Source organism: Sphingomonas sp. PvP056, from assembly GCF_040549155.1.
GTDB lineage: Bacteria > Pseudomonadota > Alphaproteobacteria > Sphingomonadales > Sphingomonadaceae > Sphingomonas.
Window position 1 is genome coordinate 115344 of the sequence record NZ_JBEPST010000002.1, and the last position, 56807, is coordinate 172150.

The following is a 56807-nucleotide window of genomic DNA, read 5'->3' on the forward strand; positions in this document are numbered from 1 at the left end:
AGGCCGCCGCGGATGATGTGCATGTGGCTGTCGATCAGGCCGGGGATCAGCCGCCGGCGTGCAGCGTCGATCACGATCGCGTTCGGCGCGGCGGCCGCGCGGACGTCCTTCTCGCTGCCAACCGCGAGGAACCTGCCGTCGCGGATCGCGACAGCTTCGGCCTCGGGGTTCGCGCGGTCGAGGGTGGTCACCTTGGCGTTGACGAGGATCAAGTCGGTGCTGGTCATGGCTACTTTCGCATTTCCAGAGAGCAGCGGCGCGAGCGTAACCGCCGCGCCGCCGAGAAGAGTGTCACGCCTGCTGAGCGTCACGCGGCGGCGTCCGTGTCGGTATTGGCGGGAAGCTTGCCGAAGACGTGGTTGTTGCAGGCGGCATGGATCGCCGCCGCCTTTTCCTTGCTCGACCACAGGCTCTTCACGAGCGGGACGGCTTGTTCGCCGATGAGGATGCCCGCCAGCCCGATCAAAGCGATGGTCGGCGGGGCCGGCGACCGTACCTTGATCAAGGCGTAGATCACGCCGACGAGCACACCCGCTGCGAGCGAGATAAGGTACGGCCGCACGACCTCAGTGCCCGCCTTCCGAGGCGCCGAACATGGTCTTGGCGTAGGTGATGCCGAGACCGTAGGCACCTGCGAGCTTCTTGGCCGCGCCGGTGACCGCATCGTACGTCTCGGTGCGAGCCCAGTCGCGCTGCAGCTCGAGCAGATACTGGACCGACGTCAGCGGGATCGCGCCAAGCTGGATCATGCGCTGACAGGCGCGCTCATGCGCCTCGGTCGACACATCCCCGCACGCGTCGGAGATGAAGTAGACCTCGAACCCCTGATCGATTGCCGACGCGGCGGGACCGACGATGCACACGCCGGTCCACAGGCCGGCAAGGACGATCCGCTGCTTTCCGATCCGGTTCACCTCCTCGATCACCGGGGCGTCTTCCCAGGTGTTCATCGATGTACGGTCGAAGAGCTTCTGGCCGGGAAAGACCTCGGTGATCTCGGAGAACATCGGGCCGGAGAACGATGCCTCGGCGACCGTGGTGAGGATGGTCGAGACGTCGAAGATCTTCGCCGCATGCGAGATGAGCGCGGCATTGTTGCGCAGCAGGGTCGTATCGATCGATTTGGTCGCGAAGGCCATCTGCGACTGAAAATCGATAAGGATAAGCGTGTGATCGCTCGGCGCGATGAGCGTCTTGCCGGGCGTTGCGGTGGCGGTGATGGACATGCGGATCTCCCGTTTTGTGAAGGCAAATTCGGTGACGGCAAGGGCGTCCGCTCGGCGCTTTTTCAAGCGCCAGCGCCGCGTTGGCCGGTCTTGCTGGTCGGGGGTGTTTTGATCGAGCAGACCGGGCGAGTCTTGGACGATCGTGATGCGAACGGCGGTGGTTTGGGGGGGATGCGCTCGGGGTCGTGCTCTTCGAAGGACGTCGAAACCTTCGGCGGAGTTTCCGGCAATCGGACGCTCCGGCATTTCTAGATTATCGAACGAAAGGCAGGACTTTGTTCCACTGTTGGAACAGATCCGAGGATGCCATCTGTGCGGTCAGCGGCGAACAGGGGTTCGCCTTCGACTGGAGACTTTCAATGGCAACTGTTCCGTTCAACGCTTCGAATCCGACGACGAATTCTGCCGCGGCGCTGTCCCTCATCGGCCGTATCGGGATCGCTGGTATCTTCATCCTGAGCGGTCTGTCGAAAGTCGCGGCGCCCGCCGCGACGATCGGCTACATCCAATCGGCAGGCCTTCCGCTTCCGCAGGTGGGCCTTGCGATCGCGCTGCTGGTCGAACTGGTCGGCGGAGCCGCATTGGTGCTCGGCTACCGCACGCGTCTGGTGGCGGCCATTCTCGCCGTCTTCTCGATCGCGACCGCGCTCGCTTTCCACTCGGCGCTGGGTGACCAGAACCAGTTCATTCACTTCTTCAAGAACGTGGCGATCGCCGGGGGCTTGCTCAATGTCATCGCGCTGGGCGGCGGTGCCTGGAGCCTCGACGCGCGGCGTTGATCCTTTCGCAAAGGCCGGACGAGCAGACCGGGCAGGCAACTGTCCGGTCTTTTCGTGCGGGCAGGACACCGCTCGCGATTGCCGAGCGACACCGCGTGCTTCGCGTTCGTTTCGTGCCAATTTCCGCTCGCTTCGACAATCGCGCGCCGAGCGCACGCTTCAGACCGTCTCCGAATTCAAAACAGGAGACGACTATGCGTGACCATGACGCTTCGAACGGTCAGGGTGCTGACTTTACCCGTCGCGGCATCCTTGCCGGAGCCGGGCTCACCGTTGGGGCCGCAGCGCTTTCGACAACGTTGCCCGAAGCCGCGCAGGCGGCAACAGGCGGTACACCGAGTTCCGGCCCCGTCGGCGATGGGTATGCGACCGCGGCCGACGGCTCGCGTCTGTACTACAAGGACTGGGGGCGGGGGCAGCCGATCTTCTTCCATCACGGCTGGCCGCTCAGCGCCGACGACTGGGATGGGCAGATGCTCTATTTCTCGTCACACGGTTACCGCGTGATCGCTATGGATCGGCGCGGCCACGGTCGTTCGACGCAGACCACGACCGGCAACGACATGGACACCTATGCGGCCGACGTCGACGCGGTCGTCAAAAAGCTTGGTCTTCGCGACGCAATCCATATCGGGCATTCGACCGGAGGCGGTGAGGTGGCGCGCTACGTCGCGCGCTTCGGGCAAGGCAAGGTCGCCAAGGCCGTGCTGGTCGCCTCGGTTCCGCCGATCATGGTCCAGACCCCATCCAACCCCGGTGGCCTGCCGCGTTCGGTGTTCGATGGCTTCCGCACGCAACTCGCCGCCAACCGCGCCGACTTCTACTGGCAGGTTCCGATCCCGTTCTACGGCTTCAACCGGCCGGGCAAGTCGGTGATAGAGGGCGTGCGGCAAAACTGGTGGCGTCAGGGCATGATGGGCGGCGCGCAGGCGCAGTACGACTGCATCAAGGCCTTCTCGGAGACTGACCAGACCGAGGATCTGAAGGCTATCAAGGTGCCGACTCTCGTCCTGCAGGGCGACGATGACCAGATCGTCCCGTTCAAGGATGCGTCCCTTCTGCAGGCCAAGCTGCTCCCGAACAATCGCCTGAAAATCTATCCAGGACTGTCGCACGGTATGCTCACCGTCAACGGCGATATTCTCAACCCCGACATTCTGGCCTTCATCAAGGGATGAGAACGTATGGCCTCGCTCCTGTCGCATACCAAACAGGTCGCCGCGATGATCGTAGAGGCGGTCAAGGCCGTCGCGGCGGTCGAGTGATGCGTCGCGCCGGTGGGTTTGCGGTGCTGGCCCTCGTCGGCGTCGGCGTCGTCTCCGCGGCAGCGTCCGCGCAGCAAGCATCGCCGCCCGTCTTCGCGCCCAAACAGGCGCCGGGCTATTATCGGTTCGAGCTTGGCGATTTCGAGGTGATCGCCTTGCTCGACGGCACGCATCCGTTCGATGCAACCGGCCTCGCGGTAGGCGCGAAACCCGGAGAAATGCAGCGGCTCCTCGACCAGGCCTATCTCAAGTCTCCGGTCGAAGGGATGATTACGGCATTCCTCGTCAAGACGACCGACAAGCTTGTGCTGATCGATACCGGTGCCGGTGACCTGTACGGACGGGACGGCGGCCTTCTCGTCGCCAACCTCAAAGCGGCTGGCTTCAGTCCGGAGCAGGTCGATGAAATATATCTGACGCATCTCCATCGCGACCATGTCGGCGGTCTGATGCGCGGTGGCCAGATGGTCTTCCCCCGCGCCATCGTCCGCGTCTCGAAGGCGGAAGCGGACTTCTGGCTCGACGATGCCAATCGCGCGAAGGTGCCGGCGATCCTCGGTCCGATGTTCGATGGTGCCGAACAGGTTCTCAAACCCTACATTGCCGCGGGACGGTTCAAGCCGTTCGAGGGCGAGGCGCCCCTCACAATCGGTATCACACCCATGGTGGCGCCGGGGCATACGCCGGGGCATCGACAGTATCTCGTGCAGAGCCGTGGGCAGACGCTGCTGGTCTGGGGCGACACGGTCCACGTGATGCCCGCGCAGATCCCGGACCCGCACATCGCCATCAAATACGACACGGACGCCGCGTCCGCGGTCGGCTCGCGCGAGACCGCGCTTGCCGCCGCCGCGGCCAAGGGATGGTGGATCGCCGGAGCGCATATTTCCTTCCCGGGCATCGGACATATCAGGCGCACTGGGCGCGATAGCTTCGAATGGGTTCCGCTGAATTACAGCCTCAACAGGATACAGCCATGATCCGTCTGGAGAACCATACGCTCCGCGCCAACGGCATTCGCCAGAACTTCATCGATGCGGGCCAGGGGGCGCCGGTCGTGCTGCTGCACGGCTTCCCCCAGACCAATTATGCCTGGCGACACCAGATCCCGGTGCTGGGCGAGCTCTACCGCCTGATCGTTCCCGATCTGCGCGGGTATGGGGAGACCGAAAAGCCGGCCTCGGGCTACGACAAGCGTACTATGGCGCGTGACATCGCGGCGCTGCTCGACACGCTGGGGATCGAGAAGGTCGCGCTCGTCGGCCATGACCGTGGGGCGCGGGTCGCCACCCGTTTTGCCAAGGATTTCCCCGACCGGGTCGATCGTCTGGTGGTGATGGACAATGTCCCGACGCGGATCGTGGCGCGCGATCTCGATGCGCGCATTGCCAAAGCCTATTGGTTCTTCCTCTTCCACCTGATCCCGGACCTTCCCGAAACGCTGATCGCGGGGAAAGAGGAGCCGTGGCTTCGCTGGTTTTTTTCGGATTGGACCTATGACCCGGCGGCGATCAGCGGGGAGGCGTTCGACACTTATGTTCGCGCGTATCGCGCGCCGGGCGCGGTCCGCGGCGCGATGGCGGATTACCGGGCCAACGCCGAGGATGTCGCGCAGGACCTCGCGGATGCAGACGTCAAGATCGCCTGTCCGACGCTGGCGCTGTGGGGGGCGAATTTCGGCGCCGTCGGCGAAATGTTCGACATGCCCAAGGTCTGGGGCGAGATGGCCGAGAACCTGCGGGCGGTGCCGATCGAGCGCTGCGGCCATCTTCCGCATGAAGAGCGTCCGGAGGTTGTAAACGCGCTGCTTCTCGAGTTTCTCCAAGGCTGGGGCGAACGGGAAAATGGGTCTTGATCCTCGTCGGGGCGAGGGACCTGCCCAATTCGCCAAGCCTTGATTTCTCGTATGATCGTTTTTCCGTTTCAAGGTAACTGGGTCGTGCCCAAAGCTATCCGCAAACCCAGACTGTCTTGGTCGGTCCTCCTTTGGCTAAGGGGGGTAATCGCGCTGATTGCCTTCACTGCGATCGTGGGAAGCGGTGTCGCCAATGCGTCCGACACGCCGGTCGAGCGCATGCGGCATGCGCGCTGGACCAGCAACGAGGGCGCTCCATCGAATATTCTGGCGATCGCGCAAACCAGCGACGGGTTCCTGTGGCTGGGATCCGCTACCGGCCTCTACCGGTTCGACGGCATCATGTTCGAGCGGATCGAACCCGCAGACCGCGATCCGGCGCGATCGCTCCAGGTGACGGCCCTGCTTGCTGCGCGTGATGGTGATCTCTGGGTCGGGTACGATTATGGCGGGGTCGCGAGATATCATCGCGGTCAGTTGCGGTCGGCGAACGATCGCAGCCCGACCGGCGCCGTTTCCACCATCGCGCAGGACGAAGACGGCGCGATCTGGGTCTACTCAACCAGCTTGCGGGGCAATTTTCTGCGATATTACGTGCGCGGAAAGTGGCATTGGCTCGAGAGTGGACGCGACATGCCGACTGCGCGGTTGCTCGATATTCTCCCAATGCCTGACCGCACTGTGCTCCTGGCGTCTTTTCCCTCAGTCTATGTGCGCGATCGCGTCGGAAAGCTCGCCCGACAACGGGGTACAACGGCGCAATCCGGTCGGCTCGAAAAAGATGCCCGCGGCGATGCCTGGATCATCGATACAGACAGCGTCCATCGTGTCGACGGCGTTGGCGCCGCCTTGCCGCTGCCGCCGATCAAACAAAGTTGGGTCGGACTGAAAATCCTGATGGATCGCGGCGGGGACCTGTGGGTTACCCGGCAGGACAGTGGACTGATCCGGGTCAAGGCGGCGTCGCTGCGCGCGTTGACGGCCGGCAGGGCGGAAGGAATCCGGTTCGACACGCTCCAGGGCATCACCTCGGGCGTCCCGCTATCGCTGTATCAAGACCGCGAAGGTAACATCTGGGTCGGAGGCGAGCGCAGCCTGGACCGTCTCTCCGAACCCGACATCAATCTCTATACCAAAGCCCCGCAAACGATCACGACGTTCGTGCCGACGCGACCGGGCGGGCCTTTGTACTTTGGCACCTCTACCGGTATTTTTATGCTTCAGCCGGACGGTAGGGATCCCGAGCTGGCGCTGACCTTTCCGGGACAGATCACGGATTTCTGTGCGGCACGTGAAGGAAACGTCCTGGTCCTGACGAGCCGCGGCATTTTCGAAAAGGTCGGCAAGACGGTCACGCGCACCGACATCCGCCGCCCGGACGATGCAGCCCCGGTTGCCTGCGCGAGCGATGGCGCTGGCGGTTGGTGGATAAGCGCGCTCGACCTCTACCATCTGCACGGCACGAAGATCGACAAGGTTTCCGGGCCGCTAACGGCGTTGGGGCACGCGATGATGATGCGATCGCCCGCGCCGGGCGACCTTTTGTCCTATCGGGCGCTTAATGGACTGCGGTTATGGCACGCCGGTCGCGTGACCACGCTGTGGCAGGGCCGCGGTATTCCGATCGGCTTCATGAAGACCCTCGTCCGCGACGGACATCGCTGGCTGATCGGCGGCGAGCACGGGATCGCGCTGTTCGACGGTCGAACGTTTCGCGTGATCGACGACCGATCGCATCCCTTTTTCGCGAACGTCACGGGGATCCAGCCGCTCGCCGACGGAACGACCTGGGTGATCTCGGCAAAGGGCATTGCGCGGATCAGCACGTCCGAGCTGATGGCGACGTTCGACACGCCGAGCCGGAAGCTGTCCGCCTTCTCCATCGGGGAGGATCTCGGACTGCACGCCGCTGCGACCGGCTACGATCGAAACGACATCACGCTCGATTCCGCCGGAAAGCTGTGGTTCGTGACGAACCAGGGTTTGGCATGGGTCGATCCGCGACGGCTCGTGCGCAACGACCTTCCGCCGCCCGTTGCGATCCGATCGTTTACGGCAGACGAGCGCGTCGTGGACGTCTCGGGCGCGACCGTCCGCCTTCCTGCCGGGACGGGCCGCCTGTCGATCGCATTCACGGCGTTGAGCCTCACCAACCCCCGCGCCAACCACTTCCAGTACAGGTTGATCGGGTTGGACCGGCGATGGTCCAACGCGGATCTGCAGCGGGTCGCCTACTACAGCAACCTCCGCCCGGGGCATTACACGTTCGAGGTTGTCGCGGCTAATGGCGACGGGGTGTGGAACCGGAGGGGCGCCGCGATCTCCTTTGATATCGCGCCGTTCTTCTATGAGACCTGGTGGTTTACGATCGTCGTCATCCTCGCGGTCGTGGCCATCGCGCTCGCTTTGCTGCGGTGGCGGACCCGCAGTATTGCGGAACGTGTTCGCAATCGGGTCGAGGCGCGGGTCGAGGAGCGCGAACGGATCGCGCGCGAACTGCATGACACCCTCCTTCAAGGCGTCCAGGGTCTCATCCTCCGTTTTCAGGCGGTCGCCGAAGTGATCCCAAGCAACACCCGTGCTCGTGCGATGATCGAACAGGTGCTCGAGCGGGGCGACGATGTCATGATCGAGAGTCGCGAACGGGTGAGAGATCTTCGCGCCGCTCAGCCGGGTGACATCGAGCAGCGCATCGCGGCACTCGGCTATGATAGCGTGGACCTGCGTGTTCGCGGCGGCACCAGACCCGTTTGCGCGCCCGTCGTCGATGAACTCGTGGCGATCGTCGGTCAGGCCTTGTCCAATGTCGAACGCCATGCGCGGGCCGGGAACGTCGTTGTCGAGTTAGATCACGGTGCCCTCGCGCTCGACATTTTCGTTCGCGACGATGGGATCGGTATCGCTCCCACGATCATCGCGGCGGGCGGCCGCGACGGTCACTTCGGTCTGCTCGGGATGCGGGAGCGCGCAGAGCAGCTCGGTGGGCGCCTTCTTATCGAGAGCCGACCGGAAGGGGGGACGACGATCCATGTGCGGGTTCCGGCGCGCATCGCCTATCGGGCGCGATCGCTATGGCCTTGGGCGAGGCGGGCCAAAGCCATTTTGTAGAAATGAAACATCCTTTGCATCGGTGCGATGCAAACCTCCTGGCGCGCGTATCGCACGCCGCGAAGGGCGTTTAGCGTCGCGCCAAAGGAGATGCGCATGCGACTGCCCCCTATTGCTCCCGACCAGGTCACCCCCGAGCAACTGCCCCTGTTCGACGCAATGACCGCGGGTGTCGCGTCGAAATATGATGCCTTCGTCACCCGCCGCGACGACGGCGCGTTGCTCGGCCCATGGAATGCATGGCTTCACGATCCAGAGCTTGGCGAGGCCTTCTGGAGCGTGACGCAAGCCATGACGAAGGCCCGGCGCATTCCCGACGGTCCTCGCCAGATTGCGATCCTGGTGACCGGCGCGCATTTCGGCGCCGCCTATGAAACCTACGCACACGGTGCGGTCGCGGCGCGCAAGCACGGCATGTCCGAGCGGCGGTTGGCGACGCTTGCGGCGGGGGAACGTCCGGAAGATCTCGACGATGCCGAAGCAGTCGCGCATGACGTCGCGAAGGCGTTGTTGCGGGGCGGCGTACTGCCCGATCCGCTCTATGCGTTGGCCGTGTCGCGCTTCGGGCAGGCCGGGGCGAATGAGCTCATCTATCTGGTCGGCCATTATTGCTTCGTATCGATGACGCTCAACGGTTTCGCCGTCCCGGTTCCACGGGCCGACGTTAGTGTTTCCTCGGGCTGAGCGCGGGTAGCGCGCTTGCATCGCGCCACGGAGGATCGGCGTCACGGCAAAGCGAGGACACCCGATCGGGTGGTGTCGGACAACGCTTTGGGGGGCTGCTCCATCCGCCACGACCGGTAAAATGGATGCATGATATTTCAGCCGCTCATCCGTGGGTTTACGTGGCACACGCCAGGTCGACGCGCGCAGCGCGGTCCGGAGAAGGGATCGGCACTCGCTGCGGTGCTGGCAGCCTTCATATTCTGGTTCGATGCGTTCACGACGGATGATCTGGCCGTCGCCAGTCTCTATGTGCTGGTATTACTGATCGGATCGAGCGTCATCGGACCGGCGCGCAGGACCGCGATCCTTGCGTGGGCGACGATTTGCGTAGCCCTGGCGATGCTCGGTTACTGTATCTTCGAGAGCTATGGCGCGCCGCCGCTTGCGTTGGCGCACCTCGGGATCAGCTTGACGGTCCTGCTCGTCACGACGTTCCTGCTGCTGCGCAATCAGTCGATAAATTCTTCGAAGGAGCGCAGCGACCGACGCTTTCGGATCGTCTTCGATACATTGGCGATTGCGATCTGGGAGCATGATTTCACGCCGATCGTCGCCGAATTGACGCGCTTGCGGGAAAGCGGCGTGACCGACATTCGGCGGTATGTCGCCGAGCATCCCAAGTTCGTGGTCCAGATGCGGCGGTCGGTTCGGATCACGGATGTCAACGCAACCGCGCTGACGATGATGGGCGTGACCAGCAAGCAGGACTTCTTCAGCCATTTGAGCGGTTTTTTGCCCGAAACCGACGATAGCTTCGCCGAATGCATCGTCGCGATCGACGAACGGCGCGCACTGTTTCAGACAGAGGCGATCGTGCTGCCGCTGAACGGTGCGCCGCGGCAGGTCATCGTTGCATTCGGTCTCGGCCCGGATGCGTCGTTAGACCGGGTCCCAGGCTCAATTCTCGACGTCTCCCACCGCCGCGCGCTCGAGATCCAGATCTTGCGAACCCGCGAGGAACTTGCGGATTCCCATCGAACAAGTGCCGTCGCAGCAATGTCTGCGTCGATCGCGCACGAACTCAATCAGCCGATGTCCGCGATCCAGAGTTATGCCGACGCGGCCAGCCGGTGGCTCACCAGAAGCCCGGCGAACCTCAACGAGGCGCGCGACGCGCTGGCGGGACTCACCCTCGGCGTTCAGCACGCTCGAATGGTGATGCAACGTGTGCGTGCGCTCGTCGGGGAATCGCGTATCGAGCTCTGCGAAATCGAGCTCGAGGGTCTGATAGCAACCACCGTTGCGCTTATGCGACGAGAGGCCGCCGAGCATGGTGCTCGGATCCTGATCATCCCGGCGACCGAGGAGACGCTGACGGTCAACGGCGATCGGATTCTCCTGAAACAGGTCCTCATCAACCTGATCACGAATGCCATCCAAGCGATGGTGAATACGCCGCCCGATCGCAGGATCGTGACGCTCACGCTCGATCAGAAGGATGACCAGGCTGTTGTGACGGTCGCGGATGCAGGGCCAGGCTGGGATCCGGCAGAAGCCGGCAAGGTCTTTGGCAGTTTTTTCACGACAAAGCGGACGGGAATGGGCCTCGGACTCTCTATCGCAAAAATGGTCGTCGACCGGCATGACGGCTCCATTTCGCGCCGCAACGGCACGGGCGGTGGCGCCATCGCGGAAGTGACCCTTCCGCTAATCGCCCTCAGCGCGATCGGGGGTGCCGATGGCCATTCGGACGGCGCCCAGCAACGCTTGGCCGTCTAGTGGCTTCTCGAGCAGTTCCACGACCACACCGGCATTTTTGGCATTGGCGGCGCGCGCTTCCGGATAGGCGGTGATAAGGATGATCGGGGGTGCTATCGATTGTTTGTGCAGCAGGTTCGCCAATTCGACGCCGGACATGCCAGACATCTGAATGTCGCTCACAACGCAATCATAGGCGAACCCGGTGTGGCTCAGATACTCTTCGGCGGAACCGAAGGCGTGGCAATCATAACCGAACGATCGCAGCAAGCTTGTTGTCGCCGAACGGACGAGCGGATCATCATCGACAACAGCAATGAGGCGATTGCCCAAAACGCCGCTCCCCCGGAAAAAGGATACCATCCGACAGCGGTTACGGGAACGTGCGGGCGTTAGCGATCCCCAACGAAGGTTTAGGATCGGTCGTAGTTCACCGGGGCCTTAATCAGATCGGAAAGCCGTAATAGATCGGGAACCCGTTTCACGCCCATTTTCCGCATCAAGCTCAATCGATGAAGTTTCACGGTCATTTCCGCAATACCAAGCTCGCCGGCGATCTGCTTGTTGAGAAGGCCTCTTACGACGCCGTCCATAACCTCGCGTTCGCGCGGCGTGAGGGTTTCGTAGCGGGTCTTTGCTTCGGCATTCCCGCGGCTCGCTTCGCGGTGCAGGCGAGCCCGCTCGATTGCCGCGCCGACAGCGTCGAGCATATCTTGATCTCGAAACGGCTTGCTTAAGAAGTCGATCGCGCCGGCCTTCATGGCGCGAACACTCATCGGGATGTCCCCATGCCCGGTCATGAAGATCACCGGTATCTCGGCCCCGCGGCCATTCAACGCGGTCTGAAATTCGAAGCCGCCAATCTCCGGCATTCGCACGTCGGTGACGACGCACGAGACCATGTCGGGGAGTGTGTCGGCGAGCGCCTCCCGACCGCTTGCGTAGAGCCGGGTTGCAAACCCAACCGACCGAAAGAGGCTGTCGAGCGCGGTTCGCACCAGCAGATCGTCATCGACAATGATGACCATCGCGCTCGGTTCGAGGGCTGGTGGTGTAGTCATGTCTTGAGGTTCGGTTCGCGCAAAATCGGTGCCGTCCATACAATCTCCCGAGGGAGCCTAGTCTTTATGAAGTCGGTGGAAGGTCGCGCTGCCCGCGATCCTTGGAGACCTTAACGATGCCCTACGTAACTGCCAAGGACGGCACGGAAATCTATTACAAGGATTGGGGGACCGGCCCGGCGGTATTTTTCAGTCACGGCTGGCCACTGAGTGCTGACATGTGGGAGCAGCAGATGATGTTCTTCGGCATGAACGGCTACCGTGTGATCGCGCATGACCGCCGCGGGTTCGGTCGTTCGAGCCAGCCGTGGGACGGCTACGACTATGATACCTTTGCCGACGATATCGCCTTGGTCCTGGACGCCGCCGGCGTCGAGGACGTGACGCTTGTCGGTTTCTCGATGGGCGGCGGCGACGTCGCGCGCTACATCTCGAAGTATAAGGGCGTGCGGGTAGCGAAGGCTTGCTTGACCTCTGCGGTGACCCCGTACTTTATCCAGGCGGACGACAACCCCGAAGGCGCGCCGGCGGAGATTTTCGACGGGATCAGACAGGGCCTGCTCGCCGATCGTCCGCAGTTTCTCGATGATTTCAACGCGCTGTTCTATGGCACCAATCAGAATCCGGGTGCCGTTTCCCAAGGCGTATTCAAGCAGACGCTGCAGATCGCGTTGATGGGCGGCATCAAGGGCACGTATGACTGCGTCGGTGCATTCTCGGAAAGCGATTTTCGACCGGACATGGCGGCCTTCACCATGCCGACGCTGATCGTCCACGGCGCGGCCGACCAGGTCGTGCCGATCGCGCCCACCGGCGCGGCCGCGCACAGGCTGATCCCCCACTCGCAATTCCTTGTCTACGAAGGCGCTCCACATGCGCTGACCTTTACCCACAAGGATCGGTACAACGCCGATCTGCTCGCCTTCCTGCGGAGCTAGGACGCCTCGCCCCCGGCTGCAGGGCAGTTCCTCCCCCGCTGCCCCGCTCCGCAAGGGCCCCAGGGTCGCGATCCCATGGATCGGGACCCTGGTGTGCGTTCGCATCATTTGCTGGCGGGTAACGGTTTGGGAAAACGTGGCAGCAGGCGACGACGCGATCGTCGGGATAGGGGCGTATCTGGCCGCACCATGGCCGCCGCCGGGGTGGCGGTCCGCTCCGAGCCGCGAGAGGTGCAGCGGTGGGGCTTGGCTCGGCGTTTTTGGCCGGGTGTGGCGCCCTCACGGGACTGAGAAAGTCTCGGTTCCAGGCGTCGCTGCGAAGACGTCATGTACGTCCAAGACGCGCACACGCCATCCGTGACCTAAACGTTGTCCCATGGGGGGCTGTCGTTGGGGGGAGAGTAAGACATGAGGGGTACGGGCCGCGCAGGAGGAGCCTCGGATGTCGAATGATCGGCATGTGCCCGTTGATTCGATCCTGCCGATCGGTCGATGCTGCGGCACCGCACTCGATGTCGTTGCCGGTGAACTTTCGACGATTGCGGCGGATCTGGCGATCGTCGGCATCTGTTCGCGCACGCCAGCCGGCGCTGAGCTTGCAGCCGCAGTCGAGGGTCTCGACCATGCGATGCACGGCGCGATCGCACGGTTGCGTGCGGACGGAATCTTCGCTGGAAAGTGGGGCGAGACGCTATTCCTCTCGTCACCACCCGCCCCGATCAAAGCAAAGGGCGTGCTGCTTCTCGGCCTCGGCCCGACAGGGAGAAGCGTCGCGTCGCATACCCGCCGAGCGCTGCGTTCGGCGGCGAACCAAGCGGTTCGCCTAAGCGGTGGGCACGCAGCTTTTGCACCCGCGCGTCTGGTGACCAGCGGCACACGATTCGAAGCCGCTCCGAGCACCCGTGCGATCCTGCGTGGCATCATCGATGTCTTGAGCGCGCAACCGGGAAGGCTCGAGCGCTGGTCATTTGTCGCACCGCCTGCAGAGGCCGCCGTTCTGGCAGACGAATTCCGCATGGCGTTCGCTCTGGTTTGGGAACAATAGCTATTCGCCCGTTTTCGCCGGGGAGATGGAAAGCGCGTAACATGACCAAGCCCGATCGCATTCGAATCATGGTCGTCGACGATCATCCGCTCCTGCGCGAAGGCGTATGCGCCGTCATCGAAACCCAGGGCGACCTCGAACTCGTGGCGGAAGCCGAGACGGGCGAACAAGCCATCGAGCTCTATCAAATCCATCAGCCCGATATCGTCCTGATGGATCTGCAAATGCCCGGGATGGGCGGCGTCGCCGCGATCGAAACGCTGCGGAGCGTGCACCCGTCGTCACGGATCATCGTGCTCACCACCTATTCCGGCGACGCGCAGGCGATGCGCGCCTTGCGGGCAGGAGCGGTTGGATATTTGTTGAAAAGCAGCATGCGAAAGGAGCTGTTGGAGACAATCCGCTCCGTGCACGGCGGCGCCAAACACCTTTCATCCGCAATCGCGACCGAAATCGCCCTGCATCTGGCCGAAGACGTCTTGTCCGGACGCGAGTCGCAAGTCTTGACGCTCGCTGCGGCAGGCAACTCCAACAGGCAGATCGCGGCCAAGCTCGGCCTCGCTGAAGACACGATCAAAGGGTATCTGAAAATCATCTATTCCAAGCTCGGCGCTGCCGACCGAACGCACGCAGTGACCATCGCAGCACGGCGCGGCGTCATCGACCTCTGAGGCTGCGCGGAGCGGACCAGCCACCCCCTAGAACTTTTGGTTGGGGTGCGCAGGCCTTTGATGGGGTGCGGACGCTACCCCTGTTCGATTCAATTCGGGGGCAACCCGCTCGATAGTGATCCTGCCATCCACGGCTGGGGGACCACGCTATGCTGCTCAATGTAATCGAAAAGGCCGCCGCTTCGAGGCAGGCGCTTCCGCCCTATCTCCTTGATCTGCTCGGACAGGCGCGCCGATCCATCGAGGTCGATCCCTCTTTCACGCGCCGCTGTCTTGACGAGGCCTCGACGCTTTTGGGCAACGCCGACACGCTCGAGCGCTCCCCGGTCGAGAGTGCGCCGGCACCGGCCAACGCGACGAAGGGCGGCCTAGCACCCTGGCAACTGAAGCGCGTGCGCGCCTATGTCGAGGAAGAACTCGACGGCACCATCCTGATCGACGATCTCGCAGTCGTTGCCGAACTGAGCCCCGGCCACTTCTGTCGTGCCTTCAAGACCAGCACCGGCGAGACGCCGCACGGCTACATTGTGCGGCAACGCATCCTTCGCGCGCAACGGCTCATGCTCGAAACGAACGACACGCTCAGCCACATTGCGTGCGCATGCGGCATGACCGACCAGGCGCATCTCACACGCCTCTTCCGCCGCGTCTTGAATGAAACGCCGCTCGCATGGCGGCGCAACTGGCGCACCGCCTGAAGCAACCGGGGCGGGGAGCCAGCCGCGACCCAACCGTTTAACCTGAGCGGTGCGCCGCAGGAGCCGTGCCATGACAACCTTGACGCAAGCAGAACACACGGCGATTGTGCCAACGCCAGCCGGGATCAGCGGCGGCATGAAGTTTGCGATGGCGATCGCCGCGGGCGTCGCGGTCGCGAATATCTATTACAACCAGCCGATGCTCGGCGTGATGGAACGTGACCTTCCCGGACGTGCGACCGGCCTGATTCCGACCGCGACCCAGTTCGGGTACGCAGCAGGACTGTTCCTGCTCGTGCCACTCGGCGACCTGGTCGAGCGCAAGCGGATGATCGTAATCCAGTTCGCAGTGCTCGCCGTGGCGCTCGTCGCGGCAGCGCTGGCGCCCAGCGTCTGGCTGGTCTTGCTGGCGTCTCTCTTGCTCGGTGTCGCGGCGACCGTCGCGCAGCAGATCGTGCCATTTGCGGCCCATTTGTCTTCGCCCGAGAAGCGCGGGGCCACAGTTGGGACCGTGATGTCAGGGGTCCTGTGTGGCATATTGCTCAGCCGGACGCTTGCTGGACTCGTCGCCACCCATGCTGGCTGGCGCGAGATGTTCTGGCTCGGCGTACCCATGGCGCTCGGTGCCGGGGCCCTCATGCTGGTCACGCTACCGGTCAGCCGACCCGACAGCCGCATGACCTATCGAGGCCTGCTCGTCTCGCTGGGGCATCTTTGGATGGAATTCGCCGATCTGCGAATTGCGGCCGTGACCCAGGCCCTGTTGTTCGGCGCCTTCACTGCCTTTTGGACGATCCTCGCCTTGCATCTTCAGGAACCGCGCTTTGGTCTTGGAGCCGATGTCGCCGGCTTGTTTGGCGTCGTCGGCGCGGTCGGTATTCTGGCGGCGCCCATCGCCGGTCGCTTTGCGGACAAGCGCGGCCCGCACGGCGTGATTGCGTTCGGCGCGTTGCTGACCTTGGTTTCGTGGGCGATCTTCGGTCTCTGGTCGAGCTTGCCTGGCCTTGTCGTAGGGGTGATCGTTCTCGACTTCGCGGTCCAGAGTGCCCTCGTTTCCAACCAGCATGTCGTATACGCGCTTCGCCCGGAAGCACGCGCGCGGTTGAACACGATTTTCATGGGAGCGATGTTCCTCGGGGGTGCCGCCGGTTCGGCAGCGGCCACTGCTGTCTGGGGTTTCGGGGGATGGCAAGCAGTGTCGCTACTCGGTGTCGTCCTGTCGCTGCTGGCCGTAGCATTGCAGGCGCGAAGCCTGCTCCATCGGCGCTGACGCGGTGCAGATCGCTGTTGCAGGAGGGCACGTGGGCGGACTGATCGCGGCGTCGGAGGCTATGATGCCGCAGTTGGGTGGGAATTAGCGATGACGAAGCATAGATCCGTTGGCGACCATCTGGGCGTTGGCATCGAGGTCGCGGCCTGGGACGGCGTTGCCGCGACGGTGGACCTCTCGTGCGCCTGCATGTTTACGCGTGAAACGCGCGGCGATCGGCCCGGTGGCGGCCTTGCCCATCTTGATGCCGCGCTTTCTGGAAGGCTCCTCGTCGCGCGCGCGAATGGTGTCTTCCGCGCGGAACGGGGTGAAATCCTGTTGATCGATCATCCGCCGGATGCAGTAGAGGCCGCTGCAATACTCGTCGTGGGCCTCGGCGATCCTGACGATTGGTCGACTGACGTGATGGCTGGCGCAGTATCGACTGCCTACGCTTCGGCTGTTCTGATGCGAGTAACCAGCGTCGCGTTTGCGCCTGGCATGCTCGATAGCGGCCTGTCCGGAGCACAGACTGCGGGCGCTGCTGCAAAGATGATAGGTGCGCTGACCAGCGCGATTGCCAAACGGGCATGGCTGCGAGACGAGGCACTCGCGCGCGACAGTTCGGTGCGCCAATGGGTGTTCGACGTTGGCGTCACGCGATACGAGGACGCTGTGGCGGAATTCGCAGCTGCGTTACGGGACAGCGTGTCGGCCTCAGGTTGCTGTCAAGGCCCTCCGGTCCGGTCGTAATTCCAGCCGATTGCCGCAATACACCGGATCCCGCGGAGCGGGATTCCGCTGCATGGTCCCCTTTCTAGCGATCTTTCGTGGCCAACCCAAACAACGGTATTGAGCGCAGGGATTCTGCGCCCAACGACCATCGTTGCCGTCCACCCGAAAGGGTGGTGTTGGGCTAGCCCGATCATGCTAATTCTGCGCCATGGGGAACAAACGGGGGAAGGGTGTCGGGTGGCGGCTGTCGCGCGACTATTTTCCAACAGCCTGAGCTGTCTGGTCTTCGCAAGGCTCGTTGTCGGCGGTGCGAACGCGCAGGCGCTCGACCGATCGATATCGTCGACCGACGGCGCAAACGCTTCGGGCGACATCGTCGTGACGGGTGCACGGCAGGAGCAGCGCAACTCCATCGATGTAAAGCGGCGGGCGACCGTCATCGCCGATGGCATCGTCGACGACGAAATCGGTGCTCTTCCCGACAATTCCGTGGCGGATACGCTGGAGCGCATTCCGGGCGTGACGGCCGATCGCTTCAAGGGCAATGCGAACGACCCCTCGGTGCGGGGGCTCGGACCCACGCTCAATTTCATGACCATCAACGGGCGGGAGGCATCGGCGGCTGGTGTCGATCGTTCCGTAAGCTTCCAGCAATTTCCGTCCGAGCTGATCAGCGCGGTCATGGTCTACAAGACTCAGCAGGCAGACTTTTTGGAGGGCGGGATCGGAGGTGTCATCGACCTTCGCACCGCCCGCCCATTGGACGCGAAACGCGCGCGTCTGACGGGGGAGATACTGGGTTCTTACTTTCCGAAGGATGACGCGATCCGCGGCCGAAACGGTGTCGGCTACAGAGCCTATGTCACCTATCTCGACCAGTTCCAGACCGCGGTCGGTGACATCGGCATTTCGATCGGGTTGCGGCGGCAGGATAGTGCCGCGCCAGAGGACTATTACAACGGCAACGCGAACTTCGTGCCGTGCACGACCTCTGCTTCCAACGGTACGCTCGTCCGCGGGACGGCTTCGCAGCTGTCCGCTGCAGGTGCGAGCGCGAATTGCGCGAACGCGTCTGCGGCGCGGTCAGGCATCCGCGAAAAGGTCGGGCAAGTCTATTACGCGACCCAGTCCAGGAGTTTCCGTGAGCAAAAAACACGCGAGCTCAGAAATGCGGCCTTTGGGACGCTGGAATGGAGACCGGCGTCCAATCTGGATATCACCGTGGACGGCCAATATTCCCGCCGGCAGTCCACCGAGAATCGAAACGTCCTTCAGATAACCGAGGGTCTGCGCGGCGTCTCGCCGATCCTCGTTGGTGATGGCAGCAACGGCTGGTCGAAAGGCGCGTTGATCGCTTATTCCGGTAATTCTTTTCTGGAGGACCAGCTAGAGCGCCGATTGCGAGACGAGACATATTTAGGGGTTGGGGCAACCACACGGTGGACCCCGGGCCGCTGGACAGTCGAAGGCGACGTCAGCCTTTCCAAATCGCATCGCACCGAGACCCAGCAGCAAACGCGCATGCGCTCGAACACGCGCGTCGGGTACACGCTCGATTACCGGAACAGCCCTTTCGTTCCGGCGATCATGTTCGATAGCTTTGACGTGACCGATCCGGCCAATTTTGGTAACACCGCAGCAACCGCCGTCTACGCTCGGAACCGGCTCGCGACCGACCGTCACGACGACATCTATGCGGCCAGATTTGATATTGAACGCGCACTCGATGGCTTTCTTCGCTCCATAAAGGTGGGCGCGCGCTACTCCGAACAGCGTCGAACCTTGGCGCAAAACGCGAACAATGATCTCAATACGCTCGTGCCGTCCGGCGGTCGATCGGTCGCCGAAATTATCAACGGCGCCAATCTGGCCTGCCGCACGCCTTTTTCCTCGTTGAGCTATTTTTCGGCGACCGATGCTCCCAAACAGTGGGCGACCTTCGACAATGCCTGTTTGTTCAGAGCATTTGCCGGCAGCGACGGCGCGTTGCCCTTTCCAAACGACCGGCGCGACCCGAGCGATATAAATGTCTCCGAGCGGATCACCGCTCTGTACGCCATGGCGAGCTTTGCGGGTTCGTTCGCATCAACGCCGTTCAGCGGGAACCTTGGCGTCCGCTACGTCGAGACCTCGGTTACTTCCATCGGCTACCGGCTGCCCTTCGTAGTGACGATTGATTCCGCGGCCGACAATTATACGGTTGCAGCTGATCCGACCGGTTCGATTTCAACCGATACGCTGGGCGGCGCGTACCGATACTGGCTCCCTAGTGCCAACGTTGCGTTTGATCTTTCGCGAACGACGAAGCTGCGGCTTGCTGTTTACAGAGCCTTGGCAAGAACCGGGATCGAGTCCTTCGGGGCGGGGATCACGCTCAATCCATCCGCCGGTTCCGGCGGTTCGGATACGGTCACGTTCAATGCGACGAGCGGTAACCCTGGGCTCAAGCCCCTGCGGGGGTGGAACGCGGACGCCAGCTTGGAATTCTACCCGTCGCGCGACACCGTTCTTTCCGCCGCCGTCTATGGAAAGTGGTTGCGCGGAACCGTCATCTCGGGCGTGGGGGCAATCCCGACCGCGATCGACGTGAACACAATCGTCGATGGACGGCCTGCGGGACTGCGCGATTATTCGGTGAACCTCATAGCCCCTGCCAATGATCCAGGGCTTCGTCACTTGTATGGCGTCGAGGTGTCCGCTTCGCATGCGCTGACCTGGGCCCCGGGCCTGTTGAGCGGCTTTGGCGTGACCGGTTCGCTGAATGTCGCCGATGCCGATTTCCAATATCCCGACACATCAGCTCTCGCGAATTACGTCGACCCGGCAAACCTGCCCGGACTGTCGCGCTACGTCGCCAGCGGCACCGCCTATTGGGAGCGCGCCAGGCTTTCGCTGCGTGCGAGCTACCGGTACCGTTCCTCCTACCTGAAACCCAACGGAGGTACCAACCGAAGCGTTCTGGCGGCAGGCTATCTGAACCTTTCCGCGCACTATCAGCTGACGGAACGTGTGCGAATAAAGCTCCAGGCACTGAATGTGACAGGGGCCAGGGACGTCTTCGTCAAAGGCGGCAGCGATAGCATCGCCGAAGTTAGCGACAGCGGGCCGCAATATTATGGTGGTTTGCAATTTCGCTTCTAGATCGAATCGTCTGTCAGCACCTGTTGCTGCTGCGGTTCTCCTATCGTCAGCAGTGGTTCCGGGCCAGGCTGACGGCGCTTCCGCGTGCGATGGAGGGACAGGATCTGCACGCGACTTGGGGGGGGCGTCGTATCTCTCTGCTTAAACCGGAGCCCATCGCACTGCTGAACAGAGCTTCGGCATACAGCTGTATGTGAGTGCGGCCTATCGGGTTTGTTATCCCGTGCCGACAGCGCTCTTGGACACCCGCCGCTCAGCGCGTGACGTGCTCCGTCTTTCATCCAGCGGCGAGCACAGACCGGCCGTTGTTGTCGCGCAGGAGCGCAGGTGAAGTGCGGCGACAAACGCCGCCGGTCTAGCGTAGCCAGGGGAGGAGTGTGACCGTTCGGTGTTATAGTCGTTGATCCAGCGCGCGAGGATCGATCGCGCCTGGCGGACCGTGAAGAAACGTGTCTCGTTGAGCAGCTCATCGCGCAGGCGACCGTTGAGGCCTTCGACGAACCAATTCTGTGCTTGCTTACCCGGCGCAGTATTGTGCCACTCGATGCCAGCATCGCCCGACGACGCGAGCACCGCGTTCGAGGTCAATTTGATTCCGATGACGCTGACGATCATCTTGGGTTCGCCACGCTCGGCGGTCAGATCACCCAGATCGCGCACCAACCGCTTACCCGAGGTCGCCGCGTCGCATGTCGTGAAACGGCAGAAATGGTGCAATCTCTGCCATTCCAGCAGCGCCGCGGGGCGATGAAGCACAGATGAAGGAACGTCGGGAGTTGGGGGCGCGGATGGGCGTCGGGAATGGCCGGGCTTGGGTCTAGCCGGCCACCGAGCTACCGGGCGGCTAAGGCCAATAGCGGATCTTAGTTTTTTGGCGGAGTAGTGCCACCCCAAGAATTGCCGGGAGGGACACGTGCTTGACTGAATGTAGCGTTCTCCTCGCCCGACCCTGTAACCCGCACACTTTTCGCGAACATCGTATCGATCACGATGGGCGTCCCGCGGCGTTTTGTAAGATGCGTTCCACTGCACCCGCTACTGCGTGACCGACAGCACCGTGACCGATTTCGGCGGTAGCGTCAGGCTGATCCGCCCGTTGCTCACGCGGGCAGCAATCTGCCGCGGCACGACCGAGTCCGGCTTGTCGTAGGTGTTGACGGCATCGACCCGGTCGGCGGTCAGCACCGTGCCGGACGCGGCCCGCGCCCGTATGCCCTGGATCTGCGCATCGATTTGCGCCGGCGCGCTGGGGTCGACGTTTGTCAACGCGATCCATAATTTTCCGTCTGCTGCGCGCGCGGCGATCGCGTCGATGCGCGGCAAGCTGACATCGCCGAAACGATAGATGCCCGCGTCAAAGGTAATCGGCAACCGCGTCGCATCCTGGAACGGCACGTACATCTTGAACAGATGGTAGGTGGGCGTCAGCACCATCTTCGGTCCGTCGGTCAGGATCATCGCCTGAAGCACGTTCACCATCTGGGCGATCGCGGTCATCCGAACGCGGTCGGCATGGCGCGCGAACATGTTCAGGTTGATGGAGGCGATAATCGCATCGCGGATCGAGTTCTGCTGATGCAGAAAACCGTCGCGGCTGCCGGGCAGCTTGGCCAGCCAGACGCCCCATTCGTCGATGACCAGCGGGACCTTCTTGGCCGGGTCGTACTTATCCATGACGGCGGAATGAATGCGGATCATATCCTCCATCTTCAGCGTGTCTTTGATCAGGGTCGCATATTCGCGCTCACCGAACCCAGTGCTGGCGTAGGTCGGCGGCCAGCTGACCCAGGTATAATTGTGCAGCGACACCCCTTCGATGCTCCAGCTCCAATCGTGTCCCTTCCACGCGCGCATCACCGCCTCGGTATAGTCGGTCCCCGGCGATCCCGGCCCGACCGCGATACGCCGCATAGGACTCGATCCGGCGACCGATCCGCCCGCCGGGTTGTCTGTACCTTGCTGCTTGAGGTTCAGGTTGCGCGCGAAGCGGGCGTAGCGCTTCATCTCGTCAACGTAATATTCCGATCGATACGCGCCGCCGCAGCTCCAGCTTTCGTTGCCGATACCGAGGAACTTCACCTGGTAAGGATCGCGGTGACCGTTGGCGGCGCGTTCGGCGCCGGCAGTCGTGCCCGGGTCGGCGGTCATATACGCCATCCAGTCGGCAGCTTCCTTGACGCTCCCCGATCCCATGTTGACAGAGATATAGGCCTCCGATCCGATTTGCTGGATGAAGTCGAAAAACTCGTCCGTGCCGAAATCATTTTTTTCGAGCGCGTTGCCCCAGCTTCCGTTGACGGTGACGGCACGCTTTGCTCGCGGACCGATGCCATCGCGCCAATGATATTCGTCGGCGAAACAGCCACCGGGCCAGCGTACGCTGGGTACTTTCAAGCCCTTTAGTGCAGTCACAACGTCGCTGCGTAAGCCGCGCACGTTCGGGATGGCTGAACCCTCGCCAACCCAAACGCCCCCGTAAATCCCAGTGCCCAGATTCTCTGCAAACTGGCCGAAGATGTCGGGATTGATCTTAGGGCCGGTGCCATCCGCCGCGATCGAAACCGTAATCGGTGCCGCTTGTGGAGGAGCTGAAGATGCCGAAGAGGCAGCCATTGCTGCCGCGACCATACTGAAGAGCTTTCTCATGCCATCCCCCCTTGCAGCCGCTTCGGACAGCCCGCAATTATCAGACAACATAGCCTGAACTATTCATAGGAACAATTCCGCGTGTGTTGTCCCGAACCTGTCCCGACCCACAATCTTATCACTGCGTTATGCGGCCTAGGGCCACCTAAACTTTATCGAATTGTTCAAAGTCGAGCGCAGCGCCACAAGACGTCGGCAGCTGCATAATCGATATCAACGCACCTGAATGAGAGTCTGAAGTTGGGCAGCGGGGGAGGGGGCGCAAATGGCCGACTATGGGTTAAAAAGGATCCAAACTTGATTATCAAAATCTGAACCATTAATTGTTCAGATATTGATCGACAGCTGGCCGTAATTGCATAAAGCGCTTGCTGGATGGATGGCCGAGGTTAGTAGGCGACAGCGAGCGTCGTTGACTTGTTTTGGGTTAGCGCCGCCGCAGAGCCGATGGCAGCTCTCGACCAACTCACGCCATTCTTCACCTAGGTTTGAACGGCGGCTTCTACCAAAACCTGCCACTTACGCTATGCGAGCACGATGCGCGGCTTCGTGACCCATGCCAGCCATCCCCCTGATGAGTGAGAGGCGAGTTGCCTGCCATGTCCGAAAATACCTGTTTGTCGCACAGTCATGATTACAAACGGGTTTTCCGCCCATCCGGCCGCTGAACGGCTACAATTGGTGGTGAGTGGTCGGGCCGGTTAGGATGCTGCCGCGGTCAAAATCCCCGCACAAAAGCCTCGAAAACAGGCAAATAGACCTGGGCCAACGTCTGCTTTTGACCGCGCCAAACCTGCATGAGAAACCGGCGTGCGCCTAATCGGTCTTACTAAGCCACTTGCTCATAAGTATACGGGGTGACTCCTCGTAGCCGAGGCGCTGATAAAAAGGCACCACCGCCGTATTCGTGTTCCGGATCATCAGCTGAACCTTAATTACATTTCTCTCCCTAAGCCACTTCTCTCCAGCTTCGATCATCGCCTGACCGGTGCCTTGCTGTTGCTGATCAGGGGCGGAAGCGACATAATAAAGCCAGCCGCGGTGTCCATCGTGTCCCACCATAACGCTTCCGCAAATACGACCTTCCGCATTGCCAACAAGAACGGTCGAGTTGGGGCCTAGCAACGCGAAACGGAAGTCTACTGCAGGGTCGTTGTAGTTCGCCACGAGATTGCAGGACCGCCACAACTCAGTGACGTCGGTTTCGTCTTCTGACGTTGCGGTGCGTACGATCATAAACATGACGCCCTCGTAGTCTTCTATCTCATGACGGGGAAGGTGCTGGCCGAAGGCTTCGATCTGCAGGCTGCCAATCGGGATGTGCAGCCAATCAGAATGTCAGTCCAAACCCGTTTTGCCAGGCGACCAATACGCCTTGCTCATGATGCGACGCGGTTGAACATTTAGGTCCTTGAGCCCAGCCTGCAGATGCTGGATCGTCTGGGCCTTACCCGTCAGAATAAACGTCGCGCCCTCATCCGCCAAGGCAGGAAGTGCCGCCCTTAACGTATTGAGGTGGCTTTCGTTGGCGGTTCGCGCCACCACATTCATGGTATTAAGATTCCATTGCTTGCAGAGATCATGCGTAGATTCCGCATTTCGCACCTCGACAAAACAAGAGCAAAGGTTTCGCCCCTCTCGAGATAGTGCATAGGCGAAAGCTACCGATGTCTCGTCGCCGAAGAACGCGACGGGCCCTTCCGCGGGCCCCACGGTTAGTGAATGGCGGGGACCAAGAACGTCGCAGGAGTCGCCAGCTCTTGCCGTGCGGAGCCAGTCGCATCCTGGCCCAGAGCCGTGCAGAAACCCTAAGATTCGGAGGCGGCCCATGTCCCGATCCCATTCGAATGGCGTGTAGGTCCGAGTTTCAAATATTGAACTCATCGCGATCTGCACCTTCTCACCAGGCGTCCACTTCACGCCCTTAAAGCCGGGTGCCTCGAGCGTTATTACCACGAGGTCGTGTCCGAGTTTTTCTGTGGTGACGATCGTCGCGCGTCGTGCGATCACACGGGCGAACGCGCGGCTCAAGGCGCCTGCGGAATTGGCCATATAGTCTTGATCCTTGCTTCGCGTGATGGGTATTGGACTGGCTAAGCGGCTGAACCGCCCGTTAGCCTGAGCCAGTTGCCATGCGCGAACGCCGCCTTATCGACGTCGCTCAAGCCACATTCTGCTAGGAAACGACGCGCGTCGCCGCCTTCACGGTATTGGTAGGGATAATCGGTCGAGAACAGCAGCCGGTCCGGGCCAACCACGGCCAACGCCCGCTCCAGATAGTGGGGCAGGAACATGCCGCTTGCTGTCACGTACAGGTTGTGACGCATATAGTGCGCGAGCGGATGCGACAGACCGGCGAAGCGATCCATGACCGCCAGCCGCTCTGCATAGAAGAGGATAAGCTCGCCCCAATGGCCGAGGATTACCTGAAGCTTCGGTAAACGATCGAACGTGCCTGCCAGGACGAGCCGCAGAAACTGAATGCCGGCATCATAGTGCCAGCCCAGCCCGACGGTCGCAAGGACGGCATCCACGCGCGGTGAAAAGCCGGAATAGTATGCATCGCGTACCGCTGTTGGTGGCGTGCGGGGATGCAGCAACACCGGCACACTTAACGCCGCTGCACAATCGAGAAGGGGCGCAAGCGTCGGATCATCCAGATGGAGCTGGCCGACCCGGCCGCACAGCATCGTGCCACTAAACCCTAATGTCGAAACGCAACGCTCAAGTTCGCACGCTGCTACGTCGGGCATGGACACCGGCAGTGTCGCCATCGCTTGAAACCGGGTCGGGTGGCGCGCGACCGCCTCGGCCACGGCATCGTTGGTACGCTGCGCCAACTCTACGCTCTTGGGGCCGAGATCGTGCAGCGCGGGCGTGGTTAAAGACAGTACCTGCATGTCCAGGCCGGTTTCGTCCATCAACCTGAGCCGTTCGTCCGCCAAGTCGATGAGGCGTCGACCGAACGCACCTTGATGGTAGCCGACGCTCGGGTCGGTCGCTTCCAGGCCGATCGCGTGCCAAGCACTCTCGATTGCGGGGGTGAGAAAGTGTTCTTCGATGCCGATGAGCATCGTCGGAGACGCAATCACCATGGGACCGTGTTCCCGTCGCGATCAAGGAAGGCCAGACCTGGGTCGCCTTGACGGCCGAGCAGTGTGTCGACGATGAGGGGAGCGCTCTCCTCCACACCAAACGGCGCCTTGGGACCGCCGAGCCGAGTTCGGATCCAGCCGGGTGCCATCAGCACCAGCGCGCGACGATCCTCTGCATGGCGTGCTGCGTAGCTCCGCACGAGCTGGTTGAGTGCTGCCTTGCTGCTGCGATAGACCTCGTGCAGGCCGTTGGCATTGTTCGTGATGCTGCCCTGACCCGAGGACATGACCCCGATCAACCCCTCCGCTGTGACGAGGTCTCGGCAGGCTTCGATCACGCGCATCGGGCCGAGCGCATTTGTTACCAGCACACGCGCAAATTCCGCGCTCGCGATCTGGCCGGCGATTTCGTCCTGCATGTTCGCGGTGCCGGCGTTGACGAACAGCATGTCGAAGGACCTGCCGACGAGGCGGTCGCGCAGCGAAAAGATCTGCTCCGGTTGCGTAATATCGACGGTCTCGACCTCGATATGGTCGGGGTGTGCGTCGGCCAAGTCGTGCAGCTCGGTTCGAGCGCCCGCGCGCGCGGTGGCGACGACGTGCCACCCACGCTTCGCGAACTCATCGGCCAAACCGAGGCCTAGGCCGCGGGATGCGCCGATCAGCAGGATCGTGGTGGAATTGGAAGTTTCTCGAGTCATGCTGTGCTCCGGCAGTGTGTCGGGGCGATATGCATCGTTGCTGGATCAACGCGCTAGACGCTGCCCGTGCACTGTATAGTTGCATATAACGCCTGTGATAACGGTCTTGGATCGCGCATGGGTGCCACCATGACCAACCTCGACCTCAACCTACTAGGCGCGTTGGACGTGCTTCTGTCCGAGGGGAGCGTGACCGGGGCAGCGCGAAAGCTCGGGCTGAGCGCGTCCGCTATGAGCCGGACCTTGACGCGGCTGCGAAGCGCCACGGGTGATCCGCTGTTAGTCCGAGCTGGACGTAGCCTGGTGCCGACGCCGCGGGCGATTGCGATGCGCGACGAGGTGCACGCGCTCGTGCGCGACGTTCGCGCGGTCCTGAGACCGGCAGCAGGCGAAATTGATATTGCAAAGCTGGACCGCACCTTCACCATCCGCGCAAGCGAAGGCTTCGTCGAGATGTTCTGCGGTCCTTTGGTGGCCGCCATCGCGTCAGCTGCGCCGCGTGTCCGCCTGCGCTTCGCGCCAAAGCCCGACAAGAATGCCGAGCCGCTGCGCGCAGGGCAGATCGACCTTGAAATCGGTGTGCTTGGCGCTTCCGCGCCCGAGATGCGCACGCGACTCATCTTCCGCGACCGGTTTGTCGGGGCAGCTCGGACGGGACATCCGCTTCTTTCAAGCGCGATCACCCCCGAACGTTATGCTGCCTGCCGGCATGTCACGGCGTCCCGCCGTGGCATGTTCACCGGACCGGTCGATGCCGCGCTGACAGAGCTGGGACTGAGCCGCGATACGATGGTCGTCGTGCCGGGCTTCTCCGACGCCTTGCGGATCGCCAGTCAGTCGGACCTGATCGCGCTCGTACCCGGTTCGGGTTTTCGTCGCAAAACATCGGACTGGGAAGGGATCGCCACGTTCCTACTTCCCGTGCCTACGCCGGAGATTGCCGTCTCGGCGATCTGGCACCCCCGTATGGACGCAGATCCCGCGCACCGGTGGCTGCGAGAGACTGTGATCGGTATCTCCCGGAAAACGGTGCCGGACCGCTAAAGCGGAGTGATCCTTGCTAAACTCGCAGAGATGCTGGGGTCGCCGTCGGTAGCAGCAACACCCGCCGGCTCAACGGCGGTCCCCCGGTTACGATGCAAAGCTGGTTGAACGGGAAAGCGCATCCCATGCGCCGATCTCGGCCTTCATCGCATCAAGCTTCTGGTGGACCACACCTAGCGCGTCCTCGCCCAAGAACAGGCGTACTGGTGGGGTCTCGGCATCGACTAATGCGAGCAAAGCCTGTGCGGCCTTGGCCGGGTCGCCCGGCTGATTGCCGCTCTTGGCCTGACGCGCCGCCCGGATCGGATCCATCACAGCGTCGTAGTCGGAGATACTGCGCGGGGTGCGATCCATCGAGCGTCCTGCCCAATCCGTCCGAAACTGGCCGGGTGCTAAGGCGGTCACCCGAATGCCCAGATCCGCTACCTCCTTGTTGAGCGCCTCCGAGATGCCTTCCAACGCAAACTTGCTACCGCAGTAGAAACTGATTCCCGGCATGGTGATAAATCCACCCATCGAGGTCACGTTGATGATGTGGCCGCTACGACGCTTGCGCATGCCGGGAAGCACGGCTTTCATGATCGCGACCGGCCCATACACATTAGCTGCAAATTGACGCTGAAGATCGTCCATCGACGATTCCTCCAACACGCCTTCGTGACCGTAACCGGCATTGTTCACCAACACATCGATCGGACCGGCGTGCCGCTCCGCCTCGGCCACTGCAGCTGGAATTGCCGCGAAGTCGGTCACGTCGAGGATCAGAGGATATGCACGGCCCTTTGCGAGTGCACCGAACGTATCGGCGTCGGCCTCGTTGCGCACCGTGCCGATTACGCGGTAGCCGGCGCTCAAGACACCCTCGGCAAACGCGCGGCCAAGGCCGGAACTTACGCCAGTGATGAGGAACGTCTTTGCGGTGATGGTTGCCACGGGCTACCTCCATTATACTCAAGAAGTATATCATGATATAGATGGTGGCATGGCACAGGACAAGACACGGGAGAAGATTGCTATCCGGGGTGAGCCCGTGCGCCAGCGCGTGATTGACGCGGCGGAACGACTGCTTCGGAGTGGCAAGGCCGACTTTTCCATGCGCGACCTAGCCGCCGAAGCTAGCGTCAGCTTCGCCACGCCCTTCAATCATTTTGGGAGCAAGGGGGCGATCATGCACGCCCTGTCGGAACGCCGAACGGACAAGATGGCGATGCGCTTCGCCCGGGCGCCACTTCCCGCTGACGCTGCATGCCGCGTAATCTTTGCTGTCGACACAGCCGTCGCCGTGATGCTGGAGGAGCCGGGGGTGAACCGCGCCGTGATGAGTTGGATCGGCACGACCGGAGGGTCTGCTGGTCATGCCTGGGCCCGGTCTACTGCGTTGTGGGCGCTAGCGCTGGGAGCAGGTGAAGGTATCCCGGACACCTGCCGGGCGAGCGCATTGGCCTGCTTGCCGAGGCAACTCGCTCTTGGTTTTCGTGGCGCGTTGTCGTTTTGGAGCGCTGGCGAACTCCCTGACGAGGCGCTCGGTCCTGACGCACGCGCCGTTGCGAGCACCTTGTTACTGGGGTTTAGCGAACGATCGAAACTGTCGGTCTAGATCTTAGAACGTCTGTAGTGCTCACTATACAACAGCATTTCCAGAAACCTCATTCGCAGGAACCGCCGGGCGCGGGAGGCGGCCAGCTAATCGTGACTTATCTATGAAAGCCGCCTGTCTGCCCCTCACCGTCACAAGCGTTAGATCGCTAAGCACATTCGCCGAATGCAACTCGCAGATCGATAAGAACGGACGATCGAAGATGGGAAGTCAAGGACGCAGCGCGAACGTCCACAACTGGGTCAAGAACCTGCGGCGTAAGGTGTATCAGACAAAGCAGCATGCGTACCGCGCACTCCTCGGTCGACTAAAGCCAGAAAAGTGCCCTTCGCTGCATCAAGGTCGCCCGTTTCGCTCATTTTAGCGTGCGACTGTACGAATGCGGTGCTCCATGCCGAAGTGATCAGCCCGGCAGCGAGGTAGGCATCAGCATCATCGCTGGGGCGATCCGCAACTTTTGCCAAAACAGGGGCTAAAAAGCGGATGAAGTCATCCCGCATCTGTCGTGCCCGAGCCTTCAGCGCCTCGCTTGCCTGTGCCGTCTCGACAAAGGCCTGGGTATCCACAAACAGGGGAAAGGCCGGTTCACGTTGGTCGGCCATGCGGTGGGCAAGCTTGCCAAGGGCCTCGATTGGCGACGTGCCCGGTGAGCGCGACCTGATGGCCTCGACAGCTACATCATGAGCCTCACGCTCGCGGTCAAAGAACATGTCTTCCTTTCGCGGGAAGTGATTGAAGACTGTCATGCGTCCGACATCTGCCGCCTCCGCAATCTCGTCGATCGTAACCCGGTCAAAGCCACGTTCCATGAACAGGCGCGTGGCGGCATCGGATATCGCCTGTCGGGTCACGAGCCTCTTGCGCGTTCGGCGGTCTAACGTCGATCCATTCATAGATTGTACATAAATATATACTCGGTATAGATTTGTAGCTTATCCAAGCTTGAGGATGTTCGTATGCCTTCATCAACCGTCACGCCAGCAGCGATCAAAGCAGGCCACAAATCGGCGCTCGTCAGTGGCGCGAGCTTTGCCGGCATCGCTACTGCCTACTGGCTGCACCGGCTCGGGCACAGCGTCACAATCGTCGAAACAGCATCTGAACTGCGGCGGGGCGGCACGCCTGTCGATATCGAAGGAGAGACGATCGAAATCCTTAGCCGCATGGGACTTGCAGACGCGGTGCGCGCTAAGGCCCTGCCCTCGCGCGGGTTCGAGTTCAAGGACGCGGATGACGCCACCTTGGGATCGATCGGTATCGACAACGAACCAGAGGCGCACGAACGATACGAGATTCACCGTGATGACCTGCTGGATATCCTGTCTGCCGCGGTGAAGGACAAGGTCGAAATCCTCTTCGGCCAATCGATCGTCGAGCTCGATGAGGGCACAGATGGCGTGTCGGTGAGCTTCAGCAACGGCCACCGGGGTGACTATGCTCTGGTCATCGGGTGCGACGGCAACCGGTCCAACACGCGCAAGCTCGTTTTCGGTGAGGGTGAGCAATTCACCTACTTCATGGGCGGCTATTTCTTTCTGAAGGTGGTGCCGCACATCAGATTACTTCCCGCCAACATGTCACAAGTTTTCAGCGTGCCCGGACGTATGGCGATGCTGAACGGCTATGAGGATCGAACCGACATCGGCTTCGGTTTTCGGACTGCCGGCGAGATTGACTATCACTACCGCGATCGCGCTCAACAACGCCGCCTTATTCACGACCATTTTGACGGTTTGGGATGGAAAGTGCCGGCAATGCTCGACAGCGTGGACGGGGACGACAACTTCTATTTCGACAGGATCAATCAGATCAGAATGCCCTGCTGGTCGCGCGGTCGTGTGACCTTGGTCGGCGACGCGGGCTACTGCGTCTCGCCGCTCGCAGGGTTCGGCGGCTCGATGGCGATCATCGGCGCGGGCCGGCTAGCGGACGCACTCGAGCGGTATCCTGACGATCATGGTGCGGCCTTCCGTCATTACGAAAGTGAATTGCGGCCGTTCGTCGAAGAGGTCCAGGAGCGCGCCGCCACTAACGGCTTGGCCATGATGTTTCCTGCCGACGAGACCGAGCTTGCGGAGCGCGATCGCAAGCTCTTGGCAGGTGAGATGGACATATAGGCGTTGCTGCCCGGTAATCGGACGGCAACGGCGCCCGAGGCTTGCACGGGACGCCGTCGCTAACCGCTAGCTTCAGGATGCTGCACACTTCCGGCCCCCACAATCCTGTGCCTCGCACTCTCGGGGGATGACGCTGGGTGCCCGCGGATCATCGATAGCCCGCAGCCTGAAGCTCGAACAGTTCGGCATAACGGCCCCCAGCAGCGAGTAGATCGTCATGAGTACCCGACGCCTCCACTCTGCCGTCGCTGAGCACGAGGATGCGGTCCGCCATGCGCACGCTGGAGAAGCGGTGCGAGATCAGCACCGCCGAGCGTCCTGCGCTCAGTTCCCGGAAGCGCTGGAACACCTCGTACTCGGCGCGCGCATCCAGTGCGGCCGTGGGTTCGTCGAGGATCAATACCTGAGCATCGCGCATGTAGGCGCGAGCGATCGCCATCTTCTGCCATTCGCCACCTGAAAGGTCGACGCCGTTCCTAAACCGTTTGCCGATCATCTGGTCGTAGCCATCCGGAAGTTTGGCAACAACGCCGTCGGCCAGCGCGGCGGAGGCTGCCGCCTCGATCCGCGGGCGATCGCCGCGCGCCTCGATGCGGCCGACCGCGATGTTGTCCGCGGCGGGCAGGTTGTAGCGCACGAAATCCTGGAAGATTACGCCGATCGCGGCGCGCAGACCGTCGAGATCGTATTCGCGCAGGTCGCGTCCATCGAGCAGAAGACGACCCTCTACCGGATCGTACAGTCGAGCCAGCAGCTTCACGAGCGTGGTCTTGCCTGCGCCGTTCTCGCCGACCAGTGCGACCACCTCGCCAGGTCCCAGCGCGAGGGACAGGTGGCGCACCGCCCATCGTTCGGCGCCCGGATAGCGAAAGCCTACATCCTCGAAGATAAAGCCTTGGCAGACGGGATCGGGGAATGGCAGCGCTCCCTCCGGTGAGCAGATGCCGGGCTCGGTCCGGAAGAAGGAGAACAGGTCGTCGATGTACAATGCCTGGCCAGCGGTCGACGAGAAGCCGGTGAGCAGTCCTTCCAGCAGTCCGCGAAGCCGCAGGAACGAGGCCGCGAGGAAGGTGAGGTCGCCGATTGAGATCGATCCGGTGACCGCGCGCCAAGCAATGTAGGCGTAGGCCGCGTAATAGGTGATCGTGCCAAGAGCGGCGAAGCCCGAGCCCCAAACCGCCCGGCGCTGCGCCAACCGTCGGCTTGCGCTGTAAGTGTCGCGTGAGATGGTACGATAGCGGTCGATCAGAAAAGGGCTGAGGCCGAAGATCTTGACCTCCTTGGCCGTAGGCGACCTGGCGTACGTAATCGAGCTTGCGCCGCTGCGGCGTACGCATGTAGCTGAGCGCGTAGCTCAGCGCGTTGAAGTGCGCTTCGCCGAGGAACGAGGGCACCAGAGCGACGGCAAGCAGCACGATCAGCCACGGGGCGTAAACGACCAGACCCGCGGCGAAGGTTACGACCGTGATGATGTCCTGGGCCTGGCTGAATAACTGCCCCATCAGCGACATGCGGCCGCTGCCCTGCATGCGCGCGCGGTCCATGCGATCCTGGAAGGCCGCGTCTTCGAAGTCGGCGAGATCCAGGGTTGCAGCGTGCTCCATCAATCGTACGCTCGCGTCATTGCTGACACGGTCGGATAGGAGCCCGTCGACGAGCAATACGATCCGACCAAGGAGGTCCGATGCGACCGCCAAGGCGAATTCGGCCAGTAGCAGTGCCTCCAGCCGATCGAGTAGGCCGGAGCCCAGCCATCCCATGAGCCCAGCCGGACGAGCCGTTAGGTGGGTCAGGTGCACAACCTCGTCGATGATGAGCTTGCCCACGAACAGCGTCGCCACGGGCAAAAGCGCTCGCACCAACCGCACGGCGACCGTCGTGGCGGTAAGACTTCGGCTGCTACCCCATACCATAGCGAGGAAGGGTGGTAGATTGCGCAGGGCGCCTAGCCGCTCACGCCAAGTGGTAGGACGGACGGGTACACTGCCACGACCTTGTCTCACGCCGTCTGCCATTCAGTTGCTCCGAGGCGACATGCTGCCGCGCGTTTCGGACCTGCGTGGTGAAGGTGATGAGGTCAGCTGCATGACCCCCGATACACAGTCGGTGGTATCAGGGGTACTGGATGTCGGATTGAGCAGCGGTCGCACCCTGTCGGATAATGCGTGTCTGAAGTTGGGAAACGGGGAAGGGCGCGCGAATGGCCGACTATGGGCGCTTAAGGTCCGTCTGCTTCCGTGCTTCAAATTAGCCGGTCGGCGTTGCGAGACAATGGTCGCGATCATAGCAGCTGAACGTCGCAATGTGATCGGGAGCGGATCGGCAGCTTTCGAGCGCAGAGCCCCTGTCGGGAAACACATGATTGGCGACAGGGCAGATCGCAAATTCTGGAGAATTGCCGCGAGCGCGGTGACTTACGTGCTCGATGTTCGGACTACTGTCCGAGATACCCTGTCGGATTGTGAAAGTGCGCGACAGCCTTGGAGGCGGGGTTTTTAGTCACGGGAGAGGCGGCTGCTATTTTGGTCTGAGATCCAAACTCGGCGAATTCGCTACCGTGAAGGTTGGCTCGTTGCCCAGCAGATCTCGGGAGCCGCGCGAATGGCGAGTTTATCCGAAACCCGACATTCACGCCCGATTAGCCGAACGACGGGTTTGTCCCACATCTCGCCGCTTCGCGTGAAAGATTTGGTCGCTGTGAGCGCTGACTGGATCGCACTAACAAATGTCCGCTTCCGGAAAGCCGAGCTGGCAGTCTGAATGTCGCCTTCTGAGTAACCAGAGTTCAAGCTTTATGGTCAAAATCTGAAACATTGATTGTTCAGATTTTGATCGCGAGCTAGGCGTCATGCTCAACGCGCTTGCTGAAAGGATGACAGAGGGTGGGTAGACGACGGCGAGCGTTAATTGATTGGCTTTGAGTCAGCGCCGCCGCAAAGCCGGCGGCATTCCTTTACCCATATTAAGACACCAGTACCGGTGACCTGCTCCCCGTTTTCAGACCGCTGATAAGTTAGCTTTGGCTTCTATATGCTCCGGGCGGGGGCGGTTCGTAAACTTGACGGGTGTCAACCCCCCAAGGCTGCTGCGCGGACGCCGGTGTTGTAGTCCGTCCGCCATGCCTCGATGATCCGTCTCGTCGCAGCCAGCGAAGGGAACAGGTGCTCGTTCAAGCATTTGTCGCGCAAGCGACTGTTAAATGATTCCACGAGGCCGTTCTGCTGGGGCTTGCACGGTGCGATGTAATGCCACTCGACCCCGGTGTCCTGGCACCAGGCAAGAACGGCGTGACTTGTCAGCTCGGTTCCGTTGTCGCTAACCACCATGCATGGCAGTCCACGACGCTCGGCGGTGGCGGCCAGCTCGCGGACAACGCGCCGGCCTGAAAGCGAGGTATCGAGGATGCACGCCAGGCACTCCCGGCTGTAGACGTCGATGACGTTCAGCATACGGAACCGCCGGCCGCAGGCCAGTGCATCCGATACGAAGTCGAGCGATCAGTGCTGGTTGGGTTCCTGCGGGGTCGCCATCGTCGCCCGCGTGCCCAGCGCCCGCTTGCGGCCGCCACGCTTGCGCACCGTCAGCCGGTCCTTGTGATACAGCCGATACACCTACTTCAGGTTCATGCCTTTCCCCTCACGCTCGATCAGGATCGCCAGCCGCCGATAGCCGAACCGACGGCGCTCATTGGCGATCTCGCGCATCCGCACGCGCACAGTATCATCCTGCCCGCGCAGCGGATTATATTGCCATGCTGACCGATCGACCCCGATCAGCCTGCAGGCGCGACGCTCGGAGAAGCCATGATCGCCCATCAGCTTCTCCACCGCAGCGTAGTGCTCCGCAGACCGGGTCAGTCTTTTCCCAGCAGATCCTTCAACGCCGACACGTCCAGCATCGATTCCGCCAGCAGTTTCTTCAGTCGGCGGTTCTTGTCCTCGAGCGCCCGCAACAGCGCCGCGTCGGACACCGTCAGGCCACCGTATTCATTGGCGTGAAAGAAAGGTGAGGCAGCTGCTGTCCTTGCCGGGTCCTGGAGTAGCCGGCGATCTGGATGCCGGCTGCGACGTTCGTCCCTTCACCGAGGTCTGAATAAATTGCGCCTAGGATTTGGCTAATCGCACCTACATCCTTTTTGACCGAACCTGGTGCCAGCCTACCTGGCTCCGGCTGCTGTCGGTCGCTTTCCTCCCAGATCTTCCGTTTCTGAAGCGCCTGATCGATCACCGAGCGTAGTGTGGAGCGGGTAGCGGCGAGCTTGGCGAGTTCGGTTTGAGGCGGGATGTCCGCGATGAGATTGCGGAACTCGATCACCTGCGCCCGGGTGATGTCGCCTACGATGACATCGCCGAACAAGGCGATGTAACGGGCGACACCACGTCTAGCTTCGGTCACAGCCGACTGGCGGGGACGACGCTGATTGATCCAGTATTGCAGGCCTTCCAACAGGCGCATCGCTGAGAGGCTAGGATTGTCCACGGCAACCGGGACAGGTCGCGGTACGGCAATCGGGACAGGTTGCGGTTTGGCAGGCTCTGCCGGAGCCGCACCCCAACCGAGCGGCGACAGTGCTTCGATGACATTCTCCGGCCAGCTATCGAACCGATGGTCAACCAGTCGACGTAGATAAGCTTTGGCAACGACCTCATAGAGTGTGTCGGGTTCGAGAGGCAGGTCGGGCTCCAGCGAGCGCATATAACTGACTACCGACCAGAGCGGATGATACACTCCCCGGTCGAGGAGAATAGCAGCAAGTTCTTGATGCACGAGACCGTCGATGATGCCGCGCCCCTCCAGCAGATTGGCTTTCAGCCGATAGACCGTGCGCTCGCGTTCGCTATCGAGAGAAGGAACGGGTTCATCGCAAATGACTGGCTCACGGACGAGAAAGTCTCCCCACCACTGCTCACCCAAGTCCTGTCCTGCTCCGGCCCAGGAATCCACGACCAGGTTCGCCAGCAGCTGTAGTTGCAATTGAATCGCGCGGTCCATCGAGCCTCGCGCCTTGGCCAGCCGCTGAAAGGCTTGATCCAGCAGAGCTACGGCATCAACCTCCGCTTGGCGGGCGATCTCCGCTTGCGCCGCCGCGATCCCCGCTCGCGCTGCCGCGATTCCTTCTCGCGCTGCCCCGATCTCCGCAGTGTATCTGGCCACCAGATCGGCGCGCTTTCTGCAAGCTATCAGATGGTCAGTGGTCCGAAGCGATTCCGTCCATGCGGTTTTGCCGATGACCCCGCGGACGTCCTTTGGAACGACCATGCGAAATTGCTCGATATGCGATTTGCTGCGCTTGCCGGAATGCGACATGCGACGTCCCATTTGTAGCACCCTTTTGTAGCACCGGGCGCCTTACGAAGCGTTGATTTTCTTGATATTCCGTCAGTCTCAACCACTTGGTGGTGAGATGGTGACCCCTACGAGAATCGAACTCGTGCTTACGCCGTGAGAGGGCGTCGTCCTAACCGCTAGACGAAGGGGCCGTGCGCGGGAGGTGCGTCCTTACGCACGCGCTCGCGCCGCGTCAACAGGCGTTTTGGCCAGCCGGTGCTATCCGCGGATCGCGTGGAACCGGTTCGGCAGCGTTACGTTCCGCTACCGATGGGTGACGTGTTGCCCATTCCGGCGAGGGGCCGGTTTTGAAAAGGGACTTTATATGCTTTGGACCATCGTCGTCATTCTGCTGGTGCTTTGGGCACTCGGCCTTGCGGTTCACATCGGCGGCGGATTGATCCATCTCCTGCTCGTCATCGCAGCCGTCGTCGTGGTCGTTCGGCTGCTGCAGGGTCGTTCAGCGATCTAGTTTAGCCGGTCGGCGCGGGGCGGCTCAGGCCGCCGCGCGCCGCCGTTCCGCCATCTCGACGTTGAGCATTTCCGCGAGCAGGAATGCGAGTTCCAGACTTTGACCCGCGTTGAGCCGCGGGTCGCAATGCGTGTGATAGCGATCGGCAAGCGACTGTTCGGTCACGTCGACCGCACCGCCGGTGCATTCCGTGACGTTCTGCCCCGTCATCTCGGCGTGAATGCCACCTGCGATCGAGCCCTCGGCGCGATGCACGGCGAAGAACCCGCGCACTTCCGCCAGAATACGATCGAACGGCCGGGTCTTGTACCCCGTTGCCGCCTTGACCGTATTGCCGTGCATCGGATCGCAGCTCCACACCACCGGATGCCCCTCGCGCAGCACCGCACGCACCAGCTTGGGGAGCCCCGCCTCGATCTTGTCGTGGCCATAGCGCGTGATCAGCGTCATCCGCCCCGGGATGCGCGACGGGTTGAGCGTGTCGAGAAGCCGCAGCAACGCGTCGGGCTCAAGGCTGGGCCCACACTTCATCCCGATCGGATTGCCGATCCCGCGCAGATATTCGACGTGCGCGCTGCCTTCGAAGCGGGTGCGGTCGCCGATCCACAGGAAATGCGCGCTGGTGTCATACCAGTCGCCGGTCAGCGAATCCTGCCGCGTCAGCGCCTGTTCGTAGCGCAGCAGCAGCGCCTCGTGGCTGGTGTAGAAGCTCGTCTGCGCGAGCTGCGGCACCGTTTCCGGGCTGATCCCGCACGCTTCCATGAAGTCGAGCGACTCACCGATCCGGTCGGCGACGTCGGCGAACTTCTTCGCCCACGGGCTGCGGCCCATGTAATCGTGCGTCCAGCGATGGACCTGGTGGAGGTTGGCATAGCCACCGCCCGCGAACGCGCGCAGCAGGTTGAGCGTCGCCGCCGACTGGCTGTACGCGCGGATCATCCGCTGCGGATCGTTCGCGCGGCCCTCAGGCGTGAAGGCGATGTCGTTGACGATGTCGCCGCGATAGGCGGGCAGGGTGACGTCGCCGATCGTCTCGGTGTCGGCCGAACGCGGCTTGGCGAATTGCCCCGCCATTCGGCCGAGCTTCACCGTCGGCAGCTTGGACGCGAAGGTCAACACGACCGCCATCTGGAGGATGACGCGGAACGTATCGCGGATGTTGTTCGCGCTATGCTCGGCGAAGCTCTCGGCGCAGTCGCCGCCTTGCAGCAGGAACGCCTTGCCCTCGGCGACGCGCGCGAGATCGGCAGTCAGGTTGCGTGCCTCGCCCGCGAAGACGAGCGGGGGGAAGGAGCTGAGCTGCGTCGTCGCGGCGTCGAGCGCTGCGGCGTCTTCGTAATGCGGCATCTGGCGCGCGTCGGCGCGGGTCCAGCTATCGGGGGCCCAGCTGCTCATGTCGTTCTCCATACGAATCTGTAAATACCAGTCGGCGTGTGCCGCGATGGCGTTGGCGGCGATCTGGTTGACCACCGGGCCGCTGGCGCGCTTGCCATCCTCTTCCCAGCCCTGAACGGTCGAGCCCGGCGCGCCATACCACGCCCCGAACGCAGCCCGGGTGAGGCCCCGTTCTTCGCGGAAGCGTTTGATCTTGAGGCCGGCCATCGTTGTCATGCGGGAGGTTATTACCCAGGCTGGGTAAGAGGTGCAACACGGATTTCCCTTGCTGGGTAATTTGTAGGCCGTCATGTTTGCTGCGGGCCGCTGATGGCGATTTGCCGCCGCCCTGGCTGATCTGATATCTTGTCCTGGCTAGGCGTTTTGGTGGCACCCCCTCGGCAGCGTTGCCGGACAGATACGGGAATCCGACATGAACGACGCGATCGCGACCGGCCTGCTCGAAGCGAGCATCGAACGGGTCTGGAACGAACATGACGGCGACAGGAGGCTGGCCGCGCTGGCGGAGATCTATCACCCCGAGGCGCACATCTACGAACCCGAGCGGTCGATCACCGGACATGCCGCCATTTCCGATACCGTCGCGGGTGTCCTTGCTGATATGCCGCCCGACTTCCGGTTCGCGGTCACCGGGCCGACGCTTGGCCATCACGGTATGGCGGTCACACGCTGGCACGGCGGGCCTCCGGGACAGATCACCGTCAGTGGCGCGGATGCCGTGCGTATTCTTGACGGCAAGATCCATGAACACTGGTTCTTCTTCGATCCGGCGGGGGCGGGGTAGGCGGTCCGATCGCTAATGCGGATGACGGCCTTGGCCCAGTTGCGGACATCGCACCGGGCTGGCATCCTCTCGACGATGACAATGAAAGCTGCGCGCCTGAAACGCGCTCGTCGCCGCTTGCGGGGCTACTTCTTAGGTAGCGGCATCATACTCGCGTTTCTCTACATGGTAGCTGCCGCCTTCATCGTTCGCTTGGTAGGCGTCGAAGTGACCCAGTTCTGGTCCATGGTGCTGATCGCGGCAGCCGTGCTTCTCGGTGGAAGCTATGGAATTATCCTGTTCAGCTTTATCGGCATGCACACCGTTCGCCGCTTGCTGAATCGGCAGCCGATTATGGATGCGGAGGATTAGACTGAAACGTCTGCTTACCGCCAGGTCGTGACGTTCAGGCACTGCAAGCGCGGTGACCGTTCCTCAAAGCCTACGAGCACCTTTTGGGCGTAGAAGCAAACGAGCCGAAAACGCCCAATATGAGTTGTTTAGAGCGGTAACGACCTATTCCAGAGACCGCCACTTTGAATCACGAGCGCGTGACTACAATCCAGAGCAACGGGCTTGCTATGACGCTAAAGTAAGCCGCCATAGCGAGCGCCCACTGGCGGCCCTCATGTAAACTTGCCCAGATGGTCATGCTGATCGCAAAAACCGGTATTACGATAATTGCAAAAATCCAGTTAGGCTGGTCAAGGAAATGCACTCCCATCGAACCAGCAATTTGCGTCGCGCCGAGTGAAAGTGATACCACCCCGTAGGTGCAAAGACCGGCGGCGACTTTCGCGATCTGAAGCGGCACCTTGCGTTTGAGCATTGGGACGGTTTAGCGACGCGCCTTGCAGGTGTCCACGGCGACGACTTCTATCCGCCCTTCCGTTTCTGAGAGCCGCCTGTCCGCTGCCCATTAGTTCCAGCCCTCCCGCCAATGTTTGCTTTCCACATCCTTGGTCGGTTGCGATTTTGCGGCCTACGTCCACGTAAGGCCGAGGGTGCCCCGGCCCGCCAAGCGGTGTTGGTCAGACGACGTAGCGTCTGGCGGCGGTGAACGACCGGACATCGCACACGACGCGCCCGCCACCCTCAATACCCCGCTTCGAGATCCACCACATTCTCCATCGGCTGCCCCGCCTGGAATCGCGCGAGGTTGCGCAGGAACAGCTCGGCGGCGCGACGGAACATCTTGGTCTGGCTGCGACCGGCGAGATGCATCGAATGGATCACGTTGGGGGCGGTCCACAGCGGATGCTCGGGCGGGAGCGGTTCCGGGTCGACCGTGTCGAGGAACGCGCCCGCGATCGTCTGGCGGTCGAGCGCGTCGATCAGCGCGTCCTGATCGACCATGTCGCCGCGTGCGATGTTGACGAGCCACGCGCTCGCTTTCATCGCCGCGAGTTCGGGTGCGCCGATCACGGCGCGGGTGTCGCCGGTCGAGGGCGCAGCGAGGATCACCCAGTCGAACTCGGCGAGCCGCGGCTTCCACGCATCCGGCGTCAGTGTCCCGTCGCGGCCCGAGCGGGTGACGCCCGTCACGTCGACCCCGAATGCCGCGAGCCGTTCGCCGATCAGTCCTCCAATCGCGCCATAGCCGACGATCAGCGCGCTGGTTTCGTACAGTTCCTGCCGCCCCGGTGCATAATCGGGCCATGCGCGGCGGTCGGCGATCCGTACCACTTCGTCATAACGCTTGGCCGCGACGAGCACGCCCATCACCGCATATTCCGCCACCGCAATCGCATTGATCCCGGCGCCGTTGGTGACGACGGTGCCCATCGCGCGCAAGGCGGCGAGATCGAGCGACTCGATCCCGGCGATCGCGGTGAACAGCCAGCGCAGCTTGCGCGCGGCGGCAACCGCCTCGCCGGTCAGCCCGCGCGGATACAGGTCGACCCAGCCGATGTCCGCGTCCGCCATCGCCGCGGTCGCCTCCTCCCGCGTCGTCACCCACACCAGGTCCAGCCCGTCCGGCAATTGCGGTTCGAGCAGGGCACGGGCGAGCGCGGGCAGAACGACTTTCATCAATGGCTCCATCAGGCGGGCATCAGGCGGGGTCAGAACCAGGCGGTATCGCCCTCGACATATTTGCGTTCGAACGCTTCGTCCGGCGTGACCAGATAGATGATGCATTCGATCAGCGCGATGATCGCGATGATCGCGGTCGGGACGCCGAACAGGATCGACCCGAACACCGCGACGCACAGCATGATGATCCCGGCCTTGATCCGCCCGAGATAGAATTTGTGGAGCCCGAGCGTGCCCAGGAAGAACGCGAGCAAGGCGGCTACGAAACGGTTCTTGTCCGCCGCCATCGCGCCGCCGCCGGTGACGTAGATGCCGGCTGCGCGACCGTCCTGCGCATCGAAGTCGACGCGTTGCCCGCTCTGCGGCGCGCTGCGGTGCCGCCATTCGGTGGGACCGAACGCATAGCGGCGACCGTCCTCGCCGCTGATCATGCCTTCTCCGCTGCCGGGGTCGAACCCCAAGATCTTGCCCTGCATCGTCACGTCCCCCCGGTTGTGGTGCGGCAGCTTAGCAAGCGGCGGGCCGAAGGGAAGGGGGGTGTTCTCCGTTCGTTTCTGAGGGGGGCGGGGAAGGACGAGGGGTGCGTGTTGGGAGGGAAGGTTTCGCCCCATGCCGTCATTCCCGCGCAGGCGGGAATCTATTGGCACCGCCGGTCCGTTGCGGAGAGACCAGCCAGTATGGATCCCCGCCCACGCGGGGATGACGGACGTGAAGGGGCTCGCAGCACAAACCCGATCCACGGCGCCTTCAGGAAACCGTCAGCTTCCAGTCCCATCCCAGCGCATCGCCGTCCATCACCTCGACCCCCGCCGCCGCCAGCTCGTCGCGGATCGCGTCGGACGCGGCAAAGTCCTTGTCGATCCGCGCCTGTTTGCGATCGGCGATCAGCGCGACGATCGTCGCTTCGTCGATCGTCGCATCCACCGGCCGCAACCGCAGCTCGGTGCGCGTCAAATCCGCGAGCCGCAAGCCCAGCACCGCGTCGAAATCCGCGATCGCGCCGATCCGCACCGCAGGCGACAGCTTCTTGTCCGCGATCAGCTCGTCGAGCACGATCAGCGCGCGCGGCGTGTTGAGATCGTCCGCCACCGCCTCCTCGAGCCGCGCGAGATACGGCTCGGCATCGCCCTTGATCGTCCCGTCGTCACGCCCGCGCAACGCATCGAGCGCGATCACCAGTCGCTTGAGTCGAGTGAGTGCCGCGGCGAGATTGTCCCAGGTGAACTCGAGCTCGCTGCGATACTGCGCCTGCAGGCACATCAGCCGATAGGCTAGCGGGTGGAACCCGGCATCAACGAGTGTCTGGAGCCGCAGAAACTGACCCGTCGACTTGGACATCTTGCCGCCGCGGTCCACCAGGAAGTTGTTGTGCATCCAGATCCGCGCACCACTGTCCCCGCACCCGCAGAACGCCTGGTTCTGCGCGATCTCATTGGGGTGGTGGATCTCGCGGTGGTCGATCCCGCCGGTATGGATGTCGAACGGATGCCCGAGATGCTTGAGGCTCATCACCGAGCATTCGAGATGCCACCCGGGCGCGCCGCGGCCCCAAGGCGAATCCCACTCCATCTGGCGCTGCTCGCCCGGCGGCGACCGTCGCCAGATCGCGAAGTCGGCGGCATTGCGCTTGCCCGACACCGGATCGATCCGGCTTTCGCCCGCCTCGGTGTTGCTCCGCGCGAGCGCGCCGTAATGCGGCACCTTGCTGGTGTCGAAATACAGTCCGCCGTCGATCAGATAGCAATCGCGCTCGATCCGCTGTGCGAAGTGGATCATCTCGCTGATATGGTCGGTCGCGACGGTCCATTCGGCGGGCGGCTCGATGTTGAGCCGCGCGACGTCGTCCTTGAACGCGGCCGTATAATGCGCGGCGATCTCCCAGATCGACTTGGCCTGCGCGGCGGCGGCCTTTTCCATCTTGTCGTCGCCCGCATCCGCGTCGCTCGTCAGATGGCCGACGTCGGTGATGTTGATGACATGCTTGGTCGGCCAGCCTTTCCAACGGATCACGCGCCCGAGCGTGTCCGCGAACAGGAATGCGCGCATGTTGCCGATGTGCTGATAGTTATAGACGGTCGGTCCGCAGGTGTAGATCCGCACGACATGCGGATCGATCGGGGTGAACGTCTCCAACGCGCGCGTCAGGCTATTATACAGTGTAAGGGGTGTTCCGGTCATGTCGTTCGCTTAGCGAGAGCGGGGCGGGCAAGTCACGTAAAAGCTGTGCTGCGGGTTGAAACTTACGACCCAGCCGTGTAGGGCGCACGCCTTGCGACGCGGACCCTCGGTTCGCGGCGGCGCTTTTCTATCGATTCGGAGCTGTTCGGGTTTATGCAAATCATCGTTCGCGACAACAACGTCGACCAAGCGCTGCGCGCGCTCAAGAAGAAGCTGCAGCGCGAAGGCGTTTATCGCGAAATGAAGTTGCGCCGCCACTACGAAAAGCCGAGCGAGAAGCGCGCCCGCGAGCGTGCAGCCGCCGTTCGCCGCGCCCGCAAGCTCGAGCGCAAGCGCCTGGAGCGTGACGGAGCACGGTAAGACCGTGACTTCGGGCGGGTCGCGATGACCTGCCAGCTTCTTTTCTCCTGAACTGACCGCCCATCTGGGAGCGCCCATGTCGATCACCGCTGTTCCGCTGAAGCCCGTCAAGCGGCGTGTGCTGGTGTATCTGTGGGCCGGAATCGCGGTCGCCGCGGTCGGTGCAGCGGCGCTTGCTGTACAGACCCCGGTCGACCCGGCCGCAACGTTCCTTGCGCACAATGCGCAGAACAAGGGTGTGAAGCAGACGCCGTCGGGGCTGCAATATCAGGTGCTGACCCCCGGCACCGGTGCCCCGCCGACCGATCAGGACGTCGCGCTCGTCAATTACGAGGGCAAGTTCGTCGACGGTACGGTGTTCGACAAGAGCCAGCGCCCGTTCCCGGTGCCGCTCGGCGAGCATCAGGTCGTCCCCGGGTTCGAGGAAGCGCTGACGCTGATCCCTAAGGGCGGCAAATATCGCGTCTGGATCAAGCCGAGCCTCGCTTACGGCGACACCGCGCGTCCGGGGATGCCTGCGCATTCGACACTGGTGTTCGACATCGAGATGCTCGATTTCCTCTCCAAGGCGGCAGTCCAGCAGCTTCAGCAGCAGCAGATGATGCAGCAGCAGATGATGCAGGGCGGCGGTGCGCCGGGTGGGATGCCGCCGGGCGGTATGCCCGGTGCGCCGGGTGGTGCCCCGGGCGGAGCGGTGCCGCAGGGCAACTGAGCGCTTCGGCACATTGCCAACGATACCAGAACCCCGGCCTCGGTCGGGGTTTTTGGCGTTTGGACGTACCGTCCAACGCCGTCATTCCCACGTAGGCGAGCGATCTGCATAACTGCCCGTCATCCTGAACTTGTTTCAGGATCCAGTTCTCCGCGAGTCCGGACTATGCCTGTTGCGCGGTGGATGCTGAAACAAGTTCAGCATGACGGCAGTTTTTGGGGCGCGGGGTGACGATCAAACCTTCGATTCCCTCCATGCAGAGGTCCGGCAATGGCGGGTATGCGTTACCGCAACGGCGGCGGTAACAGCGACGGCCAGCCAGTATGGATCTCCGCCTCCGCGGGGATGACAGTTATTGAGGGGAAGGGCGAGCGCGACCCTAGAGCGTTAGCCGTCGTCGCCCATCCGCAGCGCAGCGATGAACGCTTCCTGCGGGATGCTGACCGAGCCATACTCGCGCATCTTGGCTTTGCCCTTCTTCTGCTTTTCCAGAAGCTTCTTCTTGCGGGTCGCGTCGCCGCCATAGCATTTCGCGGTCACGTCCTTGCGCATCGCGCTGATCGTCTCGCGCGCGATGACCTTGCCGCCGATCGCTGCCTGGATCGGGATCTTGAACAGATGCCGCGGGATCAGGTCCTTCAACCGCTCGACCATGCCGCGGCCGCGCACTTCGGCGGTGCCGCGGTGGACGATCATCGACAGCGCGTCGACCGGCTCCTCGTTGACGAGGATCCCCATCTTCACGAGATCACCCTCGCGATAGCCGATCTGATGATAATCGAAGCTCGCATAGCCCTTCGACATCGACTTCAGCCGATCGTAGAAATCGAACACCACTTCGTTGAGCGGCAGTTCGTAGGTCGCCTGCGCGCGGCCGCCGACATAGGTCAGGTTCTTCTGGATGCCGCGGCGATCCTGGCACAGCTTGAGCACGCTGCCGAGATACTCGTCGGGGACGTAGATCGTCGCCTCGATCCAGGGCTCGCTGATCGTCGCGATCTTGTTGGGCTCGGGCATGTCGGCGGGGTTGTGCAACTCGATTTGCGTCGTGCCCGCAGGATCGGGGTGCGTCAGCTCGATCTCGTACACCACCGACGGCGCAGTCGTGATCAGGTCGAGGTCATATTCGCGCGTCAGGCGCTCCTGGATGATCTCCAGATGCAGCAGCCCGAGGAACCCGCAACGGAAGCCGAAGCCCAACGCTGCCGACGTCTCCATCTCGAACGAGAAGGACGCATCGTTGAGGCGCAGCTTGGAGATCGACTCGCGCAGCTTCTCGAACTCGGCGGCATCGACCGGGAACATCCCGCAGAACACCACCGGCTGGACCTCCTTGAAGCCCGCCAGCGCTTCCAGAGCAGGCCGCTTCGCATCGGTGATCGTGTCGCCGACGCGCGTCTGCGCAACCTCTTTGATCTGTGCGGTGATGAAGCCCATTTCGCCCGTGCCGAGCTCGGTCAGCTGCTCGATCTTGGGGCGGAAACACCCGACCCGGTCGACCAGATGCATCGTGCCGGTCTGCATGAACTTGATCTGCTGGCCCTTCTTCAGGACGCCGTCGATCACGCGGACAAGGATGACGACGCCCAGATACGGATCGTACCAGCTGTCGACCAGCATCGCTTTCAACGGCGCATCGGGATCGCCCTTGGGCGGCGGGATCTTCGTGACGATCGCCTCGAGGATGTCCTCGATACCGATCCCCGACTTGGCGGAGGCAAGCACCGCGCCGGACGCGTCGATGCCGATCACGTCTTCGATTTCCTTGCGGACCTTCTCGGGTTCGGCGGCGGGCAGATCGATCTTGTTGATGACCGGCACGATTTCGTGGTCATGCTCGATCGACTGATAGACGTTGGCCAAGGTCTGCGCCTCGACGCCCTGCGCCGCGTCGACCACCAGCAGCGCGCCCTCGCATGCGGCAAGGCTGCGGCTCACCTCATAGGCGAAGTCGACATGCCCCGGCGTGTCCATCAGGTTGAGGACGTAATCGAGACCGTCCTTGGCGTGATAAGCCAAGCGCACGGTCTGCGCCTTGATCGTGATCCCGCGCTCTTTTTCGATGTCCATATTGTCGAGCACCTGCTCGGACATTTCGCGCGCGGTCAGGCCGCCGGTCTGCTGGATCAGGCGGTCGGCAAGCGTCGACTTGCCGTGGTCGATATGCGCGATGATCGAAAAGTTGCGGATGCGGTCGAGCGGGGTGGTCATGCTCGGGGCGATAGCATGCGCGGGGGCCAACGCAACATCAGCGATTCGTCCGCTGCGATTCGTCGCTGGCGGAACAAAAGGGGGCAGGCTAGGCTTTGCAAAAGATCATCAGGAGAAGTCGCATGAAGCTCGTCCGTCCGTATGCCGCAGCCGCCCTTGCACTGACGGCGACCATCGCCTTCGCCATGCCCGCCAACGCCGCGCTCAAGGTCGGGGCGAAGGCGCCCGACTTCACCACGCAAGGCGCGCTCGGCGGCAAGCCGTTCACCTTCTCGCTCGCGTCGGCGCTCAAGAAAGGGCCGGTCGTGGTGTATTTCTTCCCCGCCGCCTTCACCGCGGGCTGCACGATCGAGGCGCACAAGTTCGCCGAGGCCGCTGCCGACTTCAAGAAGGCGGGCGCGACGCTGGTTGGGCTGACCGCGGGCGGGATCGACAAGATCGACGCCTTCTCCAAGGAAGAATGCCGCAGCGCCTTCCCGGTCGCCGCTGCGACTCCGCCGATGATCAGCAACTATGACGTGTCTTATGCCGCGGGCTCGAAGATCACGAGCCGCACCTCGTACGTGATCGCGCCGACCGGCGAGGTGATCTACGAGCTGACGCAGAACAATCCGGTCGGGCATGTCGAGGGCACGCTCGGCGCGGTTCGCGACTGGCGTGCGAAGCACAAGGGCTGAGGCACGGCCCCTTAACGCTGGCGCTTCCCCGGCGAAGGCCGGGGCCCAGTCGCGAAGGTCGATGTAACGTCGCGCAGCGCCTGTTCGCGAAACGCCCGCTCCTGGGCCCCGGCCTTCGCCGGGGAAGCATAGAAAAATAGGAAGTTATTTCGGGGAACCTGCCTCGAGCCATTCAGGCGAAGCTATCGCTGCAATGGTCGGGGCGATAGGATTCGAACCTACGACCCCTGGACCCCGAGACCAGTGCGCTACCAGACTGCGCCACGCCCCGACACATTGCAGGGGCGAGCGGTTAGCCGGGGCGGGGCAGGGGAGCAAGCGAAAAGTTGCGGTCCCACGCTTTAGGCCCGCGCGGCGAGCATTTCTGCGATCGTCGCGAACTTCTCCCGCGGTGCGCCGCTGCGCGCGCGCGTGACTTCGGCAGCCTCGATCTTCTGCCAGTCGCGGAAGGTGACGATGTCGACCCCGCGATCGGCGAGCAACATGTCGAGCCCGACACGCCCGGTCTTGCCGCTGCCACCGGGAACATCTGCTGCGATCAGTTCGGCGATCGCGAAACCGTCAGGCCGGTTGGTGCCGATCGTGCCGGTCGGCCCGCGCCGTGCCCAGCCGACCGCATACAGCCCCGCCGCGATCCGCCCGTCGACATTGGCAAACCGCCCGAGCGCCTCGTCATACGGGACGCCCGCGATCGGGGGCGTGCGATATCCGATACAACTGACCACCAGTGTGGCGGGGATCGTATATTCCTCGCCGGTATCGACTAGGCGCCCGTCAGCGTCGAGTCGCGTGCGCGCGACGATCACGCGTTCGGCATGGCTTTCGCCTTCCACCCGGACGGGGCGGGCGAAGAAGTCGAACACGATCCGGACCGGCTTGTCCGCCTGCGGCAGCGCGAACGCGCGCAAATGCGCCACCGCCTTGCGCATCCCCGGATCGAGATCGACATCCGCCTCCGTGGACGGCAAGTCCGCCGGGTCGACCAGCGCCACCGCACGCGTCAGATGCGCCAACTCGCCCAGTTCCTTGGGCGTCATCGCGATCTGGTGCGGCCCACGTCGCGCAAGCAGCGTGACCGTCGCATGTTCGGCATCGCGCAACCGATCGAGCGCGTGGCCGACGATGTCGGAGCCGCCAAACTCGGCCTCGGTCTTCGCAAGGATCCGCGCGACGTCGAGTGCGACGTTGCCAGCCCCCACGACCACTGCATCGAGACCGCCGACCGGCGGATCGAGCGCGGCGAAATCGGGATGCCCGTTATACCAACCGACGAACGCCGCCGACCCGATCACGCCGGGCAGATCGTCTCCCGGTACGCCGAGCGGCTTGTCCGATGGCGCCCCCGTCGCGAGCACGACCGCGTCGTACAACTCGAGCAACTCCGGCACCGACACCGCGTCCCCCACCGACACGTTGCCGACGAAGCGCACGGTGTCGCTCAGCGCGACCGCCTCGTAGCGGCGCGCGACCGCCTTGATCGACTGGTGATCGGGCGCGACCCCGCTGCGGATCAGCCCATAGGGGACAGGCAGACGATCGATGATGTCGACCCGGCAATCGTCGCCGAACGCCTTCTGGCACGCCTCCGCGGTATAATAGCCCGCCGGGCCCGAGCCGATGATCGCGATATGCCGCATGGCGTACGTTCTCCTGTGCGGGGATCGTAACCCGAGGAGATCATGGGGCAAGCACCAAGCGCGCTGACACGTCGAACGCCCCGAGGAATCCCGCTGCATGAACGCGATGTCATCTTGGCGTCGTCGTATCGCCATGCCAAGGCGGCAATGCGATTGTGTACGATCGTTACAGTTGGGAAGGTTTCCAGGGATGCCTCGTCGATGAGCCGCGCACCGATCTTCTACGATGCGTCCGGTCGCCGGCGTCGGCGTTTCGCGATGGCGGTGGCGGCGTTCGTGCTGCTCGTCCTGCTGTCGATCGTTGCGCTCGGGGTGTCGATCGGCGCGGTCCCGGCTCCTCCGCTGCTCCCGGTCGAGGCGGAACACGCCGCCTACACCAAGCTGCCGCCGCCACACGATCCGCTGCTGCGCCGCGCACGGCGTAATATCATCGATTATGCGCGCCTGATGGGTGCCGCGCCGGCGCGCGGCGTCGGCACTGCGGTCGACCAGCCGCTTGCGATCGGTTTCCATGTGCCGTGGGACCAATCGAGCGTCGCGTCGCTCAGGCGGCATATCAACGATCTCGACTGGTTGATTCCGGGCTGGGTCTCGGTCACCGGTACCAACCACGACATATCCGTGTTCCGCGATACGGCGGGACGCGAGATCATCAACCGCTCGACGCATCGTCCCTTGCTGCTGCCGATGATCCAGAACGCCAAGGATGGCGTGTGGGACGCGAAGGGCATGGAAACGCTGTTGCACTCCGCGACGCAACGCGCGGCGTTCCTCGACAAGCTGGAACCGTGGCTGGTCCGTAACCGTGCCGGCGGGGCGTTCTTCGATTTCGAGGAACTCAGCCCGCGCGGGCAGGCGGACTTCCGCACGTTCCTGCGCGAAGCCAGGGCGCGCTTCGCCAAGCATAACTGGGTCATCGCGATCGCGGTGCCGATCGGGGCGGCGGAAGGCGAGGATGGCTGGAACATCGCCGCCTTCGCTTCGATCGTCGATCGCGTCTTCCTGATGGCGTATGATGAGCATGAGACGAGCGGCGATTCCGGCCCGATCGCGTCGCAAAGCTGGTTCGAACGATCGGTCGCGCGCGCTGTCCAGGGCGTGCCGCGCAACAAGATCGTCGTCGCGATCGGCAGCTATGGCTATGACTGGCACGACGGCGGCGGTGATCCGCTCGCGATCGACGAAGCCTGGCAGTCCGCGCGCGAATCGAGCGCGATGCCGATCTTCGACAAGGCCAGCGGCAACACCGGTTTCGCCTATATGGAAGGCAGCAGCCGCCACGTCGTCTGGCTGCTCGATGCGGCGTCGGCGTATAACCAGATGAAGTTCCTAAGCCGGGTCGGTCTCAACGGAGTCGCCGTATGGCGGCTCGGCGCGGAAGACCCCGGGCTGTGGTCGATCTTCGGGCGGTCGCATCGCACGCTGCCGGCGCCCTCCGCGATCAACACGATCCCCGCCGGGACCGATGTCGACATCGAGGGCAGCGGCGAAATCCTCAAGATCGCAGGCGTGCCGGTGGCGGGCGTGCGCCAGGCAATCGCGGCCCCCGATGGGGGAATCGCCGACGTTCATTTCGTGACCCTGCCATCGCCGTATATCGTTGCGCGGACGGGCTATCGCCCCGGCCTCGTCGCACTGACCTTCGACGACGGCCCCGACCCGACCTGGACCCCGCGCGTCCTCGACGTGCTCAAGCAGAAGCAGGTGCCGGGGACGTTCTTCGTCATCGGCGAGAATGCGCTGACGCAGCGCCGCCTGCTCGACCGCATGATCCGCGAGGGGCATGAGATCGGCAGCCACACCTATACGCATCCCAATCTTGCGGGCGCGTCCGAAACCGAAACGCGGTTCCAGCTCAACACCACGCAACGGCTGTTCCAGGCGTTCACCGGCCATTCGCTGCGGCTGTTCCGTGCGCCCTATTTCGGGGACGCCGAGCCGACCACCTCGGACGAAATCTACCCGGCGCTGCAGGCGCAGAACCGCGGGTACATCTCGGTCGGGCTGCACGTCGATCCGGACGACTGGAAGCGGCCGGGCACGCAGGCGATCATCGACCGCACGGTCAGCGAAGTCACCGATCCGGCAGGCCGCTGCACCGGCGACGATGAACCGCAGTGCAGCCGCAACATCGTGCTGCTCCACGATTCGGGCGGGGACCGCTCGCAGACCGTCGCCGCCTTGCCGCAGATCATCGATCAGTTGCGCGCCAAGGGCTATCACTTCGTGCCCGTGTCCGAGCTCGCCGGCATCCCGCGCGACGTCGCGATGCCACCGATCACGGAGAGCGAGCAGGTCACGGCACAGTTCAACCTGTTCATCTTCAGTGCGCTCGGCGGGATCGTCGTCGCGCTTGGCTGGATCTTCTTCTTTGCGATCACGATCGGGATTGCGCGCGCGATCATCCTGTCGGCGCTGGCGCTGATCCAGGCGCGGCGCGAAAGCCGGATGGTATTCCCGCCGATCGACCCCGACACGTTCGTGACGGTAATGATCCCCGCGTTCAACGAGGAGCTTGTGATCGAACGCGCGGTCCACGGCGTGCTTGCGTCGACCGATGTGCGGATCGAGGTGATCGTGATCGACGACGGGTCGTCCGACGCGACGAGCGCGGTGGTGCACACCGCCTTTGCCCATGATCTGCGCGTGAAACTGCTCACGCTCGAGAATGGCGGAAAGGCCCGTGCGCTCAACCGCGCGCTCGATCTGGCGACGGGCGAAATCGTCATCGCGCTCGACGCCGATACGCAGTTCGAGCCGACGACCATCGCCCGGCTGGCGCGCTGGTTCGTCGATCCGACGCTCGGCGCGGTTGCGGGTAACGCCAAGGTCGGCAATCGCGTCAATCTACTGACGCGGTTCCAGGCGGTCGAATATATCACCGCACAGAACCTCGAACGCCGGGCGCTCGCGCGGCTCGATGCGATGGCGGTGGTGCCGGGCGCGGTCGGCGCATGGCGTCTGGCCGCGATCAAGCAAGTTGGCGGCTACCCCGACGATACGCTTGCCGAGGACCAGGACCTGACGATCGCGATCCAGCGCGCCGGGTGGAAGGTCACCTACGACCAATATGCGGTCGCGTGGACCGAATCGCCCGAGACGATCAAGGGCCTCGCCAAGCAACGCTTCCGCTGGGCGTTCGGCACGCTGCAATGCCTGTGGAAGCACGGCAGCATCATGGCGACGGGCAAGCCGCGCGGCCTCGCGCGCGTGGGGCTCCCGCAGGCAATCCTGTTCCAGATCGTCTTCGCAGCGATTTCGCCGATCATCGACCTCGCGCTGATCGTCAGTTTCGTGACGACCTATCTCGCGGTGCTCGCGCATGGCTGGGCGCAGACCCAGCATGATGTCGAGAAGATGCTGGTCTATTGGCTAGTGTTCACGCTGATCGACCTCCTCGCCGCGATCGTCGCGTTTGCGCTGGAGCGGCGCGAGGACTGGCGGCTGCTGTGGCTGCTGATCCCGCAGCGCTTCGGCTATCGCCAGATCATGTATTACGTCGTGCTCAAGGCGATCACACAGGCGTTGCGGGGACCGCGCGTCGGCTGGGGCAAACTGGTGCGGACCGGTCGGGTGAACGTATAGGCCGGGCTTACTCGACCCGCTCCACTTTCAGCCCGCGGTCGCGGAGCAAGGCGATCACCGAGCCCCGCCCGACCAGATGCCCCGCGCCGACCGCGACCAGCACGCGGCCGGGGCGTGCCATTCGTCCGACGATCGCGCGGGTCCAGCGGCGGTTGCGCTGATCGATGAGCGCATCCGCGATTGCTGGGTCCTGGCGGACGGAGTCGAGCGTTGCGGACAGCGTCGCCGCGTCGCCCTTGATCCAGGCGGCGAGCAGCGTGCGATAGCCCTTCTCAGGGTCAATCGCGTCGCGTGCGGCATCCAGCAGCAACCGACGCTGCGACGCCTCGGGCAACCGATCGAACAGGTGGAGCTGTCCCGCGCGCGATTCGAGCGCACCGATCGTCTTGCCCGCGAACCGCTGCGTCAGCACCGCCTCGACCCCGTGGTTCGCCGATGCTCGACTGACGTGCCCCGCACCCGCGCCGATCACCAGCGCGGCGGCCCAGGTCTTGTACCCGTCGAGATCGTCGGCGGACTGGCTCGCGGCGGCAATGCCCTGCCGCAAGAGCGCGCGATCCGCGGGGGCGACGCGATCGAGCAGCGCGGGCAGGCCCCGCTGCCGGCCGAGCGTTTCGAACTGCGCGTGCGCATCATCGCCTGCCACCGGGGGCACTTCGAGCACCAGCGTGTCCGCCGCGCCGATCGCGCGCTCCACTTCGGGTGTCTGCCATTGCACCTTTGGCGGCAGCGCGTGGATCGTCCCGATCAGCCAGATCGTCGTATCGGCATCCGACACCCGCCACAGCGCGGGCCGCGCCGGCGTCGGCGCCGTCTGGTCGCATCCCGCCAACAGCAGCGCGAGCGTAAGGCCGAACCGCCGGATCAATAGCGGATACGCACGGCTTTGAGGTGGCGCTTGGCCAGTTGCACCTGCACGCTGTCGCGCCCCGCGAGATGCCCCGCGCCGACCGCGATGAACACCGTGCCGGGCTTCTTCATCCGTTCAGCGACCCACGCCGCCCAGCGCTTGTTCCGCTCGACCAGCAGGATCCGGTACAGATTGGGCTGGCTCGTCAAATCCTCGTTCATCAGCGCGCTCAGCCCCTCGGCGTCGCCTGCCTTCCAGCGGTCGAGCATCGCGTTGATCATGCCGTCGAACTTGTCGATGTCCCGTACGCTCGACACGAGGAAAGCGATCTGGTCCGCCTGCGACAGCGCGTGGAAATAGCCGAGCTGTTGCTGCAGCGTCTCGAGCCCCGTGATCGGCTTGCCCGCGGCGGTCGCGGCGGCGGTGAGCGTGGCTTCCGCGCCGTCGGCCGCGCTGAACCCGGCCTTTTGCAACGCCAACTGGGAGAGGGTCACCGCGACGAACCACGGCTCGAACTTTTCGACCGCGGCGGGGGGAATGCCGAGCTTGGTCATCGCGGCGGCATAAGCGGCGCGGTCGCCCGCGTTGAGTTTCTGCGTCAACGGCACCCCCGATGTGTCAGTCGCGAGCGGGAGCATCACGCTTTGCGCGGTCGCGGGATCGGGGAGGGGGATCTCGAGGATCAACTGCCCGCTCGCGTCGAACGCCTTCTTCACCGCCGAGTCGAACCAGCCGAGATGCGGCTTGAGCGCATGGATCGTCCCGAACAGATACACGGTCGTGTCCCGGTCCTTGACCACCCACAAAGCCGGATCGGCAGGAACCGTGGCGGCGCGGGGGGTTGCGGGCATCTGCACCGGCGCGGGCGCCGTCTGCGCGACCGCGCCGCCGCTCAGCAACAGTGCGGTGAGCGCAAGGAAGGGGCGGGTGAGGATCATGCGAGGCGTCCCGATACGTGTCCGGCGAATGGTCGCCGCTCTACCCCCTAAACCAGCGCGGGTTAACAGCTTTCCGATCAAGCGTTGACCCCCTTGCGGCACTGCGCCAAAGCCAGCGCATCATGACCGATCGCCCGATGAGCTTCCAGCGGATGATCCTGACGCTCCATGACTATTGGAGCGACAGGGGATGCCTGATCCTGCAACCCTATGACATGGAAATGGGGGCGGGAACCTTCCACACCGCCACGACGCTGCGCGCGCTCGGCCCCAAGCCGTGGAATGCCGCCTTCGTCCAGCCCTGCCGCCGCCCGACCGACGGCCGCTATGGCGAGAACCCCAACCGGCTCCAGCATTATTACCAGTATCAGGTGATCCTGAAGCCCAGCCCGGCGGACTTGCAGGAGCTGTACCTTGGGTCGCTCGCGGCGATCGGGATCGATTTCACGAAACATGACATCCGCTTCGTCGAGGATGACTGGGAATCGCCGACGCTCGGCGCCTGGGGTCTCGGCTGGGAAGTATGGTGTGACGGGATGGAAGTCACCCAGTTCACCTATTTCCAGCAAATGGGCGGGTTCGACATGAAGCCCGTCGCGGGCGAACTGACCTACGGGCTTGAGCGGCTCGCGATGTACATCCAGGACAAGGACAGCGTCTACGACCTCGCGTTCAACGACGCGGGCGTGACGTACGGCGAGGTGTTCCACGAGAATGAGGTCGAGATGTCGACCTGGAATTTCGAAGTAGCCGACACCGATAGCCTGTTCGATTCGTTCCGCAAGCATGTCGCCGAATGCGAGAACAGTCTCGCTGCGGGGTTGCCGATTCCGGCTTATGAGCAGGCGATCAAGGCGAGCCACGTGTTCAACCTGTTGCAGGCGCGCGGCGTCATCTCGGTCGCCGAGCGGCAGGCGTATATGGGGCGGGTGCGCGATCTCGCGAAGGGCAGCTGCCAGGCGTGGATCGAGAAGCACACGCCTGCGTGGCAGGAAGCCTATCCAGGGTGGACCGCATGATCCGCGCCGCAGGCAATTTGTCCCTGCTTCGTGGCTTTGTGGCTTTGATTGAGCAGAAGGGTTTTATCACGCAAAGGCGCAAAGGCGCTAAGATGGCGTGTACCACAGCAGGCGGCGCGCGCGCTGGCGAAGGTTTCGTTAAGCTTCGCTCGGGCAAGCCCGCCGAAGGCTATCAAACCTTCTCCTCCTTTCTCTTAGCGTCTTTGCGCCTTTGCGTGATCAAACCCTCCCTGATCAAACCCCTCCCAACGGTGCCCGCATGACCGATTTCCTCCTCGAACTCCGCTCGGAAGAAATCCCCGCGCGGATGCAGGACCGCGCGCGCGAGGATCTCGCCAAGCTGTTCGCCGCCGAACTGGCGAAAGCCGGGCTCGCCGCGACCGAGCTCGTCACCTACGCGACGCCGCGCCGCCTCGCGCTGATCGCCCGCGGGCTCCCGACCGAGACCGCCGCGGTGTCCGAGGAAACCAAGGGGCCCAAGGCGAGCGCACCGCCGCAGGCGCTCGAAGGCTTCCTCCGCAAGACCGGCCTCACGCGCGAGCAACTGGTCGAGCGCGACGGCGTGCTGTTCGCAGTGGTCGAAAAGCCCGGCCGCGCCACCACCGGCGTGCTGGCGGATGCGATCCCCGCGATCATCCGCGCCTTCCCCTGGCCCAAGGCGATGCGCTGGGGCGGGGCGTCGACCACGATGGAATCGCTGCGCTGGGTCCGCCCGTTGCAGGGGATCGTCGCGCTGTTCGGCGAGGAGATCGTGCCCGTCGAGATCGCCGGGATCACCAGCGGTGCCGCTACCGTCGGGCATCGTTTCCATCATCCGGGGATCATCACGATCGGCTCGGCGGACGATTATGTCGAGAAGCTGCGCGCCTGTCATGTGATCGTCGACCAGGCCGAACGCCGCCAGATCATCGCGCTCGGCGCAACGATGGCTGCGCGCAAGGCGGGGCTGGAGCTGGTCCAGGACGAGGGGCTGCTGACCGAGAATGCCGGGCTGACCGAATGGCCGGTGCCTTTGCTCGGGCGCTTCGACGCTGCGTTCCTCAGCGTGCCGCCCGAGGTCATCCAGCTGACCGCGCGCGTGAACCAGAAGTATTTCGTGTGCCGCGATGCCGGTGGTGCGCTGGCGGATGCGTTCGTCTGCACCGCCAATATCGATGCGGTCGATGGTGGCGAGAAGATCGTCGAGGGCAACCGCAAGGTGCTCGCGGCAAGGCTTTCGGATGCGAAGTTCTTTTACGAGACCGATTTGAAGG

51 protein-coding genes, 2 tRNA genes and 1 pseudogene (2 of these 54 cut by a window edge) are annotated in these 56807 nt (G+C 63.0%); 27 read left to right on the forward strand and 27 right to left on the reverse strand.

Annotated features, from left to right (window positions below):
* The 3 genes from ABIC17_RS04720 to ABIC17_RS04730 form a co-directional block, all read right to left on the reverse strand.
* A protein-coding gene (locus tag ABIC17_RS04720; protein WP_354279649.1) for an amidohydrolase crosses the window boundary here: on the reverse strand, positions 1 to 227 show its 5' portion. It extends 1627 nt beyond the left edge of the window; 227 of the gene's 1854 nt are visible here — the first part of the coding sequence; the start codon lies at positions 225 to 227; the stop codon falls past the left edge of the window.
* 80 nt (positions 228 to 307) lie between these two features.
* Positions 308 to 562, reverse strand: coding sequence for a XapX domain-containing protein (locus tag ABIC17_RS04725; protein ID WP_354279651.1), 255 nt, complete (start codon positions 560 to 562; stop codon positions 308 to 310).
* A 4-nt stretch (positions 563 to 566) separates the two neighbouring features.
* Complete coding sequence (locus tag ABIC17_RS04730; RefSeq protein WP_354280565.1) at positions 567 to 1226, reverse strand: hydrolase; 660 nt, start codon at positions 1224 to 1226, stop codon at positions 567 to 569.
* Positions 1227 to 1585: 359 nt separating this feature from the next.
* On the opposite strand from ABIC17_RS04730, the gene ABIC17_RS04735 reads away from it, so the two are divergent.
* From ABIC17_RS04735 to ABIC17_RS04765, 7 genes are all read left to right on the forward strand, one after another.
* On the forward strand, positions 1586 to 2005 hold the full coding sequence (locus ABIC17_RS04735; protein WP_354279653.1) for a DoxX family protein: 420 nt from the start codon (positions 1586 to 1588) through the stop codon (positions 2003 to 2005).
* Positions 2006 to 2199: 194 nt separating this feature from the next.
* Positions 2200 to 3183: an alpha/beta fold hydrolase gene (locus ABIC17_RS04740; protein ID WP_354279654.1), complete on the forward strand. Its 984-nt coding sequence runs from the start codon at positions 2200 to 2202 to the stop codon at positions 3181 to 3183.
* 86 nt (positions 3184 to 3269) lie between these two features.
* Entirely contained in the window at positions 3270 to 4250 is a 981-nt protein-coding gene (locus tag ABIC17_RS04745) for an MBL fold metallo-hydrolase (RefSeq protein ID WP_354279656.1), read from the forward strand.
* Positions 4247 to 5125: an alpha/beta fold hydrolase gene (locus tag ABIC17_RS04750; protein ID WP_354279658.1), complete on the forward strand. Its 879-nt coding sequence runs from the start codon at positions 4247 to 4249 to the stop codon at positions 5123 to 5125. The genes ABIC17_RS04745 and ABIC17_RS04750 overlap by 4 nt, the downstream gene beginning before the upstream one ends.
* A 174-nt stretch (positions 5126 to 5299) precedes the next feature.
* The gene (locus tag ABIC17_RS04755; RefSeq protein WP_354279659.1) at positions 5300 to 8233 is read left to right on the forward strand and encodes a sensor histidine kinase; all 2934 of its coding nucleotides are present in this window, start codon (positions 5300 to 5302) and stop codon (positions 8231 to 8233) included.
* A gap of 96 nt (positions 8234 to 8329) precedes the next feature.
* Positions 8330 to 8917 carry a carboxymuconolactone decarboxylase family protein gene (locus ABIC17_RS04760; RefSeq protein WP_354279661.1) on the forward strand — a complete coding sequence of 196 codons (588 nt, stop codon included), beginning with the start codon at positions 8330 to 8332 and terminating at the stop codon, positions 8915 to 8917.
* 222 nt (positions 8918 to 9139) lie between these two features.
* Positions 9140 to 10678 (forward strand): sensor histidine kinase, encoded by a 1539-nt coding sequence (locus ABIC17_RS04765; protein WP_354279663.1) that lies wholly within the window; start codon positions 9140 to 9142, stop codon positions 10676 to 10678.
* On the opposite strand, the gene ABIC17_RS04770 is transcribed toward ABIC17_RS04765, so the two are convergent.
* Together ABIC17_RS04770 and ABIC17_RS04775 are read right to left on the reverse strand one after the other, a co-directional pair.
* On the reverse strand, positions 10607 to 11020 hold the full coding sequence (locus ABIC17_RS04770) for a response regulator transcription factor (protein WP_354279664.1): 414 nt from the start codon (positions 11018 to 11020) through the stop codon (positions 10607 to 10609). The two genes, ABIC17_RS04765 and ABIC17_RS04770, sit on opposite strands and share 72 nt — an antisense overlap.
* A 50-nt stretch (positions 11021 to 11070) precedes the next feature.
* Positions 11071 to 11757 carry a response regulator transcription factor gene (locus ABIC17_RS04775; protein ID WP_354279666.1) on the reverse strand — a complete coding sequence of 229 codons (687 nt, stop codon included), beginning with the start codon at positions 11755 to 11757 and terminating at the stop codon, positions 11071 to 11073.
* Between the two features lie 77 nt (positions 11758 to 11834).
* On the opposite strand from ABIC17_RS04775, the gene ABIC17_RS04780 reads away from it, so the two are divergent.
* The 7 genes from ABIC17_RS04780 (at position 11835) to ABIC17_RS04810 (ending at position 20195) form a co-directional block, all read left to right on the forward strand.
* Positions 11835 to 12656, forward strand: a complete 822-nt coding sequence (locus ABIC17_RS04780) for an alpha/beta fold hydrolase (RefSeq protein ID WP_354279668.1) — start codon at positions 11835 to 11837, stop codon at positions 12654 to 12656.
* Positions 12657 to 13098: 442 nt separating this feature from the next.
* Positions 13099 to 13701, forward strand: a complete 603-nt coding sequence (locus tag ABIC17_RS04785; RefSeq protein ID WP_354279670.1) for a M17 family peptidase N-terminal domain-containing protein — start codon at positions 13099 to 13101, stop codon at positions 13699 to 13701.
* 41 nt (positions 13702 to 13742) lie between these two features.
* A complete protein-coding gene (locus ABIC17_RS04790) occupies positions 13743 to 14372 on the forward strand; it encodes a response regulator (protein WP_354279671.1) in 630 nt (209 codons plus the stop codon).
* A gap of 149 nt (positions 14373 to 14521) precedes the next feature.
* A complete protein-coding gene (locus ABIC17_RS04795) occupies positions 14522 to 15070 on the forward strand; it encodes a helix-turn-helix domain-containing protein (RefSeq protein WP_354279673.1) in 549 nt (182 codons plus the stop codon).
* Between the two features lie 70 nt (positions 15071 to 15140).
* Positions 15141 to 16340 (forward strand): MFS transporter, encoded by a 1200-nt coding sequence (locus ABIC17_RS04800; protein WP_502958410.1) that lies wholly within the window; start codon positions 15141 to 15143, stop codon positions 16338 to 16340.
* Between the two features lie 189 nt (positions 16341 to 16529).
* Positions 16530 to 17072 carry a M17 family peptidase N-terminal domain-containing protein gene (locus ABIC17_RS04805; RefSeq protein WP_354280569.1) on the forward strand — a complete coding sequence of 181 codons (543 nt, stop codon included), beginning with the start codon at positions 16530 to 16532 and terminating at the stop codon, positions 17070 to 17072.
* 219 nt (positions 17073 to 17291) lie between these two features.
* Positions 17292 to 20195, forward strand: a complete 2904-nt coding sequence (locus ABIC17_RS04810; protein WP_354279675.1) for a TonB-dependent receptor — start codon at positions 17292 to 17294, stop codon at positions 20193 to 20195.
* Between the two features lie 216 nt (positions 20196 to 20411).
* Here ABIC17_RS04810 and ABIC17_RS04815 read toward each other — a convergent pair whose 3' ends face one another.
* From ABIC17_RS04815 to ABIC17_RS04840, 6 genes are all read right to left on the reverse strand, one after another.
* Positions 20412 to 20855 (reverse strand): integrase core domain-containing protein, encoded by a 444-nt coding sequence (locus ABIC17_RS04815; protein ID WP_354280570.1) that lies wholly within the window; start codon positions 20853 to 20855, stop codon positions 20412 to 20414.
* A gap of 375 nt (positions 20856 to 21230) precedes the next feature.
* Positions 21231 to 22841 (reverse strand): alpha-N-arabinofuranosidase, encoded by a 1611-nt coding sequence (locus ABIC17_RS04820; RefSeq protein WP_354279677.1) that lies wholly within the window; start codon positions 22839 to 22841, stop codon positions 21231 to 21233.
* Positions 22842 to 23657: 816 nt separating this feature from the next.
* Entirely contained in the window at positions 23658 to 24083 is a 426-nt protein-coding gene (locus ABIC17_RS04825; protein ID WP_354279679.1) for a GNAT family acetyltransferase, read from the reverse strand.
* 96 nt (positions 24084 to 24179) lie between these two features.
* The gene (locus ABIC17_RS04830; RefSeq protein ID WP_354279681.1) at positions 24180 to 24893 is read right to left on the reverse strand and encodes a siderophore-interacting protein; all 714 of its coding nucleotides are present in this window, start codon (positions 24891 to 24893) and stop codon (positions 24180 to 24182) included.
* 41 nt (positions 24894 to 24934) lie between these two features.
* The gene (locus tag ABIC17_RS04835; protein WP_354279683.1) at positions 24935 to 25915 is read right to left on the reverse strand and encodes an amidohydrolase family protein; all 981 of its coding nucleotides are present in this window, start codon (positions 25913 to 25915) and stop codon (positions 24935 to 24937) included.
* Positions 25916 to 25929: 14 nt separating this feature from the next.
* Positions 25930 to 26637, reverse strand: a complete 708-nt coding sequence (locus tag ABIC17_RS04840) for an SDR family oxidoreductase (RefSeq protein WP_354279685.1) — start codon at positions 26635 to 26637, stop codon at positions 25930 to 25932.
* 129 nt (positions 26638 to 26766) lie between these two features.
* Here ABIC17_RS04840 and ABIC17_RS04845 point away from each other — a divergent pair, with 129 nt between their 5' ends.
* Complete coding sequence (locus ABIC17_RS04845) at positions 26767 to 27681, forward strand: LysR family transcriptional regulator (RefSeq protein ID WP_354279687.1); 915 nt, start codon at positions 26767 to 26769, stop codon at positions 27679 to 27681.
* An 87-nt stretch (positions 27682 to 27768) separates the two neighbouring features.
* Here ABIC17_RS04845 and ABIC17_RS04850 read toward each other — a convergent pair whose 3' ends face one another.
* Positions 27769 to 28614 carry an oxidoreductase gene (locus ABIC17_RS04850; protein WP_354279689.1) on the reverse strand — a complete coding sequence of 282 codons (846 nt, stop codon included), beginning with the start codon at positions 28612 to 28614 and terminating at the stop codon, positions 27769 to 27771.
* A 49-nt stretch (positions 28615 to 28663) separates the two neighbouring features.
* On the opposite strand from ABIC17_RS04850, the gene ABIC17_RS04855 reads away from it, so the two are divergent.
* The gene (locus ABIC17_RS04855; protein ID WP_354279691.1) at positions 28664 to 29278 is read left to right on the forward strand and encodes a TetR/AcrR family transcriptional regulator; all 615 of its coding nucleotides are present in this window, start codon (positions 28664 to 28666) and stop codon (positions 29276 to 29278) included.
* Positions 29279 to 29520: 242 nt separating this feature from the next.
* Here the strand turns inward: ABIC17_RS04855 and ABIC17_RS04860 are convergent, their stop codons facing one another.
* Entirely contained in the window at positions 29521 to 30171 is a 651-nt protein-coding gene (locus tag ABIC17_RS04860; RefSeq protein WP_354279693.1) for a TetR/AcrR family transcriptional regulator, read from the reverse strand.
* Between the two features lie 63 nt (positions 30172 to 30234).
* Here ABIC17_RS04860 and ABIC17_RS04865 point away from each other — a divergent pair, with 63 nt between their 5' ends.
* Positions 30235 to 31395: an FAD-dependent monooxygenase gene (locus ABIC17_RS04865; RefSeq protein ID WP_354279695.1), complete on the forward strand. Its 1161-nt coding sequence runs from the start codon at positions 30235 to 30237 to the stop codon at positions 31393 to 31395.
* 148 nt (positions 31396 to 31543) lie between these two features.
* Here ABIC17_RS04865 and ABIC17_RS04870 read toward each other — a convergent pair whose 3' ends face one another.
* From ABIC17_RS04870 to ABIC17_RS04885, 4 genes and pseudogenes are all read right to left on the reverse strand, one after another.
* Entirely contained in the window at positions 31544 to 32590 is a 1047-nt protein-coding gene (locus ABIC17_RS04870) for an ABC transporter ATP-binding protein (RefSeq protein WP_354279697.1), read from the reverse strand.
* A 1802-nt stretch (positions 32591 to 34392) separates the two neighbouring features.
* Positions 34393 to 35386: pseudogene (locus tag ABIC17_RS04875) on the reverse strand (IS3 family transposase); the annotation flags it as partial.
* Entirely contained in the window at positions 35368 to 36714 is a 1347-nt protein-coding gene (locus ABIC17_RS04880; protein ID WP_354279699.1) for a DUF6538 domain-containing protein, read from the reverse strand. The gene ABIC17_RS04880 and the pseudogene ABIC17_RS04875, both read right to left, overlap by 19 nt.
* 86 nt (positions 36715 to 36800) lie before the next feature.
* A tRNA-Glu gene (locus ABIC17_RS04885) sits at positions 36801 to 36875 on the reverse strand.
* A 173-nt stretch (positions 36876 to 37048) separates the two neighbouring features.
* On the opposite strand from ABIC17_RS04885, the gene ABIC17_RS04890 reads away from it, so the two are divergent.
* Entirely contained in the window at positions 37049 to 37195 is a 147-nt protein-coding gene (locus tag ABIC17_RS04890; protein WP_277967943.1) for a lmo0937 family membrane protein, read from the forward strand.
* Between the two features lie 24 nt (positions 37196 to 37219).
* Here ABIC17_RS04890 and ABIC17_RS04895 read toward each other — a convergent pair whose 3' ends face one another.
* A complete protein-coding gene (locus ABIC17_RS04895; RefSeq protein ID WP_354279701.1) occupies positions 37220 to 38806 on the reverse strand; it encodes a class II 3-deoxy-7-phosphoheptulonate synthase in 1587 nt (528 codons plus the stop codon).
* 196 nt (positions 38807 to 39002) lie between these two features.
* Between ABIC17_RS04895 and ABIC17_RS04900 the strand changes: the two genes are divergently transcribed.
* Together ABIC17_RS04900 and ABIC17_RS04905 are read left to right on the forward strand one after the other, a co-directional pair.
* A complete protein-coding gene (locus ABIC17_RS04900; RefSeq protein ID WP_354279703.1) occupies positions 39003 to 39374 on the forward strand; it encodes a nuclear transport factor 2 family protein in 372 nt (123 codons plus the stop codon).
* 75 nt (positions 39375 to 39449) lie between these two features.
* Positions 39450 to 39725: a hypothetical protein gene (locus ABIC17_RS04905; RefSeq protein WP_354279705.1), complete on the forward strand. Its 276-nt coding sequence runs from the start codon at positions 39450 to 39452 to the stop codon at positions 39723 to 39725.
* Between the two features lie 169 nt (positions 39726 to 39894).
* On the opposite strand, the gene ABIC17_RS04910 is transcribed toward ABIC17_RS04905, so the two are convergent.
* The 4 genes from ABIC17_RS04910 to cysS all read right to left on the reverse strand — a co-directional run bounded on the left by ABIC17_RS04910 (position 39895) and on the right by cysS (position 43565).
* Entirely contained in the window at positions 39895 to 40182 is a 288-nt protein-coding gene (locus ABIC17_RS04910; RefSeq protein ID WP_354279706.1) for a hypothetical protein, read from the reverse strand.
* A gap of 266 nt (positions 40183 to 40448) precedes the next feature.
* The gene (locus tag ABIC17_RS04915) at positions 40449 to 41384 is read right to left on the reverse strand and encodes an NAD(P)-dependent oxidoreductase (RefSeq protein ID WP_354279708.1); all 936 of its coding nucleotides are present in this window, start codon (positions 41382 to 41384) and stop codon (positions 40449 to 40451) included.
* Positions 41385 to 41416: 32 nt separating this feature from the next.
* The gene (locus ABIC17_RS04920; RefSeq protein WP_354279710.1) at positions 41417 to 41863 is read right to left on the reverse strand and encodes a TM2 domain-containing protein; all 447 of its coding nucleotides are present in this window, start codon (positions 41861 to 41863) and stop codon (positions 41417 to 41419) included.
* Positions 41864 to 42134: 271 nt separating this feature from the next.
* Positions 42135 to 43565 (reverse strand): cysteine--tRNA ligase, encoded by a 1431-nt coding sequence (gene cysS, locus ABIC17_RS04925; RefSeq protein WP_354279712.1) that lies wholly within the window; start codon positions 43563 to 43565, stop codon positions 42135 to 42137.
* Positions 43566 to 43718: 153 nt separating this feature from the next.
* Here cysS and rpsU point away from each other — a divergent pair, with 153 nt between their 5' ends.
* Together rpsU and ABIC17_RS04935 are read left to right on the forward strand one after the other, a co-directional pair.
* Positions 43719 to 43925 carry a 30S ribosomal protein S21 gene (gene rpsU / locus ABIC17_RS04930; RefSeq protein ID WP_034160206.1) on the forward strand — a complete coding sequence of 69 codons (207 nt, stop codon included), beginning with the start codon at positions 43719 to 43721 and terminating at the stop codon, positions 43923 to 43925.
* A gap of 76 nt (positions 43926 to 44001) precedes the next feature.
* Positions 44002 to 44637, forward strand: a complete 636-nt coding sequence (locus ABIC17_RS04935; protein WP_354279714.1) for an FKBP-type peptidyl-prolyl cis-trans isomerase — start codon at positions 44002 to 44004, stop codon at positions 44635 to 44637.
* Positions 44638 to 45024: 387 nt separating this feature from the next.
* Here the strand turns inward: ABIC17_RS04935 and lepA are convergent, their stop codons facing one another.
* On the reverse strand, positions 45025 to 46848 hold the full coding sequence (gene lepA, locus ABIC17_RS04940; RefSeq protein ID WP_354279716.1) for a translation elongation factor 4: 1824 nt from the start codon (positions 46846 to 46848) through the stop codon (positions 45025 to 45027).
* Positions 46849 to 46970: 122 nt separating this feature from the next.
* Here lepA and ABIC17_RS04945 point away from each other — a divergent pair, with 122 nt between their 5' ends.
* Positions 46971 to 47525, forward strand: a complete 555-nt coding sequence (locus ABIC17_RS04945; RefSeq protein ID WP_354279718.1) for a peroxiredoxin — start codon at positions 46971 to 46973, stop codon at positions 47523 to 47525.
* A 194-nt stretch (positions 47526 to 47719) separates the two neighbouring features.
* Here ABIC17_RS04945 and ABIC17_RS04950 read toward each other — a convergent pair.
* Together ABIC17_RS04950 and ABIC17_RS04955 are read right to left on the reverse strand one after the other, a co-directional pair.
* Positions 47720 to 47796 (reverse strand) — tRNA-Pro (locus tag ABIC17_RS04950).
* A gap of 70 nt (positions 47797 to 47866) precedes the next feature.
* Positions 47867 to 49162, reverse strand: a complete 1296-nt coding sequence (locus ABIC17_RS04955; RefSeq protein ID WP_354279720.1) for an FAD-dependent oxidoreductase — start codon at positions 49160 to 49162, stop codon at positions 47867 to 47869.
* Between the two features lie 201 nt (positions 49163 to 49363).
* On the opposite strand from ABIC17_RS04955, the gene ABIC17_RS04960 reads away from it, so the two are divergent.
* Positions 49364 to 52747, forward strand: coding sequence for a trifunctional glycoside hydrolase family 18/polysaccharide deacetylase/glycosyltransferase family 2 protein (locus ABIC17_RS04960; RefSeq protein ID WP_354279722.1), 3384 nt, complete (start codon positions 49364 to 49366; stop codon positions 52745 to 52747).
* Positions 52748 to 52754: 7 nt separating this feature from the next.
* Here ABIC17_RS04960 and ABIC17_RS04965 read toward each other — a convergent pair whose 3' ends face one another.
* A complete protein-coding gene (locus ABIC17_RS04965) occupies positions 52755 to 53615 on the reverse strand; it encodes a TraB/GumN family protein (RefSeq protein ID WP_354279724.1) in 861 nt (286 codons plus the stop codon).
* Positions 53612 to 54535 carry a TraB/GumN family protein gene (locus ABIC17_RS04970; RefSeq protein ID WP_354279726.1) on the reverse strand — a complete coding sequence of 308 codons (924 nt, stop codon included), beginning with the start codon at positions 54533 to 54535 and terminating at the stop codon, positions 53612 to 53614. Before ABIC17_RS04970 ends, ABIC17_RS04965 begins: the two co-directional genes overlap by 4 nt.
* A 122-nt stretch (positions 54536 to 54657) precedes the next feature.
* On the opposite strand from ABIC17_RS04970, the gene ABIC17_RS04975 reads away from it, so the two are divergent.
* The 3 genes in view from ABIC17_RS04975 to glyS are tightly spaced (each overlapping or abutting the next) and all read left to right on the forward strand, a layout consistent with a single transcriptional unit that may run on beyond the window.
* Positions 54658 to 55554 carry a glycine--tRNA ligase subunit alpha gene (locus ABIC17_RS04975; RefSeq protein WP_277967638.1) on the forward strand — a complete coding sequence of 299 codons (897 nt, stop codon included), beginning with the start codon at positions 54658 to 54660 and terminating at the stop codon, positions 55552 to 55554.
* Positions 55551 to 55817: a hypothetical protein gene (locus ABIC17_RS04980; RefSeq protein ID WP_354279728.1), complete on the forward strand. Its 267-nt coding sequence runs from the start codon at positions 55551 to 55553 to the stop codon at positions 55815 to 55817. Before ABIC17_RS04975 ends, ABIC17_RS04980 begins: the two co-directional genes overlap by 4 nt.
* Positions 55814 to 56807, forward strand: the start of a protein-coding gene (glyS, locus tag ABIC17_RS04985; protein ID WP_354279730.1) for a glycine--tRNA ligase subunit beta. The gene runs 1310 nt beyond the window's last position; the window shows 994 of its 2304 coding nt (coding positions 1–994); the start codon lies at positions 55814 to 55816; its stop codon lies beyond the right edge, outside the window. The genes ABIC17_RS04980 and glyS overlap by 4 nt, the downstream gene beginning before the upstream one ends.

Excerpts from the sequence above, each read along its gene's own strand:
- ABIC17_RS04730 (WP_354280565.1), bottom strand. The coding sequence starts at position 1,226 with ATGTCCATCACCGCCACCGCAACGCCCGGCAAGACGCTCATCGCGCCG.
- ABIC17_RS04735 (WP_354279653.1), top strand. The coding sequence starts at position 1,586 with ATGGCAACTGTTCCGTTCAACGCTTCGAATCCGACGACGAATTCTGCC.
- ABIC17_RS04740 (WP_354279654.1), top strand. The coding sequence starts at position 2,200 with ATGCGTGACCATGACGCTTCGAACGGTCAGGGTGCTGACTTTACCCGT.
- ABIC17_RS04745 (WP_354279656.1), top strand. The coding sequence starts at position 3,270 with ATGCGTCGCGCCGGTGGGTTTGCGGTGCTGGCCCTCGTCGGCGTCGGC.
- ABIC17_RS04750 (WP_354279658.1), top strand. The coding sequence starts at position 4,247 with ATGATCCGTCTGGAGAACCATACGCTCCGCGCCAACGGCATTCGCCAG.
- ABIC17_RS04760 (WP_354279661.1), top strand. The coding sequence starts at position 8,330 with ATGCGACTGCCCCCTATTGCTCCCGACCAGGTCACCCCCGAGCAACTG.
- ABIC17_RS04770 (WP_354279664.1), bottom strand. The coding sequence starts at position 11,020 with ATGGTATCCTTTTTCCGGGGGAGCGGCGTTTTGGGCAATCGCCTCATT.
- ABIC17_RS04775 (WP_354279666.1), bottom strand. The coding sequence starts at position 11,757 with ATGGACGGCACCGATTTTGCGCGAACCGAACCTCAAGACATGACTACA.
- ABIC17_RS04780 (WP_354279668.1), top strand. The coding sequence starts at position 11,835 with ATGCCCTACGTAACTGCCAAGGACGGCACGGAAATCTATTACAAGGAT.
- ABIC17_RS04785 (WP_354279670.1), top strand. The coding sequence starts at position 13,099 with ATGTCGAATGATCGGCATGTGCCCGTTGATTCGATCCTGCCGATCGGT.
- ABIC17_RS04790 (WP_354279671.1), top strand. The coding sequence starts at position 13,743 with ATGACCAAGCCCGATCGCATTCGAATCATGGTCGTCGACGATCATCCG.
- ABIC17_RS04795 (WP_354279673.1), top strand. The coding sequence starts at position 14,522 with ATGCTGCTCAATGTAATCGAAAAGGCCGCCGCTTCGAGGCAGGCGCTT.
- ABIC17_RS04800 (WP_502958410.1), top strand. The coding sequence starts at position 15,141 with ATGACAACCTTGACGCAAGCAGAACACACGGCGATTGTGCCAACGCCA.
- ABIC17_RS04805 (WP_354280569.1), top strand. The coding sequence starts at position 16,530 with ATGTTTACGCGTGAAACGCGCGGCGATCGGCCCGGTGGCGGCCTTGCC.
- ABIC17_RS04820 (WP_354279677.1), bottom strand. The coding sequence starts at position 22,841 with ATGAGAAAGCTCTTCAGTATGGTCGCGGCAGCAATGGCTGCCTCTTCG.
- ABIC17_RS04825 (WP_354279679.1), bottom strand. The coding sequence starts at position 24,083 with ATGTTTATGATCGTACGCACCGCAACGTCAGAAGACGAAACCGACGTC.
- ABIC17_RS04830 (WP_354279681.1), bottom strand. The coding sequence starts at position 24,893 with ATGGCCAATTCCGCAGGCGCCTTGAGCCGCGCGTTCGCCCGTGTGATC.
- ABIC17_RS04835 (WP_354279683.1), bottom strand. The coding sequence starts at position 25,915 with ATGCTCATCGGCATCGAAGAACACTTTCTCACCCCCGCAATCGAGAGT.
- ABIC17_RS04840 (WP_354279685.1), bottom strand. The coding sequence starts at position 26,637 with ATGACTCGAGAAACTTCCAATTCCACCACGATCCTGCTGATCGGCGCA.
- ABIC17_RS04845 (WP_354279687.1), top strand. The coding sequence starts at position 26,767 with ATGACCAACCTCGACCTCAACCTACTAGGCGCGTTGGACGTGCTTCTG.
- ABIC17_RS04855 (WP_354279691.1), top strand. The coding sequence starts at position 28,664 with ATGGCACAGGACAAGACACGGGAGAAGATTGCTATCCGGGGTGAGCCC.
- ABIC17_RS04860 (WP_354279693.1), bottom strand. The coding sequence starts at position 30,171 with ATGAATGGATCGACGTTAGACCGCCGAACGCGCAAGAGGCTCGTGACC.
- ABIC17_RS04865 (WP_354279695.1), top strand. The coding sequence starts at position 30,235 with ATGCCTTCATCAACCGTCACGCCAGCAGCGATCAAAGCAGGCCACAAA.
- ABIC17_RS04880 (WP_354279699.1), bottom strand. The coding sequence starts at position 36,714 with ATGGGACGTCGCATGTCGCATTCCGGCAAGCGCAGCAAATCGCATATC.
- ABIC17_RS04890 (WP_277967943.1), top strand. The coding sequence starts at position 37,049 with ATGCTTTGGACCATCGTCGTCATTCTGCTGGTGCTTTGGGCACTCGGC.
- ABIC17_RS04895 (WP_354279701.1), bottom strand. The coding sequence starts at position 38,806 with ATGACAACGATGGCCGGCCTCAAGATCAAACGCTTCCGCGAAGAACGG.
- ABIC17_RS04900 (WP_354279703.1), top strand. The coding sequence starts at position 39,003 with ATGAACGACGCGATCGCGACCGGCCTGCTCGAAGCGAGCATCGAACGG.
- ABIC17_RS04905 (WP_354279705.1), top strand. The coding sequence starts at position 39,450 with ATGACAATGAAAGCTGCGCGCCTGAAACGCGCTCGTCGCCGCTTGCGG.
- ABIC17_RS04910 (WP_354279706.1), bottom strand. The coding sequence starts at position 40,182 with ATGCTCAAACGCAAGGTGCCGCTTCAGATCGCGAAAGTCGCCGCCGGT.
- ABIC17_RS04915 (WP_354279708.1), bottom strand. The coding sequence starts at position 41,384 with ATGAAAGTCGTTCTGCCCGCGCTCGCCCGTGCCCTGCTCGAACCGCAA.
- ABIC17_RS04920 (WP_354279710.1), bottom strand. The coding sequence starts at position 41,863 with ATGCAGGGCAAGATCTTGGGGTTCGACCCCGGCAGCGGAGAAGGCATG.
- cysS (WP_354279712.1), bottom strand. The coding sequence starts at position 43,565 with ATGACCGGAACACCCCTTACACTGTATAATAGCCTGACGCGCGCGTTG.
- rpsU (WP_034160206.1), top strand. The coding sequence starts at position 43,719 with ATGCAAATCATCGTTCGCGACAACAACGTCGACCAAGCGCTGCGCGCG.
- ABIC17_RS04935 (WP_354279714.1), top strand. The coding sequence starts at position 44,002 with ATGTCGATCACCGCTGTTCCGCTGAAGCCCGTCAAGCGGCGTGTGCTG.
- lepA (WP_354279716.1), bottom strand. The coding sequence starts at position 46,848 with ATGACCACCCCGCTCGACCGCATCCGCAACTTTTCGATCATCGCGCAT.
- ABIC17_RS04945 (WP_354279718.1), top strand. The coding sequence starts at position 46,971 with ATGAAGCTCGTCCGTCCGTATGCCGCAGCCGCCCTTGCACTGACGGCG.
- ABIC17_RS04955 (WP_354279720.1), bottom strand. The coding sequence starts at position 49,162 with ATGCGGCATATCGCGATCATCGGCTCGGGCCCGGCGGGCTATTATACC.
- ABIC17_RS04960 (WP_354279722.1), top strand. The coding sequence starts at position 49,364 with ATGAGCCGCGCACCGATCTTCTACGATGCGTCCGGTCGCCGGCGTCGG.
- ABIC17_RS04970 (WP_354279726.1), bottom strand. The coding sequence starts at position 54,535 with ATGATCCTCACCCGCCCCTTCCTTGCGCTCACCGCACTGTTGCTGAGC.
- ABIC17_RS04975 (WP_277967638.1), top strand. The coding sequence starts at position 54,658 with ATGACCGATCGCCCGATGAGCTTCCAGCGGATGATCCTGACGCTCCAT.
- ABIC17_RS04980 (WP_354279728.1), top strand. The coding sequence starts at position 55,551 with ATGATCCGCGCCGCAGGCAATTTGTCCCTGCTTCGTGGCTTTGTGGCT.